Genomic DNA, 56,593 nt, shown 5'->3' with positions numbered 1-56,593 from the left:
GGCCTTCGCGAGAATCGACTCGGGGGTCTTGAGTCGCGACTTGACGTGCTCGATCGGGTTGTAGTCGTGGGCGTAGGTGAATTCGTCCCGCAAGATGTTGATCTTGGTCATCATCTCGTCGATGCCGAACTTGTACACCATCAAGAACCTGGCGAGTTCGCGCGGTGAGAGCGACGTCGCGCTCTGTCCGTCCGTAGGAGGTTCCGGAATCGGGGCGCCCGGATCAGGGTCGCCCACCGTCGGTGTCACTGCTCGTCCTCCTCTGGATGTTCTCCTCCGAGTCTGCCAGTTCCCCGCGACGCGGCGCGGTCCGCTGCCGTAGAACCTGCCATGAGCTGCGCGGATGCACACCCGCCTCGCGGCGCGCACGGCCGCGCGTCACAAGAACACCGACGATCGCGACCACCCAGACGGGATACTGCGCAAGCCACGCGACACGGAACGCGTCGAAGGTGTACCCACCGAGCCGTTCGAGGACGAGACCCATCGTCTGCACGACCAGCAGAGTGGCGAGGAACCCTCCGATGTTGACGATGCCGTTCGCGGTCCCCAGCGCGGTGCCGGGATTGAACGTGCGGGCGTAGTCGAACCCGATCATCGAGCCGGGGCCGCCTACGGAGATGACGACGATGAGAAGCACGAGCAACGCGATCGGCGCCGGACCGGGCAGCGCCAGCACCACGGTCCAGATCGTCGCGTTCGCCAGCATGATCGCCAGCACCATCCAGGAGCGGCGGAGAGGAAAGCGGCCGGACAGGATGCCGAGGACGGGGCCCGCCGCGATCGCGGTAACTACCGAGACCGTCAGCATCGTGCCGGCAGTAGCCGCCGACAGCCCCTGCGCGGAGACCAGATAGGGAACACCCCACATCAACGCGAAGGTCGTCACCGAGAACTGGGTGCCCATGTGGGTGAAGAAGCCCAGTTTGGTGCCCGGGCGGCGCCACACCACACCGATCTGTGCGACCAACTCGCGAAGGCCCATCGGCCGCGTGGCCGGCGCGTCTCCGTACGGCGCGTCACGCACCGTGGCGATGACCAGGATGCAGGCGAACACACCGATCGACGCCGCGCTGCCGTACGCCGCGGTCCATCCCACACCGGTCAGCACCAGCACGAACGGAACCGCGGACAGCACCTGGCCGATCTGGCCGAGAATCCCGGTGAGCTGCGAGACGAGGGGCACCCGTCGCGGCGCGAACCATACCGGCACCAGCCGGAGAACCGAGATGAACGTCAGCGCATCACCCGCGCCGACGAACACCCGGGCGAGATAGGCGATCGGCAACGACTCCGTGGTGGCGAGCACCAACTGAGCCACCGCCATGACCGCCGCACCGATCGCGATGACCCAGCGCGAACCGAATCGGTCGAGGAGCACCCCGGCCGGGATCTGCATGCCCGCGTACACGACGAGCTGAAGGACGACGAACCCCGAGAGCACCGCCGGGGAGATCTCGAAACGCTCGGTCGCGGCGAGCCCGGAAACGCCGAACGCCGTCCGGTGCAGAACCGCCACGATGTAGGCGAAAACACCGACACTCCAGACCAGCCACGCCCTCATGATGGACGAACGTTACTCCCACGCTCGAGAGCGACGCCGACTACTCGCGACCGAGCGACACCCACTGTGGGTCTGCGGACCGCGGTCCGGCGACCTTGTCGGCGAGCAGATCGAGTCGCGCGATCTGGTCCGGTGTCAGCGTCACGTCGAGCGCGCCCACGTTCTCGGCGACCCGCGCGGCGTACCGGGTGCCGGGAATCGACACCGACGGGAGACCGAACTCGCGGCCTTTCGCGTCCAGCCACGCCAGCGCGACCTGCGCGACCGTCACTCCGGCTTCGTCGGCGACCGCCCGGACCTCGTCTCGCACAGTGAGGTTGCCTGGGAGGGCACCGGACGCGAATCGCGGGAATCTGCGCCGCAGATCTCCCTCCCCGAGCTGCTCCGGGTCGAACGAATCGGTGAGCAGGCCCCTGCTCACGGGTGAGTACGGCACGAACCCGATGCCCAGTTCGGCGGCCGTCGGCACCACATGTCGTTCGACATCTCGCGACACGAGGCTCCATTCGGACTGCACCGCTGCGATCGGGTGGACGGCGTGTGCGCGACGGATCTCGTCGCCGGTTGCCTCGGACAATCCGATGTGGCGGACCTTGCCGGCCAGCACGAGTTCGGCGAGCGCACCGACGGTCTCCTCGATGGGCACCTCCGGATCGACACGGTGCAGGTAATACAGATCCACGCTGTCCACCCCGAGCCGAGCGAGTGATTCGTCGATCGCCTGCTTCGCGTATTCGGGACGGCCGTCGATGCGGCGGTTGCCGGTCCCGGCAGAACCGATGGCACCGACCAGACCGAACTTCGTCGCGATCTGCACCTCGTCGCGGCGAGATTGAAGCAGCTTCCCGACCACGGTTTCACTGGTGCCGTTGCCGTACACGTTCGCCGTGTCGACGAAGGTCACTCCCAGGTCCACCGCATGGTGCAGCGTGGCGAGGGCCTCGTCGGGATCGATCGGTCCGTATGCGGGGGAAACCGACATCGCGCCGTAGCCCTGAGCACTGACGTTCAGCCCGGGGGCGAGCTCGACGATGGGGACGGACATGCATTTCTCCTCGGATCGGCGACGAGCACCGCGGACGGCGGACTCCCGGTCGATCCTGACGCACGCCGAGCGCGGACGCACGGATTGAAATCGCCGTGATCACAGCCCGCCCGTGTCTAGGGTGGGAACCATGGCGAACGACTGGGTTTCACTACAACGCACCGCTCGGCGCGAGTTCGACAGCCGCGTCGCGCAGATCACCGACTGGCACGCCCCCACCCCCGACACCGAATGGGACATCACAACTCTGGTCCGGCACGTCGTCGACGAACAACGCTGGGTGGCGCCGTTGCTGTCGGGACGCACACTCGAAGAGGCCGAGTCCGCTCTCGAACCCCTCGGCGACGACCTTGCCGCCGACTGGTCCGCATTCTCCGAGCAGGCGACCGAGGCGTGGGCCGCGACGCCGGCCGACCAGGAAGTCCAACTGTCCTACGGCGCCGTGCCGTGCATCGACTATCTGCGGCAACAGGTCGGCGACATCACCGTGCACGCGTGGGACCTCGCCCGTGCCACCGGATCGGACGAGCAACTCGATCCGGCTCTCGTGGACGCCGTCTGGAAGGACCTCGAGCCGCAGAGCGACATGCTTGCGGGCAGCGGGCTCTTCGCCGATCCCGTTCCCGTCGGCGACGATGCGTCTGTGCAGGACCGCCTGCTCGCCCTCACCGGGCGCGACCCCCGCCGGCACGGAGCCTCATGACCGATCGGCCCGAGCAGCATCTGCCCGACCTCAAACCCCGAAGCCGCGACGTCACCGACGGAATCGAGAAGACCGCCTCCCGCGGCATGCTCCGCGCGGTGGGCATGGGCGACGACGACTGGGAAAAACCCCAGATCGGCGTCGCGTCGTCGTGGAACGAGATCACCCCGTGCAATCTGTCGCTCGATCGGTTGGCGCAGGCCGTCAAGGAGGGTGTGCACGCGGCCGGGGGCTACCCGCTCGAGTTCGGCACCATCTCCGTGTCCGACGGCATCTCGATGGGGCACGAGGGGATGCACTTCTCGCTCGTGTCGCGGGAAGTGATCGCCGACAGCGTGGAGACGGTGATGCAGGCCGAGCGCCTCGACGGATCGGTACTGCTCGCAGGGTGTGACAAGTCGCTGCCGGGCATGCTCATGGCCGCCGCCCGCCTCGACCTCGCGTCGGTGTTCCTGTATGCCGGATCGATCCTGCCGGGTGTCGCAAAACTGTCCGACGGCACCGAACGCGACGTCACGATCATCGATGCGTTCGAAGCCGTCGGCGCATGCGCGCGGGGCCTGATGTCGGAAGCCGACCTCGGTGCCATCGAGCGGGCCATCTGCCCGGGAGAAGGCGCATGCGGAGGCATGTACACCGCGAACACGATGGCCAGTGCCGCCGAAGCCCTCGGCATGTCGCTGCCCGGCAGCGCGTCACCACCCGCCACCGACCGCAGGCGCGACGGGTTCGCGCGGCGCAGCGGCCAAGCGGTCGTGGAGATGCTGCGCCGCGGGATCACCGCGTCCGACATCCTGACGAAGGAAGCGTTCGAGAACGCGATTGCCGTGGTCATGGCGTTCGGTGGATCCACCAACGCGGTCCTGCATCTGCTTGCCATCGCACACGAGGCGCAGGTGGAACTCACCCTCGACGACTTCGTGCGCGTCGGCGCTCGGGTGCCGCACCTCGCCGACGTCAAACCGTTCGGCACCCACGTCATGAAAGATGTCGACCACATCGGCGGCGTACCGGTGATCATGAAGGCGTTGCTCGACGCCGGACTGCTCCACGGCGACTGTCTCACCGTCACCGGCCGCACGCTGTCGGAGAATCTCGCCGGCATCGCCCCGCCCGATCCCGACGGCAAGGTGCTGCGCGCTCTGAGCAACCCGATTCATCCCACCGGTGGGATCACCATCCTGCGCGGCACCCTCGCTCCCGGCGGCGCGGTCGTGAAGTCGGCGGGATTCGACGAGTCGGTGTTCGAGGGCACCGCGCGAGTCTTCGAGCGGGAACGCTCGGCGATGGACGCGCTCGAGGACGGCACCATCACGGCGGGAGACGTCGTCGTGATCCGGTACGAAGGGCCGAAGGGTGGGCCCGGGATGCGGGAGATGCTCGCGATCACCGGCGCCATCAAGGGCGCGGGTCTCGGAAAGGATGTCCTGTTGCTCACCGATGGGCGCTTCTCCGGTGGCACGACCGGCCTGTGCGTCGGGCATGTCGCACCCGAAGCAGTCGACGGCGGACCCATCGCCTTCGTCCGCGACGGCGACCGGATCCGGCTCGACGTGGCCAACGGCGTCCTCGACGTGCTGGTGAGCGACGAGGAGATGGCGGCGCGGCAGCAAGGGTGGGAACCGTTGCCGCCGCGGTACACACGTGGTGTGCTCGCCAAATACACCAAGCTCGTCGGCTCGGCATCGCACGGCGCGGTGTGCGGGTGACCGCCGACCGGTCTTGCGGGAGTGGGCGTTCCGGCTAGATCGGCCGGAACCCCGCTCCCGCGCCGCCACGAGCGTCGATGTCGCCGAAGATCACGTCGATGTTCGTTCCGACCTGCGGGCCGGCACACGGCGCGAACAGGTAGGCGTTGACCATAGCGACGAGCGTCGTACCGACGACCAGTGGCGCACCCGAATCGCCTTCGATCACGCACACCTGGGTCCAGGTTTCCTGCGAACCGAAGACGTCGCCCCACACGACACCGCACGTGTTGCCCGTCGTACGGCCTTCTTTGCACGCGATATCGGGGAAACCGGCGGGAGCCCCTACTCCGGTGATGGACGTGTTTCCTACCCGGTTGACGGGCACGACCTTGCCGCGATCGAACTCGATGACCGCGTAGTCGAGCACGGTGTTCGCGGAGACGATCCGCCCGACGGGACCGGCCGCGGTGTCGTACTCGGCCTTCACGGTCATGCCGGGGAGACGCAATGCGCCGCGGTCAGGCCGACGAGACGACCCGAGGCGTCGTTTCCGATGGTGGTGAGGGTGCAGTCGTAGATGTCCTGGCCACCATCGCCGAGGGTGATCCCCGAACCACCGCCGAGGGTGACAGGGGGTGCTGCGGTGGCTATCCCCATCCCACCGCCCGCCAACGCCATCACTGCGGCGGCCAGTAGAGCGAACCTTTTGAGCATCGTGTCCCTCTCGCGCGGCGGGCGACCTTCGTCGTGAGGGTACTAGAGGTCGATGCCTGTTTTCGGGGTTGCGCCGAGACTTTCGAGAGCTTTTCGGGCTTCCTCGAGTTCGCGGCTGAGCTGCGCAACACGTTCCTCGGCTGCGCTGCGGGCCGCGTCGATCACGGACTGGACCGCCTCGACGGCACCGGGATCACCGAGTTCTTTGACGGCCCGTTCGACGGCGTCGGGCGCCACGGCTGCCGGCTTGCCGACCTTCCGTGTGCCGTGCGCGATTCCGACGGTCCATTCGCTCTCGGGGTCGATGGTGATGGTGATGCTGATCGTGGGCGCCTTCTTACCCTTGCGCGCCGGGGCTTTCGGCTTGGCGGGCGACGCGGGTGCGGCGGAACCGGGGGTCGTGTCGTTCACGGGTTTCGTCTCCTCGACGCTCTTGGTCTGGGCACCACGCACCGGAGGAGCAGGCCTCGACGCGGGCTTGGCGGCAGCGGGACCGGCGGCAACAGGCTGGGGGGCAGCAGGCTTGGTGGCAGCAGGCCTCCCGGCAGAAGGGGTCACAGCCGGGGACGTCGACGCCGCCGCCTTCGCGGGAGCGGACTTCGTGGCCGCTGTCTTCTTCGCAGGCGCCCCGGCGGGTTGCCGGGTCAGGCGCAGTTCGTCGGACTCGAAGGGCAACTCGTCGTCGACCCCTTTCGGCCGCACCATGACGGTGGTGCCGGAAACGGACACCACCCGCGCCGACGCGCCGGGTTCGATGCCGAGGCTCGGAATGCCGTCGATGAGATATACAGTCGCGCGACGACCCTCCGCGAGTGCATTACTCAGCTCGCCGAGTTGCTCCTCCGTCAGATGGTCCGCGCGTGTGCGGGGCGGCATGCCATGTCCTTTCTCGGCTCGCTGGATTGTCCGGCGCTTTTTCGACGCCCACTGTCGCACATGTGTACGACACGACACCGAGCGCCGGTGGCGGAATCTACAGCCTCGCCAACCGAAGTACAGGTAAGGATGGTCTCGTGACCCCGCCCGATGAACGGTCGCAGGCCACCCCCGAGGTGCTTGCGACGATCCGCGCCGAGCTCGAACGCACCCTGCTCGGCGTTCGCCGCTACACCTTGCGCGAGGTCGCGGACCTCGCCGGGCTGGAGCCGACCCGTGTCCGCCAGTTGTGGCAGGCCCTGGGATTCACGGTCGACCCCGACCCGGGCGCGGTCATGTTCACCGACGGGGATCTCGGCGCCCTGCGCAATCTCGCGGCGATCCTCGGCAGCGGCGCCATCGACCCCTCCGCCGAGATATCCGCGGCGCGTTCGCTGGGACAGTCGATGTCGCGGCTGAGCGAATGGCAGTTCGCCCTCTTGAGCAGCCACGTCGTCTCCCAGCTCTCCACCGCGTACGGCACGGCATCGGCACCCCCGGAAGACGAGGAGATCCGCGAGTTCGTCGACGACATCCTCCGCCGCGTGGCGAACCGTGCCGAGAGCCTCCAGGGTTACATGTGGCGTCGGCACCTGGTCGCCACGACCAACCGCACCGCCGTCCGCGTCCAAGGGGACGCGCAGACCCGTCCGCTCGTCGTCGGATTCGCCGACATGGTGGGGTACACCCAGTTGACCCGGCGTATCGACGCCGACGAACTCAACGTGTTGCTCGATCACTTCGAGGCCGCGGTGTCCGGCGTGATCACCCGCCACGCCGGCTGGGTGATCAAGACCGTCGGCGACGAGGTGATGTTCGCCGCCGAGGATGCGGTCGACGCCGCGCGGATCGCGCTCGAACTGCAGCAAGCGTTCGCCGCGTTCGAAGACACACCCGCCCTGCGGATCGGTCTGGCCTCGGGCCCGGCACTGGCCCGTTTCGGCGACCTGTTCGGATCGGTGGTCAACATCGCCGCACGGTTGACCGGTGCCGCTCGCCCCGGTTCGATCCTGATCGACCAGCAGCTCGCCGCGGAACTCGAGGACCACCCCGAATTCCGGCTTCATGTCGTGCGGAACCTGCGGGTCAAGGACTTCCGTCACTCGCGCGCGTACGTGCTGCGCCGAGGGCGGGACACGGATGCGCGCACGGAGAACCCCACGGCCCCTCCCGACTCCGCGGCCTGACACTGCCGCGCTATGACACGGCCGGGGGCGCCGCGTCGTGACCGGTCCCGCACCGCCGGTTCGGCTACGATGCCGACAGTCTTTTTCCTACTCCGGCACCACGTTCGTCCGGAAGGCGCCCGTGTCCGAATCAGCTTCGCTCGCCGTGCAGAAGACCCGCATGACGGGGTCTCAGTTATGGCTGCTCACCGTCGCGTGCGCAGCGGTCGCCGCCGTCATCGCGGCGATGGCGTCGCTCAACACGGCACTACCGGATATCGCGGTCGAGACCGGGGCGACCCAGGCCCAGCTCACGTGGATCGTCGACGGATACACGCTCGCCCTTGCGGCACTGCTGCTCCCGGCGGGCGCGCTCGGAGACAGGTTCGGCCGGCGCGGAGTCATGCTGGCGGGCCTGGTCGTCTTCGGGATCGGGTCGGCGCTTCCCCTGCTCCTGTCCGATCCGAACTGGGTGATCGCGGCGCGCGCCGTGGCCGGGGTCGGTGCGGCGCTCGTCATGCCTGCGACGCTGTCCCTCATCACCGCGGCGTTCACCGAGGAGCATCGTTCCCGGGGCATCGGGATCTGGGCGGGGGTCGCCGGATCCGGCGCGGTCATCGGCATGCTCGGGTCGGGCGTCATTCTCGAATACGGGTCGTGGAAGCTCATCTTCGCCGCGTTCGCCGTGATCTCGGCCGTGCTCGTCGTCGCGGGCGCCACGATCATGTCCTCCCGCGCGGCGGAACCGGCGCGGTTCGACATCGTCGGAGCCGTGCTCGTCGTGGCGGCGGTCGGGCTGTTCGTCCTCGGCGTGATGGAGGGCCCGCAGCGCGGATGGATCGACGCACTCACCGTCGGCGCGCTGGTCACGGGAGTGGCCGCCGGAGTGGCGTTCGTGCTCGTCGAGCGGCGCTCACCAGCACCCCTGCTCGACGTACGGCTGTTCTCCCAGCGCGCGTTCGCGGTCGGAGCAGGCGGCCTCACACTGCAGTATCTCGCCGGATTCGGCGTCTTCTATCTCATCGTGCAATACCTGCAACTCGTGCTCGGGTATTCGCCGCTGATGTCGGCCGTGGCCCTCACCCCGATCTTCCTGGTGGTGATGGTGCTCTCGGTCGGGGTGCCGATGTTGTTGCGGTGGTTCGGACTCCGTGTCCTCATGAGCGTCGGGCTCGCCCTGATCGGGGTGTCGATGATCGTCATGAGTCTGCTGGACGCGGACTCGTCGTACGCCGACGTCGCCATCGCGATGTCGATCGCCGGTATCGGAATCGGCGTCTGCACCGCGCCCGCGACCCACGCGATCGTCACCACCACGCCGGAGGACCAACTGGGTGTCGCGTCGGCCGTCAACGACGCGACCCGCGAAGTGGGCGCTGCTATCGGCGTCGCCCTCGCGGGCAGTGTGCTCGCGGCCGCGTACGGGCACCGGATCGATCCGATCGCACCGTCGATTCCCGAACCGGCACGAGGCGCAGTGCAGGATTCGCTGGCCGCGGCAGTCGAGGTCGCCGAACAGGCGGGTCCCCAGGGCGACGTGCTCGCGGAGTTCGCGCGGGACGCGTTCCTGGCAGGCATGCAGCAGGGCTTGTGGGCGATGGCCGCGATTCTGCTGGTCGGCGCGATCGCATCGGCACTCTGGGCACCCGCGCGCTCGTAACTGTCGCGGAACTCCTCCCTGCGTCCGACACGGAGTCGGACGCAGACGTTGTGCTGTGCGCGCGATCACGCTAACCTCACTTACCAGTTACCCGTCGTCACACTAAAAGGTGGAGACATGACCGCATCGCTCACCCGCGAATCCAGCAAGGGTTTCGTACCCGGCATCCGGCTTTCCGATCGTGAGGAAACTGCCGGTCGCCTGCTCGCTTCGTCCGCCCGCAAGTCGTACGACCCCGTCGTCGAAGTGGACTGGGAGGCCCCCGTCCCCGACGACAAGTTCGGCATGACCCCCGAGTGGAGCACGCTCTACGGCACCGCCCTGTGGGACGAACTCACCGACGAACAGCGCATCGAACTCACCAAGAACGAAGCCGCGAGTGTGTCCAGCACCGGCCTGTGGTTCGAAATCCTGCTCATGCAGATGCTTCTGCGCGACGTCTACGATCGCGACAAGCACAGCCGGCACGTCCAGTTCGCGCTCACCGAGATCGCCGACGAGTGCCGCCACTCCGTGATGTTCGCCCGGGCCGGCGAACGGCTGAACATGCCCAGCTACGGGCCGCCCCGCTACATCCACCACCTCGGCCGCCTGTGGGGCCACTTCTTCAAGGGCGCCAACGCGTACGCCGCGGTCATGGCCGCAGAAGAAATCCTCGACATGATGCAACGCGACTTCATGCGCGACGAACGCGTCCAGCCCGTCACACGTGCGGTCTCGAAGATCCACGTCCTCGAGGAGGCGCGCCACATCCGGTTCGCCCGTGAAGAAGTGGGACGCCGACTGAACGGTGCGAGCCGCCTGCGGCTCGCAATCGAACGGATCAACACCGCGGTCGTCGTGTTTTTCGTCGTCAAGAGCATGATCCACCCGGACGTCTACGCCAACGCGGGCCTCGACACCGAGCGCGCCTTCGAAGAAGCCCGGAACAACACGCACCACCACGACCGGGTGCGCAAGTCCGGCGCCAAGCTCATGACCTTCCTCGACAACGTGGGCCTGATCGGCGGACCGTCGAAGATCCTCTACAAGAAGGTGCACCTGCTGTAGGCACCTGCTGAGCGGGAACGTCGGGGCACCGGCGCACATTTCGTCATAGTCTCCGCGGCATGTTCTTCGACAATCCTGCCGATTTCACCGGTCGCGCGGTCCTCGTCACCGGCGGCACCAAGGGCATCGGGTACGTCATCGCCGAGACCTTCCTGGCCGCCGGCGCGGACGTACTCGTATGCGGTCGCACCGCGCCCGACACGCTGCCCACAGTGGATTCCCGTTCCGCCGCGTTCACCGCTGCCGACATCCGCGATGCCGGGCAGGCGAAGTCTCTCGTCGAGACGGCCGTCGAAAAATTCGGCCGTCTCGACGTTCTCGTGAACAACGCCGGTGGGTCGCCCGATTCTGACGCCGCGACCGTCTCGACACGCTTCTTCGACAAGATCGTCGCACTCAACCTGCTCGCCCCGTTCTACGTCGCCCAGGCGGCGAATGCCGTCATGTGCCGGCAGGACGACGGCGGGTCGATCATCAACATCGGGAGCGTGTCGGCACACGACCCGCAGCCCGGCACCGCCGCGTACACGGCCGCGAAGGCAGGACTGCTCGCGCTGACGAAGGCGCTCGCCCTCGAGTGGGCTCCGGCAGTGCGGGTCAACCACATCACCACCGGCCTGATCCGGACCGAAGCCGCAGCGGAGGTGTACGGGGCAGACGGCGGTGCCGCCGTGACGAAGACACTGCCGATGCAGCGCATGGCCGTGCCCTCCGACATCGCGGGTGCATGCCTGTTTCTCGCCGGCCCGCTGGCGTCGTACGTGAACGGAGCAGACCTCGCCGTGCACGGCGGCGGAGAACTGCCCGCGCGGTACATGGCGCTGCACCCGGAACGCTGACGTCGCCCGCCCGCCTTCCGCGGCGAAGTCGCCCTTCCGCCCGGAGTTCTCTGCCCTACCGGCTTCCGGCAGCTTTGGCGACGACCCGGTCGAGCGAGCCTGACGCCGGCAGTGCCGTGCCGGGCGTCTCTTCCCGGTCGTGATCCGGAAAGAGGGTGCGGGTGATCTTGCGGGCCGCGTCGGCGACGATCGGCGCCACCCATTCGAGGCGGGTCGAACGTGCGTCTGCGGCCAGGGACAGCGCCGCGACAGGGCCGTCGACGCCGCGCAGCGCTACGCCCACACATCCGATGCCGGACGCGGCTTCCTCGCGTTCGAAAGCGACACCCCGGCGCTTGCGGATGCGGTTCAGTTCCTGGTGGAGCGTCGCGTTGTCGCCGATGGTGCGATCGGTGCACGGCGGCAGACGCTTGCCGTAGAGAGCGTCGACGCGCTCGGGCTCGAGCCAGGCGAGGATCGCTTTGCCGGATGCGGTGGCATATGCGGGAAAACGTCCGCCGACACGCGACGGGACACTCGACGCGAATTGCCCCCCGACCTTGTCGAGGTAGAGGACCTCGTTGCCGTCGAGGACGGTCAGATGCACGACCGCGCCCGTCTGCAGCGCGAGTTCATGGAGATGCGGCGCTGCCGCCTCTCGGATACGCCGATGCCCTGTGTCGCTACCGCCGAGTCCGAGCGCGCGTGCTCCCAGGCAGTATCCGAACGACGCATGGTCGATCCACCCGCGCCCGACCAGCTGGTCGAGGATGCGGTGCACCGTCGAGCGGGGAAGCCCCGAACGGCAGGTGACCTCTTCGAGCGTGAGCGCTCCCCTGCTGTCGAAACTCTCGAGGATGAGCGTCATCCGATCGATCATCGAAGGTGGTAGTTCGCGCTTCGCGGGAGTGGGTGCATGCCCGAGCGAGAAGTCGACGGCGGTCAAATTTACCTCCAAAAGCACTGGCCACGACCCTGCGCGCCCCACGAAACTAGAATCTGTTCCAGCACGTTAGCAGGATCACACACGGCTCCGAAAGGGCAACACACAGGCTGTAGGTAGCGTTCACCGGCCAGACCCCCTGACCTGCCCCCGGTTTCCTATGGGCCTGGTCGGAATCGTCGCCAGCCGTTATTGTCGAAGCCGTGAGCAAGACGTACGAGCGGTCGGCACAGCGACCGCACCGTCATGCCTGTCGCCTGTGTATGTGCGGGTGCCCGGCCGGCTGACCGCCCGCACCCACCCCGGCCCCCGCGGACCGCATTCGACGGCGTCGCGCGCGGAGCCGCAAGGTCAGCGTCACGACGACCCGTTCACCTCACCGAATCCGGAGCAGTAGACCCATGAGTGACAACACCCCCGAAGCAGTCGATCCCAGCGCGTCGTGGAGCTTCGAGACCAAACAGATCCACGTCGGTCAGCCTGCCGGGGGCGACACCAAGGCCCGTGCGCTGCCGATCTACCAGACCACCAGCTACACCTTCGACAACACCGATCACGCGGCAGCGCTCTTCGGTCTCGCCGAGCCGGGCAACATCTACACGCGCATCATGAACCCGACCCAGGACGCGGTCGAGCAGCGCATCGCCTCGCTGGAAGGTGGCGTCGCCGCGCTGCTCCTGTCCTCCGGGCAGGCTGCCGAGACGTTCGCGATTCTCAACCTCGCCGGCTCCGGTGACCACATCGTCTCGAGCCCGTACCTGTACGGCGGCACCTACAACCTCTTCCACTACACGTTGCCCAAGCTCGGGATCGAGGTCTCGTTCGTCGAGGATCCTGACGATCTCGACCAGTGGCGCGACGCCGTGCGTCCCACCACGCGGGCGTTCTACGGCGAAACCATCGCCAACCCGAAGAACCACATCCTCGATATCTCCGGCATCTCGGGCGTCGCCCACGACAACGGCCTGCCTCTGATCGTGGACAACACGGTCGCGACCCCGTACCTGCTGCGTCCCCTCGAGCACGGCGCCGACATCGTCGTGCACTCGGCGACCAAGTACCTCGGCGGTCACGGCACGGCAATCGCCGGCGTCATCGTCGACGGCGGCACCTTCGACTGGACGCAGGGCCGGCACCCCGGTTTCACCACGCCCGACCCCAGCTACCACGGTGTGGTCTTCGCCGATCTCGGCGCTCCCGCGTACGCCCTCAAGGCACGCGTGCAGTTGCTGCGCGACCTCGGCTCGGCGGTCTCGCCCTTCAACGCGTTCCTCATCTCGCAGGGCATCGAAACCCTGAGCCTGCGGATGGAACGCCACGTCGCCAACGCGCAGAAGGTCGCCGAGTTCCTCGAAGCCCGGCCCGAGGTCACCTCGGTGGCATATGCGGGCCTGGAGTCCTCGCCCTGGCACGATCGGGCCGAGCAGCTCACGCCGAAGGGGCCCGGCGCCATCGTGGTGTTCGAACTCGCGGGCGGTATCGACGCCGGTAAGAAGTTCGTCAACGCGCTGACCTTGCACAGCCACGTCGCCAACATCGGCGACGTCCGTTCGCTGGTGATCCATCCGGCATCCACCACCCACTCGCAGCTCACCGCTGAAGAGCAGCTGGCAGCGGGCGTCACCCCCGGCCTGGTCCGCCTGGCCGTCGGCATCGAGAACATCGACGACATCCTCGCCGACATCACCACCGGCCTCGAGGCAGCGGGTTCCTGACACCCTCCGCTCGAACCCACGGCAGGCCCGGCCTCGACGAACCGAGGCCGGGCCTGCCGTTTCGGGCGCCGGGTGTGCCCGGCTCACCGCGTCAGATCTTGTCGCGCGACATGGCCTCGACGATTCGCTCGGTCTGCGCGTTGCCCTCCAGGAGCTGACGCACGAGCCACAACCTCAGAACCTTTGCAACCACCGACGCCACGTAGACGGCCGCGCCGACCAGCGTGAGCGCGATGAATCCCATGCTCAGCAGCTGATACGAGGCGATGTCTCGCAGGTCCGACAGCGTCAGCGACGCGATGTAGACGACGAATGCGGCTGCCACCCCGATGATCATCAGCACAATGCCGGCAATCCGGCCCTTCCCGCCGGATCCGTTGCTCGTGGTGCCCAGCCCCAGGGCAGCCACATCCTGCTTGAATTGCTCACGTCGTTCGTCGACCGCAGTGGTCATCGTCATCCTCCTAGGTAGCTGGTAGACAGTTCTTCTTCGATCTCCGCCGGATCGCCCGCGCGCACCACGCGTCCCTGCAGCATCAGCGCGGCGCTGGTGGCGATGGGCAGGACGGCCCGAGCGAACTGTTCCGCAACGAGAATCGAGACCCCTTCCGCCGCAAGCTCCCCCACGATGTCGTAGATCTGCGAGACGATCCGGGGTGCTAGGCCCATGGACAGTTCGTCGAGCAGCAACACCGTGGGATTCGTCCCGAGCGCCCGCGACAACGCAAGCATCTGCTGTTCTCCGCCCGACATCGATCCCGCCAGCTGAGTCCGGCGTTCACCGAGAATGGGGAACCGTGCGTAGGCCACGTCCTCGAGTTCGGCGAGCGTGACACCCGTGCCGGTGGCGATCCACAGGTTCTCTCGCACCGTCAGGTTGGGGAAGACCCCTCGCCCCTCCGGAATCGAGCAGACCCCCAGGCGGGCCAACTCGGCTGCCGATGCCCCGTTCACGACATGTCCGCCGAGCCGGAACTCACCGGACGACACCGGGTGGATGCCGGAGCACACCTTCAGCGTCGTCGTCTTGCCGCCACCGTTGGGTCCGAGCAGCGCGACGACCGCTCCCGGTGCGAGGGCGAGGTCCACACCGTGCAGGACCTCGATGGAACCGTATCCCGCACGTACACCGATCAGTTCGAGCAAGGGTTCGGGACTCATATCGCCTCCTTCTCGGTTCCGATGTAGGCGTTGATCACGGTGGGATCGTTCTTGATCTCGTCGGGGATCCCGCTCGCGAGCACCGCACCGTAGTCGAGCACATGGATCGTGGAGCAGATCTTCATCACCAGCGGAATGTCGTGTTCTACCAAGCAGATCGCGAGCCCGTCGTCGGCCAGACCGGTGAGCAACGCGGCGAACTCCTCGGTTTCCTGCTCCGTCTGACCGGACGCCGGTTCGTCGAGCAGCAGAATCTGCGGATCGGTCATCAGTGCCCGCGCCACCTCGACCACACGCGCCCGCCCGGTGGGGATGTCGGACACGTCCCGGTCGGCGATGTCGCCGAGGCCCGTCAGCTCGAGTAGCCGATCGGTTTCCGCTTCGACGTCGACGCGATTGCGCGAGTTCGCATTGTGGATGTCGCCGGCCACCCGGAGGTTGTCCCGCACCGACAGCGACACGAACAACTCGAGACGCTGGAAGGTGCGTGCCAGTCCCATCCGGGCCCGCTTGAACGGCGGCAACGTCGTCACGTCCCGGCCGTCGACGAACACCTTGCCCGCAGAGGGTTTCTGCAATCCGGTGATCGTGTTGAACAGGGTGGTCTTGCCGGCACCGTTGGGTCCGATCAGACCGGTGACGGTCCCACGTCCCACTTGAATGCTCACGTCCTTGACCGCGACGTGGCCGCCGAAACGCACAGTGATACCGCGGGTTTCGAGAATCGGCGTGTCAGCCATTGGTGACCAGCTCCTTGTCCGCCCGGACAGGCGGGGTCGACAGGTAATCCGAGATCCCGAGTTCACGATCGATCTCGTCACGTGCCTCGGCGCTGTACGGCTCGTCGAGCCCGATACGTTCCGGGATCAGCGGGCGGCGTCGCGCGGCTTCTTCTTCGCCGAGCACCGCTTCGGGCATCAACCACTGCCCCATCACCGGGAGCATGAACACCGTCGCAATCGTGATCGACGCGAACCACCAGTTGTCGAGCACTCCCACAAGGGCGAGCAGGTACGACACCAGCACCACCGCGGCGCCACCCACCAGAACAGGCTTCGCGTTCGCGAGGTGACGGTAGCCCTCGACGACCTGGTGGACGCTGCCACTGGGGTTGGCCGCCACGCCGATGCCGATCAGTGCCGGGCTCACCGCCGCGACGTGCCCGAGGAACGTCCACATGCCTGCAAGGTCGGGCTGTGCGGACGCGAGGTTCGAGAACGAGGTCATGATGACCGCGAAACCGACGCCGGACATCAGACCGCCGAACAATGCGCCCGACACGTAACCGATACCGGCCACCACGGTGAGCATCAGCAACGACAGACTCACCATGATCGAGAAGCTCTCGTTGGACACCGATCCCATCGCGCTCGCCATGAACAGGCCGCCGAGGCCGGCGATACCGGCCGAGAGTGTGAACACACCGAGCTTGAGCCGCACGAGACTCTGGCCGAGCATCGCCGACGCGGCGGGACTGTCCTTCATCGCGGCGAGCCGACGACCGTAACCGCTGTTGCGCAGAGCGATGACGCCGACGCCGAGCACCGCGAAGATCACCGTGACCGTCATCAGGAAGGTGGTGTCGTCGCGCAGGTCGAGCGGCCCCACCTTCAGCGGCGGAATAGCGATGTTCCCGTCCGTGAAGATGGAGAACTTGATACCGAACAGCTCGTGCACGGTGGTGTCGCGCAGCACCATGTTGGACAGGAACACCCCGAACGCCATGGTGGCCAATGCCAGATAGAGTCCCCGGAGCCGCAGGGCCGGCAGGGCGATGAGGCCGCCGACCACCGCCGTCGCCGCGACACCGAGGGCGATGCCCCACAGGTTCAGATGGGCGGCGAGCCCGCTGCCGGAAATCCCGAAGTGGAAGGCGACGATGGTGGCGATCGCGCCGAAGGACACCGGTGCCAGGTTCATCTCGCCTGCGTAGCCCGTCAGCAGGGTCAGCGACAGCGCGATGATCGCGAAGGTCATGCCGATCGTGAGCGTGGTGATCGCCGACGTGACCATCAGAAGCCGGATCGCGTAGACGATCACCACCAGAGCCACCGCCCACGCGACAGCCTTGCGGACCGACGGCACGTGGTAGCGCTCCCTGGTTCGGGTGACCGCTCCGCGCAGACGGTCCTGCGGCAGCACGATGAGCACGACGAACAGCGCGATCATGGGCAGGGACACCCGCAGGTTCGACGTCCACGTCCACGCCGTCGGGAAGTACGCGAGCACGTAGGTCGCGGCCAGGCCGAGGAACAGAGCACCGGCGAAGGTCCGCGGAATACTCCGCAACCGGCCGAACATCGCGGCGGCGAACGCATCGATCACCAGCAGCGTCAGCATGTTCGCCTCGAGGGTGCCGCCGTTGATCGGGGTCACCAGGATGCCGGCGAGCACGGCGAGCGTCGAGCCCAGCATCCACGACAGTGCGGCGAGCCGGTCCGGGTCGTGTCCGTTGAGCCGCAACAGATCCGGATCGTCGACCACGCCGCGCATGGCCACACCGGAGCGGGTGCGGGTGAACATGACCCGCAACCCGATCGCGATGAGGACAGCGACCGCGATGCAGATCAGTTCGTGGTATCGGATTCCCACCCCGAAGATGTCGATCTTGGCTTGGTCGCCGAAGAACATCGTCATCGTCCGGGCTTGCTCGGGATGCCAGAACCAATGTGACACCGACAGCATGCCGAGCAGAATCGAGACCGTGACGACGATCTTGGTGACCTCTGCCGTGTTGCGCATGCCGCGCATGATGAGGACGTAGAGCGCCAGCCCCATCAATGGTCCGAGGACTCCGAGCACGAGAAGCAGCGCCACCGGGGTGGGCAGTCCCCAGCCGTAGCGGAATTGCCAGTATGCGAACGCCCCGAGCATGGCCTGCGCACCGTGTGCGAAGTTGAAGATGCCCGACGTGTTGTAGGTGAGAACGAGGCCCGACGCGGCGATGGCGTACACCGATCCGAGCACCAACCCCACGATCGTGAAGGTCAGGAAGGTATCCATGCAAGTACCTCTGCTCGAGGGTACCGGCGGTCGCGAATCACGCCGCCGGCACCGGTCGAACGGATCAGGCGGTCGGCCTGATGACGTTCGGGTTCAGGTATTTCGTGGAGATGCGGTCCGGGCCCAGGTCGGTGCCCCATGTCTTCGCGTCGGTGGCGACGAGATACCGGTCGTCACATTTGAATTCGGCGGCTTCCGCGGGGAACGCCTGTGAGTACTCAGCGCCCTTCAGGGACACGACGAGACCGCACGTGGCGGGCATGTTGTTGCCCGGATCGGTGACGGCGTGCAGCCCGCCGCCGTCCCACTCGTGGATCTGCGAGAGTTGGTCGACCATGCACTGGCGGGTCAGGTCCGATCCGCATTCCTTCGCGGCCGTCGCCCACAGCAGGAACGACGAGGTGGCCTGCATACCGAGGAGTGCGGTCTTGCCGCCGGCTTCGGCGACGAGTTCGGTGTACTTCTTCACCGCCGGGACGGCGTCCGTGTTCTCGAGCATCTGGAACGTCATGCCGGCATGCATGTTGTCGAGCAGTCCGGTCTCACCGTTCCAGGTGGGAACGGCATTGGCGTACCAGGTGGCCTCGCCGAGGAGGATCGGATCGATGCCGACCTGGTCGAGCGCCTTGACGAAGTTGAACTCGGCGGGCACCGGCGAACGTGAGGTCCACAAGCCCTTGGCACCGCACTGCTTGATCTTCTCGGCGAACGGGACGTAGCTCGATTCGCCGTCGTAGTTGAGGGTGACACCGCAGTTCTTCAGCGTGAATCCGGCCGCTGCGGCGATCGAGCGAGCCTTGGTGTTCGCGGTGATGATCGTGGGCATCGTGCTGTCGATGACATCGAATTCACCGACGAGTTCGGGGTACATCTCCGCGATCTGGAACCACTGCGACCCGTTCGCGTAGTCGACGGGGAACGGAACACCCTGATAGGTCATCGGCCCGTTCGCCGCGTCGGGCGAGACGGTGAATGCCGGGACGGCCGCGAGGTTGCAGGCGACCCGGGTCTGTTCCGAGGTCTGATCCATCGCGAACCCGTGGCCCACCAGCATGAACTCGGAGGCGCATGCGTTCTGCATGACAGCGTTGGCCTGCGTCATCGCGGCATCGAAATGGGTGCCCACGATCCGGCGGCCGTTGATGCCGCCCTGCTCGTTGCACCAGTCGATCATGGCGGCGACGGCGTCGCCCATCTCCTTGTTCAGGCCGGGGCTCTTCGCGAACCCACGGTCGTCTCCGTAACCGATACGGATTTCGGTATCGCTCACACCCTGGTCGGTGGACCCGCCGGCATCACCTGCACCACAGGGCGATTCGAGAGTTCCGAAGGTCGCCTCCGATGCCGCGGCCGACTGGCCGGCGACAGTAGGCGATCCGGCGGACACGACTGCCTCGCCTTCCCGGTCGGAGGCACAGGCGGACGTCACCACCATCGCGGCCGCCAAGGCCGCCACCAGTTTCGTAGTAGAACTGCGTTTCACTGCGAGGTCTCCTTGGTCTCGACCGAGCCCCGCTCGAATACAGTGGACGGCGAGGGCCGAAGCATCACATCGGCGTGTCGGGTGACGCGAAGGTAGCCAGCGCATCGTGCCCGACCTCGGGCACTCCCGGTGAGTGAGACCTGATAGTGACCGTCACCACAGGTCCATCCACTCAGTGGTACGGCTCACTTCCGGGAAGGTGGGCGGCGTGGCATCTTGTGCGTCACGTGACACGAGTAGTCGTCGGCAACCGGAAAGGCTCGTCCATGACAGCACCCGCAGATCTCCAACAGATGCTGATTCAAGTCACTTCGAAACTCACCGGGCCCGGTGGACGATTCGAGGTCGTCGAAGAGAACGTGCGCGGAAACCGGATGCCGGTGATCCGGAATCGGGACCGGAAGGTCGGCGATCTCGTCGCCGCGTCGAGGGCGTGGGGTGACCGGGACTACCTGATCACGCTCGATCGACGGATGTCGTTCGCCGAGCACGCCGACGCTGTGGCGGCGGTGGCCACCGCGATGCGCGACGAGTACGGCGTCGGCAAAGGCGACCGGGTCGCGCTCCTCGGCGCCAACTCCCCCGAGTGGATCGTCGCCTTCTGGGCGTCGCAATGCCTGGGTGCCGTCGCCGTCGGCCTCAACTCCTGGTGGACGGCGTCCGAACTCGCCTACGGTGTCGACCTCGTGCGGCCGAAGGTCGTCGTGACGGACGCCAAGCGTGCCGACGTGCTCGCCCAGACGGGCCTGTCGGGGTTCACGGTCCTCACCGTGGAAGACGACCTGCCACGGCTGGTCGCCGAGCGGACCGGAGCAGAACTTCCCACGTCCGACGTCGACGAGGACGACCCCGCCGTCATCCTGTTCACGAGCGGGACGAGCGGACGCCCCAAGGGAGCTCTGCATTCTCAGCGCAACCTGCTGGCCGTGGTGGACTACCACCGCTACTCGGACGCGATGGTCGCGCACATGTACGGCCGGACCTACGACGACTCCGTGCCCAGCGACAACCGGTATCTCCTGACCTCGCCGTTGTTCCACATCGCGAGCCTCCACAACCTCGCGGTGCCCAGGCTGGCCACGGGCAGTGCCGTCGTGATGACCGAGGGCCGCTTCGACGTCGATCAGGTCTTCGGGTTGATCGAGCGCGAGAAGGTCACCAACTGGGGTGCGGTGCCGACCATGGCCGCACGCATGCTCGAGCACAAGGACACCGACCGTTACGACCTGTCGTCGCTGTCTGCGTTCGCACTGGCCTCCGCGCCCTCGTCGCCGGCGTTCAAGAAGCGGCTGCGCGAGAAGTTCCCGTTTGCGGACCAGGCTCTGGTGGACAGCTACGGCCTCACCGAGTGCAGCACCGCGGTCGCCGTAGCCACCGCGGGTGAGCTCGAGGCGTTCCCCGGGACCCTCGGACGACCGATCCTCACCGTCGCGATGGAAATCCGCGATCCTCTCGGTGACGTGGTGCCCGAGGGCGTCGAAGGCGAAGTCTGCGTTCGCAGCCCGTTCGTGATGCTGGGGTACTGGGAGGACGAGGCGGCGACCGCCGCGGCGATCACGCAGGGCGGCTGGTTGCGCACCGGAGACTTCGGTGTACTCGAGCAGGGACGACTGAGGCTGACCGGCCGACGCTCGGATCTGATCCTTCGCGGCGGGGAGAACGTGTACCCCACCGAGATCGAGCAGGTGCTCGACGAGCATCCCGCAGTCCAGGAATGCGCGGTGGTCGGCGTCGATCACGAGGATCTGGGGCAGGAGGTGGCGGCAGTGGTCGTGCTCCGTCCGGGCTCCGACGTCAGTGAACAGGACCTGCGCGACTTCTGCGCGGAACGGCTCTCGTACTACAAGGTGCCCGCACACTGGCGGATCACCGGCGACGCACTCCCCCGAAACGCGACCGGGAAGATCCGGAGACGCGATGTGACCGTCTAGGAACGGGACGGCCGGCCACGGTCACCCTGCCCCGGCGAGCGGCCGCGTTGTTCGATTCCGAACAGCGCGGCCGCGTTGTCGTGGCACACCGCCCGAAGCCAGTCCGAATCCGGTGCGACACGTGCGAGTGCCTCCAGTTGATGGAGATACGTGTAGGGAATATTGGGGAAGTCGCTTCCGAGAAGGATTTTCGACCGCAGGACGTCGAGCCTCGGCAGAGCCTCCCGAGGAAACGGCGTGTCCTCCTCGACGAAGTCGGTGAACGCCATCGTGGTGTCCAGGTGGACCCGCTCGTACCTCTCCGCGAGATCGAGGAAGTCGACGTATTCGGGTAGCCCCATGTGCGCCACGATCACCGTGAGTTTCGGGTGCCGCCACAACAATTCAGCCATCGGCCCCGGTCCCGTATGGGTGCCGGGCGCCGGTCCCGACCCGCAGTGCACCACGATCGGCACCTCGGCGTCCTCGAGCAGGCCCCACACCTCGGTCAGCAGCGGATCGAGGGGTGTGTAGTCGCCGACCTGCAGGTGCGACTTGAACACCTTCGTCCCCGCGTCGAGCGCGGAGGTGACATACGCGCCCGCCCCGGGTTCGGGATAGAAGGTCGAGGTATGGAGGCAGCCGGGAGTGCGGGCGGCGAAATCGGCTGCCCACGAGTTGAGCCACGCCGCCATGTCGGGCTTGTGCGGGTACACCATCGAGGTGAAGCACCGCACCCCGAACGCCCGCAGTCGCTCGACCCGCTCTTCTTCGCTGGTCCGGTACGAAATCGGCCAATGCCGGCCCACCAACGGCCCGGCCGAGTCGAAATATGCCCACACCTTGTCCATGACGCTGGTGGGCATGAAGTGGGTGTGCACGTCGACGAGTTCGTCGAGGCCGTGTTCCCGCCGGAACCGCGCGATCTGATCAACCTCGCTCATGCCGCGACCGTACCCGAGCGGCCTCGAGCGACGTGCCGGGCCGCACACCTCGTCAGAAGAGCGTGAGTTCGACGTCTCCGGCTCTGGCCGTCTCTGCCCGCGCCACCGCGCGCGGCAGCGGATCGGGTACCTCGATGGGCCCGGGCCGGGCCGCGACTTCCCGGGCCGCCTCGCCGGCGAGCGTGTCGGCGACTTCGTTGAAGTGGTTGCCGACATGACCGCGTACCCAGCGGAACCGCACCGGTCCGGCGCGTTCGACGAGTTCGCGGTCGATGGCACGCACGAGTTCGATGTTCTTCACCGGCGATCCCGTGGACGTCTTCCAGCCCTTGCGTTTCCATCCGGGCAGCCACTCGGACGCACATTTGATGGCGTACTGCGAGTCGGATTCGATGATCATGGGTTCGGTACCGGGATGCGCACGCAGTGCCTCGAGCACCGCACGGAGTTCGGCGATCTGGTTGGTACCGGAGCGTTCACCCCCCGATGCACTCGGTCCTTCGTGATTGACCCACGCCCATCCGATGGCGCCACCTGGATTACGCAGGCAGGATCCGTCGGTGCTCACGATGATCATGTCGCCGACCATAGCCTTTCCGTCCGACACCGGGAAACCGTCGCGGCCGTCACAGAAGTCCGACCGCTACAGAGGTACGGTAGGTCGGTGACCGCGTCCGTCAACGATGCCGCACCTGTCGACACTCTCGTGAGGGTGCCCGGGCCCGTCGACGTCGCACAAACCCTACGCCCGCTGCAGCACGGACCCCGCGACCCCTGCCACCGCCGTGACGGAAGTGCCCTCTGGCGTGTGTCGCGCATGGAGACGGGTCCTGTGACCTACCGGATCACGCAGGCCGGGACCGATTCCGTCCGCTGCCTCGTGTGGGGCCCCGGCTCCGGGGAACTGCTCGATCGGCTTCCCGCTCTCCTCGGCGCCCACGACGACCCGTCCGGATTCGCTCCCGCTCACCCCGCGCTCGCCGAGGCGCACCGCCGCATGCCCGGTCTGCGTATCACCCGCACGGGCCGCGTACTCGAAGCACTCGTCCCCGCCGTCCTCGAGCAGCGGGTGCACGGCATCGCGGCGTTCGCCTCCTGGCGTCACCTGGTCACCCGCTTCGGGGAGCCCGCACCCGGTCCCGCACCGCAGGGCATGCGGGTGCCGCCGAGCGCGGAGTCGTGGCGGCGGATCCCCTCGTGGGAGTTCCATCGCGCGAACGTCGACCCCGCAAGGGCCAAGACGATCGTGCGGTGCGCCCAGCTGGCCGACTCGCTCGAGCGTCTCGTCGACGACGATCCAGCGCGAGCGCGTCGCGCGCTGCGTTCGGTGCCCGGCATCGGGGTCTGGACGGCCGCCGAAGTCGCGCAGCGGGCCTTCGGCGACGCCGACGCCCTGTCTGTCGGCGACTATCACCTCGCCACGGTCGTCGGCTGGGCACTGCTCGGTTCGCCGCTCGACGACGCCGGCATGGTCGAGTACCTCGAACCCCTTCGGCCGCATCGGTATCGAGCCGTGCGGCTGCTCGTCGAATCCGGAGGATATTCGAGCGTCCCGCGGCGAGGCCCGCGTACCGCGGTCACCGATCACCGCCGTCACTGATCGTCAGCGCTGTCACAGCCGCCACGACCACAGCCGTCACCGATCGGCACGATTCCCGCCGCCAGATTGCCGACCTCAGGGAGGTGTACGAATGTCCGACCCCGACAACTATCCCGTGCCGACCCGGCTCGACCATCTCCCGAGCTTTCTGCTGACGCAGTCCGCCATGCGGGTGCACCGCGTGGTGTTCGACCGTCTCGATGCGGCCGGCGCACGCGGCCATCACTACCGGATGCTCTCCGCCCTCGACGAATTCGGCCCGTCCAGCCAGGTCGAACTCGGACGCCGATGCGGTCTCGACCGGAGCGACGTCGTTGCATGCATCGACGCACTGGCCGACCGCATGTACGTCCGGCGCGCCTCCGACCCCAAGGATCGCCGGCGCAACATCGTCAGTCTCACGCGGAAAGGCCGCGACCGCCTGGCAGAACTCGAACGCGTGCTCACCGCCGTGCAGGACGAAGCTTTCGCGCCGCTCGACGCCGACGAACGCGAGCAACTCGTCGCCATGCTGACGAAGATCATCGACCACCACGTCCACCTCACATCCGAGCGGCGGCCGTAGGCGCGCACACCGGCGACAGTCGTACGCTGGATAGGTGCGATCGGCAGAGATCCTGCAGGTCCCGCGCTCGAAAGGATCCCGGTGGAAGCAAAAACCTGCAGCGAATCACGAGTTGTCAAGACCAATAGGGTCTTTCCCAACGACGTCAACGATCACAACACCCTCTTCGGCGGGAAGTTGATGAGTGATATCGACATGACCGCGTCGATTTCGGCGACCCGCCACAGCCGCGCATCCGTGGTTACGGCCTCGACCGACTCTGTGGCGTTCCTCGCACCTGTGCACCAGACCGACTCGGTGTGCCTCGAGTCGTTCGTCACCTGGACCGGTCACAGCTCGATGGAAGTGTTCGTGAAGGTGACCGCCGAGAATCTGCGCAGCGGAGACCGCCGCATCGCGGCGACTGCCTTTTTGACGTTCGTGGCGATCGACGACGACGGGCGACCCACCGCGGTGCCGCCGGTGATCCCGGAATCCGACGAGGAGCGAAAGCTCAACGCCTCCGGTGAGGCGCGCGCCGAACATCGCCGGGCGCACCGTCGCCAGAGTCAGGAAATGGCTGCGTACCTCACCACGAGAAGGCCGTGGTGAGGTAACTCGCCCATCGAGACAACCACGCAGCCCGCTGCTACAGCGACCGTGCGATGAGCACCTTCATGACTTCGTTCGCACCTGCGTAGATGCGCTGTACCCGGGCGTCTTCGTACATCCGGGCGATGAGGTACTCCCGCATGTAGCCGTAGCCGCCGTGCAGCTGGACACACCGGTCGACGACCTCGCACTGCTTGTCGGTGAGCCAGTACTTGACCATCGCCGCATCGGCGGGGTCGAGGCGGCCGCGCAGGTGCTGCTCGATGCAGTGGTCGAGGAAGATGCGGCTGGTGCGGGCGATGGTCTGACACTCGGCAAGCTCGAACGCCGTGTTCTGGAATTCGAAGAGGCTGTGCCCGAACGCTTGTCGCGCCTTGGTGTACCGAACGGTCTCGTCGACCGCGCGCTGCATGGCGCCGGCCGCCTGCGCGCCGATGATCAGACGTTCCTGCACGAGTTGCGCCATGAGCTGCGCGAAGCCCTGTCCTTCTTCGCCGAGCAGGTTCGACACCGGCACCCGCACGTCCGTGAACGACAGTTCCGACGTGTCGGCGGCATGCTGCCCCACCTTGTCGAGCACGCGCCCGACCGCGAAGCCCTCACAGTCGCGCAGATCGACGATGAGCAGCGAGACGCCCTTGGCACCGGCCTTCGGGTCGGTCTTGACGGCGAGGACGATGACGTCGGCCGACGACCCGTTGGTGATGAACGTCTTCGACCCGTTGACGATGTACTCGTCGCCGTCGCGGATCGCGCTGGTCTTGATCGCCTTGAGATCCGAACCGGCTCCCGGCTCGGTCATGCCGATCGCACCGAGGATCTCGCCGGTTGCCATCCCGGGCAACCAGGTTCGCTTCTGCTCCTCCGTGCCGTACTCCAGGATGTAGTGCGCAACGATGCCGCTGTGCACGGAGATGCCGAGCGCGAGGTCGCCGGAGTATCCCTGCGCTTCGAACACGGCGAGGTCGTGCGCGAACGTGCCGCCGCCACCGCCGTACTCTTCCGGAACCGAGCACAGCAGCAGCCCCAGCTTGCCTGCCTCGAGCCATACGTGGCGGTCGATGCAACGCTGCTCGTCCCACTTCTCCGCGTGCGCCATGACCTCGCGTTCGAAGAAATCGCCCGCCAGTTCCGACAGTGCCCGCACCTCGTCGTCGTGCCACGACGGCACGTGCTTGTTCCTCATGTGTCCCCTTCGTTGATGACCCGCCGGAACGGCTGGATGTCACAGTGTCGCCCGGCGTGCCCGACGCGGCCTCCGGTCAGACCGCGCGCAGTTCCCGCTTGAGCAGCTTGCCGCTCTGGTTGCGCGGGAGAGTATCGACGAAACGGACGATCTTGGGCACCTTGAATGCCGCGAGCCGGTTCCGCACGTGGTCGACGAGTTCGCGCTCGGTGACCGTGTGACCGTCCTTGAGCACGACCACCGCGGTGACCGCCTCGATCCACTTCTCGTCGGGGGTCCCGATGACGGCGACCTCCGCAACGGACCCGTGCGTGTAGAGGGCGTCCTCCACCTCACGGGAGGCGACGAGGATGCCGCCGGTGTTGATCACGTCCTTGATCCGGTCCACGACGGTGATGTACCCCTCCGGATCGCGCGTGACGAGGTCACCGGAGTGGAACCAGCCGTCGCGGAAGGCTTCCGCGGTCGCATCCGGGTTCTCCCAGTAGCCGAGGCACAACTGCGGCGACCGGTAGAGCACTTCACCCGGTTCGCCGTCGGGAACGTCGTTCCCTTCGGCGTCGACGACGCGGGTCTCGACGAACAGCACCGCGCGCCCGCACGACGAGGGGCGGTCGGCGTGCTCGTCGGGCCCGAGCACGCAGGCCAGGGGGCCGATCTCGGACTGGCCGAAGCAGTTGTAGAAGCCCAGGTCGGGGTAGCGCTCGCGCAACCGGTTGAGCACCGTGACCGGCATGATCGACGCGCCGTACTGCGCTTTGCGCAGCGACGAGAGATCGCGCGTGTCCAGATCGGGATGGTTGGCCAAGGGGACCCACACGGTGGGGGCGAGGAACAGCGATCCGATCCGCTCGGATTCGACCAGGCGCAGGATCTCCGGGATGTCCGGGGCCGGCAGCAGGGTGATCGTCGCGCCGACCGCGAGGTACGGCAGCAGGAACACGTGCATGGCCGCCGAGTGGTACAGCGGCATGCAGATCAGCGGGTTGTCGTCGGCGCGCAAGTCGAGGGCGACGATCGACGACGTGTACTCGTGTACCAGTGCGCCGTGAGTCATCATGGCGCCCTTGGGCTTCGACGTGGTTCCCGAGGTGTACAGCAGTTGCACGAGATCGTCGGCGGACGGCGCGGCGTCGAGTGCCGGCAGGGGACCGTCCGTCGCCTCGCTCAGCAGCGACGCGTCCTCGTCGCGCAGTGCGAGCACGTGCTCGGCGGGAACGTCGGGCAGAACGCGGTCGAGTTCGCCGCGCAGCGCCGGATCGACGAGCACAGCCTTGGCCCCGGACTGCGCGAGGAGATAGGACAACTCTTCGCCGCGCAGCGCGTAGTTGATCGGCACGTGCACGAGACCAGCGCGCGCCGCCCCGAGGTAACCCAGCACATACGCGTCGGAATTGGTGCCGTACCCGGCCACGCGATCGCCGGCGGTGAGGCCGAGGGACAGCAGACGCGCGGCGGTCCGGGACACGGCGGCGTCGAGTTCCCGGTAGGTGAGGCTGCGATCGGCGAACCGCAGCGCGACACGGTCGGGGAACCTGGCAGCGGAGCGGTGCACTACAGCGTCGACGGTGTTCGCACGGGGATCGGAACTCATGCGGGCAACGTTATAGGACGTCCAACAATTGGTCGAGACCTAACGCTCGATAAGCGCCGCGGTCAGCGTCCCGTCCACACCGGCGCACGCTTGTCGACGAACGCGGACATACCCTCCTGCGCGTCGTCGAGGACGGCGTTGGTCGCCATCGTCTCCGCCATCGCCTCGTACGCGGCGTCCTGAGGGAGTTCGATCTGCCGGTAGAACGCCTCCTTGCCGATCCGCACCGTCACCGGCGACGCGGCCGCGATCTTCACCGCGAGTGCCGTCGTCTCGGTGTCCAGCGCCTCCGCCTCCACGACGAAGTTGACCAGGCCCCAGTCCGCCGCCGTCCGGGCATCGATCATGTCGCCCGTGAGCAGCATCTGCAGTGCGCGTTTCCGCCCGACGGCCCGGCTGACCGCGACCATCGGTGTCGAGCAGAACAACCCGATCCGTACGCCGGGTGTTCCGAACTCCGCACTGTCCGCAGCCACCGCGAGGTCACATGCGGCGACCAGTTGACAGCCCGCCGCCAACGCGGGCCCCTGCACCGACGCGATCACCGGCTGAGGGATCGCCTGCACGGTCTTCATCATCTCGTTGCAGGTGTCGAAGATGGCGCGCTCTTCTTCGAGGGTGCGCCCGATCATGTCCCGCAGATTGTGGCCCGCGGAGAACGCCGGCCCCTCCGCACGGATCACGATCACCTTCGTATCCGCGGACAGTGCGATCAGCCCCGCGATCACCTCGCGCATCGTATTCACGGACAACGTATTGCGCTGCCGGGCGTTGTTCAGGGTGAGCACGCCGATTCCACTGGCCTCGTCGACGGCGACGAGCACGGGCGCGGTACTGGTGTCGGTCATGCTCCCAGCCTGCCGGACCGGCCCGGCCCGCACCACCGCGACACTCGGTGAGAACTCAGCGCGGGGCGAGAGCGCGGATCATCGGCGCGGGATCCTCGGAGGGCAGAAGCGCGATCGCCGGCGTCGTCACGCCGTTGTCCATGTAGCGCTCCACGTGCTCACGGCATGCTTCCGGAGGACCGTGCACCACGAGATCGTCCACGACCCGGTCCGGGATCGCCTCGAGTGCCCCCTTGCGGTCACCTTCGGCCCACAGCCGCCACATTCCCGCGAAATCGTCGGACCGTCCGAGGAATTCGTGAAAGGCGCGGTAGACCGGAACGTTCATGTACGCGGCGATCATGCGGCGCCCGATCGCGCGGGAAGTCTCTGCATCCATGCCGGGGAGCACGAAGATCCGCGCCACGATCTCCTTACCGGCGCCGCCTTCGTCGACATACGGGGCAACGGTGCGCACGTCGTCGGCCGACAACCAGTTCACGATCGCACCGTCCGCTTCCCTACCCGCCAGCCTGAGCATGCCCGGACGCAACGCAGCGAGCAGAACCGGCGGCGCGGGGTCCGGGACGAGGCCCGCACGGAAGCCCTGGACCGAGAAGGTGTCGTACTCGTGGCTCACCTTCTCACCGGCGAGGGCGGACCGCAGGAACCGCAGGGTGTCGCGGGCGCGCTTGAACGGTTCCTCGAACGGGATCCCGTTCCACTTCCCGACGATCACGTCGGAGGACGTACCTACCCCCAGCACGAACCTGCCGGGCGCCGCGGCCGCGAGAGTCGCGGCAGACATCGCGAGCGTGGCCGGCCCGCGGGTGTACACCGGCACGATCGCGGTGCCCAGGCGGAGGGACGGGGCCCAGGTGCTCGCCAGCGCGAGGGGCGTGAAGGCGTCCGCAGCCCCCGCCTCCGACGACCAGACGTCGGTGTAACCGAGATCCGGCAATTCCTCGATCACCCGTCGTTGCTCGGAGAAGGGAATGCCGTCGAGCGGAATGGTGAGGCCCCACCGCCGTGTCGTGTTGTCCGTCATGGGCGACACCCTAGTCATCATGTGGCCCCTGTCACCCGGTGAGCTGTCCTCCCCGGTCACACGGCCGCGCCGTATGCTGGCATGTTGTGCGAATCGGTCAGCTCTGGCGTTATCCGGTGAAGTCGTTCGGTGGAGAGCGCATGGACACAGCCACCGTCGAGTCGGACGGACTGCGCGGAGACCATGTGTGGGCGGTCGTCGATCCGGAGACCGGCGATGTCGCAAGCGCAAAGCGGTTCCGCCGCTGGGGTTCTTTGCTGTCGTGCCGTGCGCGACTGCTCGACGAAGTCGATCCGCGCGACCCTGCCGCCCTGGAGATCACCCTGCCCGACGGCACTGTGGTGCACGGCAACGACCCCGCTGTGGAGGATCTGTTGTCGGACACGACCGGACGGCCCGTCCGGTTGGAGACCCGCCCGCGCACCTACGACGAAGCGCCACTCCATCTGGTGTCCACGTCCGCGGTCGACGCGCTCGGCACCGGGGACGCATCGGAGATCGCGCTGCGTCGTTTCCGGCCACAGATCGTCGTGGCGGCGGACGAGGATGCGGGATTCCTCGAAGACGGCTGGGTCGGGAAGCAGGTCGGGATCGGCTCCGCGACGGTCGAACCGAACAAGCTCACCTCACGGTGCGTGATGGTGACGCTCGCACACCAGGAGGTGCCCGCGCGGCGCGACATGCTCCGCACGGTGATGGCGCGGCCCGTCGCACCGGGACTCACGGACGATAAACCGGGTGCGTACGTCGGGGTCTACGCGACCGTCACCCGGTGCGGCCTGATCGCGGTCGGGGACACACTCGAGATCCGGTAGGCCCGCCGAGACCGATAGACATATCGTTTTTCGATGTATATAACGAATATCGATGCTATCGACATTCGTTATGCCGGGAGGCGCCATGGACACCGTCGAATCGGAAGCTGTCACGCCCATCGAGACATCCAAGAAGGACCGCAGAGACCTCTGGGCGTCGATCACGGTGTTCGCGTTGGTCGCCGTGGTCGTCGTCGTCAACTATCTCGTCGGGCTCCTCGACGACCTGAAGAGCGGGACCGTGACCGCACGGATCTCGTTCGACGACGTGCCGCCCCCGACCATGTTCTCTCCCAACGGGACCGAGGTTTCGGTCGCATCGACCACCGATATCGTCCTCCGAACCGACACCGTCTCGCCGGTGGCCGTCGGCTTCCTCCGCAGCGCCGATGCGCTGGAAACGATCGGCTACCTCATGGTTCTCGGTCTTCTCACCTGGGTCATGGTGCGGTTCCTGCGCGGAAGACTGTTCGACCGAGGCGCCGTCCGCGGAGTGTGGGCTGCGTCCATGGCTGCCATCGTCACGATCATCGCCCCCACCTTCCCGCGCGTGCTCGGCTCCAATCTGGTCATCCGGGATCTGGCCTGGCAGGTCGACCTCGACTACGCGCAACTCGGCCCCGAGTGGTGGTACGGCTACGTCTTCTGCATGGCCCTCTCCGCGGTGGCGGTGGCGCTTCGCATCGGCAGTCGCATGGCCCGTGACAACGAGGGACTCGTCTGATGCCGCCCGACAACGATCACGCCGTGCGGTGCCACCTCGACGAGCTGCTCGAGGCACGCGGCATGACGCTGGCGCACCTCGCCGACCAGGTCGGTGTGAGCGTCGTCAACCTGTCGGTACTCAAGAACGGGCGCGCCCGCGCGATCAGATTCTCCACCCTCACCGCGGTATGCCGGGCGCTGAACTGCACTGTCGGGGAACTCCTCTCGGTCGACGAAGAACCCGAAGCCCACGATCGACGGGCATGAGTGCCGGTCAGTTCACCGCGCCCGTGGCCGGCAGGATGCGCGTGCGGACCTCACCGAATCCGATACGGGTGTCGTTCCGGCCCGGGGCTGTAGCCGAGATGGCAATCTCGTCACCGTCTTCGAGGAACGTGCGTGTCTCGTCCCCCACCCGCACGGGTTCGGCACCACCCCACGTGAGTTCGATGAACGCGCCGCGCTGGTCCTTCTCCGGCCCGGAGACGGTCCCGGAACCGAACAGATCACCGGTCCTCGTGGCCGCCCCGTTCACCGACGTGTGGGCGAGCATCTGCGCCGGCGACCAATACATCTGCGCGTACGGGGGACGCGACACGACATGGCCGTTCCATTCGACGGCGAGATCGATGTCCAGACCCCACTTCTCGTTGCCCGTCAGATAGGGCAGCGGTTCCGGGTCCTGCACCGGTGTGTCGATCCGCGCGGCCTCGAGAGCGGCAAGCGGCACCACCCACGGAGAGATGGACGTCGCGAACGACTTTCCGAGATTGGGCCCGAGCGGGACGTACTCCCACGCCTGGATGTCGCGGGCCGACCAGTCGTTGAGGATCACCGCGCCGAAGCAGTGGTCGGCGAACTTGTCGGGAGCGATCTGCGAGCCCATCGGCGAACCGACGCCCACGACGAACCCCATTTCCGCTTCGATGTCGAGCCGGATCGACGGACCGAAGACCGGAACCTCGTCGTTCGGTCCCTTGCGCTGACCGCACGGGCGCACGATATCCACACCCGAGGTCACGACGGTGCTGGACCTGCCGTGATACCCCACCGGCAGGTGCTTCCAGTTGGGCATGAGCGGGTCGGGGTTCTGGGGACGGAACAACCGGCCCAGGTTCGAGGCATGATTCTCGGAGGCGTAGAAGTCGACGTAATCCGCGACCTCGATCGGAAGATGCAGCGTGACGTCGTCGACCGGGAATACCGCGTCGTCGTCGAGGCTGCCGGTGATCGCGTCCTGGATCGCGGCACGGACCTCGGCCCACCGCGTGCGCCCCTGGGCCATGAATGCGTTGAGCGACGGTTCGGCGAAGACGATGTCGTCGAACAGCCGACTCAGGTCGAGAACCGAATCACCCACGCGCACACCGACGCGCGGTTCGGTATCCGCAGTGGAGAAGATCCCGTAGGGCAGGTTGTCCGGTCCGAAGAGTGAGCCCTCGGGGATCGCGATGACAGCGCGTCGTGGGTGGGTCATTCCCCTGCTCCCGGAGTGCGACTCCAACTGCGCGCATAGGACGGGTCCTCGCAGGCGAGTGCACCTTCACCGAGTTCGAGCGGGCGGAAGGTGTCGACCATGACGGCCAGTTCGTCGAAGTACCCGACACCGATGCTGCGCTCGTAGGCACCGGGCTGCGGACCGTGCGCGTGACCGCCCGGGTGGACGGAAACCGACCCCTGCCCGATGCCCGAACCCTTGCGGGCTTCGTAGTCTCCGCCGCAATAGAACATCACCTCGTCCGAATCGACATTGGAGTGGTAGTACGGCACCGGAATCGCGAGCGGATGGTAGTCCACCTTGCGGGGCACGAAATTACAGATCACGAAGTTGTTGCCTTCGAACGCTTGATGCGTGGGTGGCGGCTGATGGACACGGCCGGTGATCGGCTCGAAGTCGTGAACGGAGAACGTGTACGGGTACAGGCAGCCGTCCCACCCGACGACGTCGAAGGGATGATGCGCCAGCACGTATCGCGTGCCGACAATCCCGCGTGACGTGCGGTGCTTGACGAGGACGTCGACGTTCTCCTCCTCGACCTGTACCGGTTCCGCGGGACCGTGCAGGTCGCGCTCGCAGAAGGGGGCGTGCTCGAGGAACTGCCCGTACTTCGACAGGTAACGCTTCGGCGGAGCGATGTGGCTGCTCGCCTCGATGATGTAGGCACGCAGCGGTTCGTCACCGGTCGGCACCCAGCGATGCGTGGTGGCTGCCGGCAGCAGCACGTAGTCGCCGGGTTTCGCCGAGAGAGTGCCGAAAACTGTGTGGACATCGGCGGTTCCGGACTCGACATACACCATTTCGTCGCCGACCACGGTGCGGTAGAGCGGTGATTCCTTCGACGAGACGACATATGAGATCCGCACGTCCGGGTTCCCGAGGATCAGACGACGTCCGGTGACCACGTCGGTCTCCGACCAGATCTCCGGGGGGAAGAGCTTGTGGAGTTCGAGGTGCCGTGGTGCGAGCGGGTGGTTCGGCGCGGTGTTCTGGTCGCCGAGTTCCCATGTGGTGGCGTCGGCGATCGCGGACGGGATGTACCGGTGGTAGAGCAGCGACGAGTCCGAGGAGAATCCCTCCTCGCCCATCAATTCCTCGTAGTAGAGGGCGCCGCGGTCGTCCCGGTGCTGGGTGTGACGCTTGGGCGGGATGACGCCGAGCTGTCGGTAGAACGCCATGGTTCGACTCCCGGGGGTTCCTGGGGTGGTGCCGCGCAGGTCGGTGACGACGTTACAGCGACACCGCCGCCGACGAGCGGGACAGCGGGCGCAGTGCTTTGAACCACGCCTCACCGATGCTCCACGCCGCCACCACCACGACTACGACGAGGATCCCCTGAGAGAAGCGCGCCATCTGTTCGGGTCCGCCCGCGAAGGTGACACCCGAAAAAACGGCGTCGAAGAACGCAGGGTTGAGAAACCTGTCGCTCGACAGCAGCCAGACCAGCGGAATCGCGAGAAGCAGGTTGAGAACGGTGTCGACGCCGGCCAGCAGAATCGTCCGGCGCCGGACCGTGTACTTGACGATCTCGAACACGGCCTCGAGCGCCAGTACGGCGAGGAGCACCGGCATCCAGAAGTTCCACAGGTCCGGTGCGATGAACGGGATCGGGGCACCCTCGGAGTCTTCGAAGGAAGAGGACGTCCGCTGCGCGATGAACACCACGATGAGGAACACGAGCATTCCGACGGAAAAGACGGTATCCCCCAGCGACACGCGTCCGTTGGTGACGGACTGCGGTAGCCGGTCGACGGTCCACTCGGCGGCGAAATCCTTGCGACGGGTGCCGTTGCGCTCCAACACGGCGAAGACGACCGTGACCCAGAAAACGATCTGCAGGGCCACTTCCACGGTGCTGGACAACCCCGTGACGAGCACCTCGACGCCGGTACTGCCCCCGATGAGGTCGACCACGAGCAGGATCGCCCCGACGAGAGGAGCAATCCACAACAGCGCCTTCAGCAGGCGCCACCAGTCGAGGAAGAACTCGGGCCCGATCAGGTACATGGGGCGTCCCGCGAGCCCTGCCGCGAGTCGGTCCGGATCGCCGAGGTCGGTGAGTACCGCGGCCTCCGCATCCACCGGTGACTCGCCCGCCGCGATCCGGGCGTCGACGGCGTCCGCGATCGAGCCGCGGAGTTCACGGCCGATGTCCTGATGCTTGTCGGCAGGAATGCTGCGCAAAGCTGCGGCGATGTAGCGGTCTGTGAGCGTCATGATGCGCCTTCTTCCGAGGTGGATGCGATGGCCTGCAAGGTGCGAGCGAGACCCGACCACTCGTCGAGGAGCCGCCGCGCAACTTCCGCGCCGGCTTCGGAGGTCCGGTAGAACTTGCGTGGTCTCGCCTCGTCGGTGTTCCACTCGCTGACGAGCAGGCCTTGCTTTTCGAGTCGTCGCAGCAACGGATACAGCGTGCCGGCGTCGACTGCGATTCCGGCGGCTGCGAGAGCCTCGAGCAATCCGTAGCCGTAGCCGGGAACGCGCAGCATCAGGAGGCTCGCGACGACGACGGACCCTCGTCGCACCTCCTGGTCGTGCCCGGCATACACATCAAGATCACTCATGCGGCTCACCATACTGTGTGAGACACACTATTGTGAAGAGCCGGAGTCCTGTATCCATTGCTGGGTTGGTTCACCCCGGCGTGACCCACGCTTTCTCCACGCGCCCCATGTGCACTCCGCCACTTGGTTCTACGAATCAGCACACACGTGTGCACAATCGACGGGTGAGTTTTTCCGACATCCCGGTCGATCCACATCGACACACCCTGCGGGGCGCCCGGTTCTGGCTGGCACCACTCGTGGTGGTCACTGCGGTGATGGCTGCGTTGGGCTATTTCTACCTGGGCAGCATGCTCGAGCCGTCCGAGAATCTCCGCGAGTTCCCGATGGCGATCGTCAACCAGGATGTCGGCGACGTCATGCCGGGAGCCGATGCGCGCCGCAACCTCGGATCCGAGATCACCGCCGCGGTGCTCGACGGCGTCGATTCCGAGCGCATCGCTCTCCAGGAAATGGGGATAGCCGCAGCGCACCGCGGCCTCGACACCGGCGAACTGTACGGCGCGATCGTGATTCCGAGCGATTTCACGAAGCGAACGTCGATCCTCGCGCAAGCCAGCGTCGTCCCGGGTGACATCGAGAAACCCGTCATCACCCTCTACAGCAACCCCCGCACCGGAACGTTCGCGTCAGCCATCGTCGGGATCATCGGTGACGAGGCGCTGACCGCAGTCAACAAATCGGTGGGTGAAGAACTCACGAAGACCGTCCGTACGACACTTGCGGAGACCGCGCCCGATCTCCAGCTCTCGGGCGGTAGCGCGCTCACACTTGCTGAGCCCATCAACGTCCTGGACGTCGAGCACAAACCCCTGCCTGCCCACACCGGTTCCGGACTGTCCGCGTTCTACTACACGCTGCTTCTGATCCTGGCGGGCTTCACCGGCGCGACCATCGTCAGTTCCATCGTCGATTCCGCGCTGGGGTTCGTGCCCACCGAATACGGACCGTTGTACATCACCAAGGAAACCACCAGGATGTCGCGACTTCAGGTGCTGTTCCTCAAGTGGGGCATCCTGGTCGTCCTCGCACTGGTCGTGTCCGCGCTGTACCTGGGGATCGGCACGGCGCTCGGGATGCCCGTGCCGCGCCCGCTGTTGCTCTGGGAGTACGGCGCCCTCGCCATCTCCGCGGTCGGCATCACCTCGCTCTCGGTGATGTCCGTGTTCGGACCCGCCGGACTGATCGTGAACCTGATGCTGTTCATCGTGCTGGGACTGCCGTCCTCCGGCGGCACGATTCCGATCGAGGCGTCGCCGCCGCTCTTCGAGTGGCTCGCCACCTTCGAACCGATGCATCAGATCTACCTCGCGGTGCGCGCCATCCTCTACTTCGACGGCAACCTTTCCGCGGGCCTCGCCGAAGGCACGAAGATGACCCTCGTGGGTCTGGGTGTCGGCCTGTTGATCGGTGTGGTGGTCACCTGGATCTACGATCGGCGCGGATTCCACCGTCTCGAGGATGCGCCTGCGACCACACGCGTCCTGGAGAGCGTCAAGATCGGATAGTCCCGGCACAACGGAACCCCACCGCATGTCGGGGTTGCGGCGGGGCTCCGCACGACCACCGTAGCCGCGCTGCGGAGCCCGGGGCCGCCGGTCTTGGGTGAAACGGGGGGTGAAGACGATCTTGGGCCCGACGGGCCGGAGGCCGGGCGGCGGAGAAGAGCCACACCTCGAGAGGCACACTTGAGCGGTGCGCACGGTTGTCGTTCCTCATCCATCCGGTAGCGGTGCCGTACGCGGCGCCAGTACCGTCACCGTCGACGAGAACGGAACCCCCGACGCAGCGGTGCGACAGCATCGCGACCTCGCCGCCGCGGTGGCCGAGATCGAAGCCACCGATCGTCCCCGATGGGTGTGGACGTCCACTTCGTCGGTGTACGGCGAACTCGTTCGTGCCGGCGTGCGCGTCCAGCGATGCCACGACCTGGCGACGACGGGCGCAATCCTGAGCACGCGCGAGGGCCTACCCCCTCCGCCCGCCGACGACCCGGTCGACGAGCGACCAGGCTTGTTCGACGCAGCACCGGCCGTGGACCTCGACACCGTGATCTCCCGGTTCGCCGACCAGCGCCGCCGCATCACCGGTGATCCCCGTCTGGAGTTACTCGTGGCCGCGGAGTCGGCGGGGACGTTGGCCGCTGCCGAGATGGGGTTCGGCGGACTGCCGTTCTCGGCCGAATCCCATCGACGACACCTCGAACGCACTCTCGGACCACGGCCCACCGGCTACGAGATGCCCGCCGGCATCGTCGCCGTGACCGAGGAGATCGGGTCGGCGTTCGGCCGCCCGGTCAATCCCGCCTCGCATACCGAGGTACTCGACGCCTTCCGGCGCGAAGGCATCGAAGTGCAGTCCACGCGCAAGCACATCCTGCAGGAGATCGACCATCCTGCGGTGCCGCTGCTTCTCCGGCACCGCGACCTGGCGAAACTGTTCAGCACCAACGGGTGGCACTGGCTCGATACTTGGGTGCACGGCAACAGGTTCCGGCCGGTCTATGTCCCCGGCGCCGTCGTCTCGGGCCGCTGGGCAAGCCGCGGCGGCGGTGCACTTCAGATCCCGAAAGCGCTCCGCTCGAGTGTGGTTGCCGACCCCGGTTGGACGTTCGTCGTCGCCGATGCGGGGCAACTCGAGCCGCGGATCCTCGCGGCGATGTCCGGTGATCCCCGGATGGTCGCCGCCGCGGGCGAGGACGACCTGTACGCACCCGTTGCCGCCACCGCGTTCGCCGGCGACCGCGCGAAGGCGAAAGTCGCGGTGCTCGGAGTGCTGTACGGCGCGACCTCCGGTGACTCCCGGTCGCTGCTCGCTGTCCTTCGAAAGAGCTTTCCCGACGCGGTGGAATTCGTCGAGCGTGCAGCGAAGGCCGGTGAACGCGGGGAGGTCGTGCATTCGTGGCTCGGGCGCGCCTGCCCGCCCGCACCGCCGGGTTTTCAGTCCGGGCCCGACGTCCGTGCCCGCGGCCGCTTCACCCGGAACTTCGTCGTGCAGGCCACTGCCGCCGAGTGGGCGCTGTGCCTCCTCGCCGAACTGCGGCGACGGCTGACCACCGATCCCGACCCGACCGCAGGCGAGCTCGTGTTCTTCCAGCACGACGAAGTCGTGGTGCACACCCGCAACCCCGCGCTCGCGTCCGCGCACATCTCCGCGTCGGTCGACGTCGCCACCCGATTGATGTTCGGCAATACGCGGGTCCGCTTTCCGATGAAGACAGCCGTGCGCACGACCTACGCCGACGACCCGGAGTAAGCGTCTCGCAGTGGTGACGGGCCGGTCCCGGGCAGGCGACACGGCAACAGAGAGCACTGCTCTTGACTCTGCCCCGCCAACCGGCGCACACTGGCTCTCAACAGAGAGCACCGCTCTCTGAATGAGAGTGAGGAAACGTCATGGATGCCTCCACCCGCTACATCGGTCCCACCGGACTGGACTCGATCATGAACCGGTTCTTCAACACACTTCCCAAGCTCGGAATCAGCGTCGCGGGCTCTCGCCTGCTTGCAGTGCGCGGCAGGAAAAGCGGCGAATGGCGCACCACCATGGTCAATGTGCTGACCACCTCCGACGGCAGGCGCTACCTCGTCGCCCCGCGCGGCCACACGCAATGGGTGCGCAATCTGCGGGTAGCCGGCACCGGGGAACTTCGCCTCGGGCGTCGCGTCGAAGAATTCAGCGCCTCCGAAGTTGCGGACGCCGACAAGATCCCGGTGCTGCGCGAGTATCTGCAACGGTGGGGCTGGGAAGTCGGGAAATTTTTCGACGGTGTCACCAAAAACTCCAGCGATGACGAGTTGGCGGCTATCGCACCAGGTTTCCCGGTCTTCGCACTCGCCTAGTCGCACGCGGTACGGTCCGGAGGAACCTGGGCCCCGACATCAGCCTGCGGGCACCGGAACAGGCGCGAGCGAATTTCCGACTCCGATCGAGGCACAGTCGTTTCGGACGTTGTCGCCGGCGAAGCGACTGTTCAGGAACTCGGCCGCCTGCGCCTGGAACGGAACGAATGCCTCCTCGTGGTCGAGGCCGTCGTACTGGGAATAGGCCACCGCGACTCCGCGAGTGCAGTACGTATGGGCAAGCCCTTCGACGTCGCCGGTCACCATGATGGTGTCGCCGATCGGGTCGCTGTGGCCGACAGCCAGGAACATCGGAACAATCGGGGTACCGGCGGTGCCCATGATGTTGTCGTTGATCGCGATCGCCACTTCTCGGACGTCGAGCAACGACCGGTAGGGCGCACGAACCATATCCGCGTCGGTGAGCCCCGGATAGTCGGACGCGAACTCCGCAATGCACCGGTTGGCAACCTCGGCGACGACCTGCTTGCCCCGGTCGGAGAGAAACGCGTCCGTGTCGAGGTCGTATGTACGCTGATAGGCCACAACCAAAGCCGGAATCACGCCCGCCCATTTCGCGCTACCGCTGACGTAGGGCAGGTTGTGTGCGAGATCGACCGGCACGCCGCCGGCGGCAGCGCCGATGATATTCAGTTCGGGCGCGTAACTCGGCGCCACCTCGGCGCCCCACTGGGTCGGTACCGATCCACCGGAGTAGCCGATCAGGCCGACGGGCGTCGAATCGGGAAGCGACAGCAGTTCTTCGGTAGCCTTGATCCCGTCGAGTGCCGCGTACGCCGATTCGCGTCCGACCGTCCACTCCAGTTCCGGCCCTTCGTAATCGGGAGCCACAACGGTGTATCCCGCGGCGATATATCCGGCGATGACGGTCTGCTCCGCAAGCGACACACCACTGTCAGCGCTCCCGGTCAACGTATAGGAGGGATCGCACTCGGATCCGAGTGCGTCGTACGCCATGTGGAACGAAATGAGCTTGGTGGGCCCCGGTGCGAGCGGTTGAAGCACAGTCGCAACGGTGTCGGTCGGCTCGCCCTGCTGGTCGGTCGTACGGTAGAGGACCTGTGTGCTGGTGACCGGCGTGGTGACACCCGGTGCGGCAAACACCGAGGGCCTGGAGCGAAGAATCGTGCCCGGAGCGAAATCCGCCAGCGGACCGTCATAGGTGTAGAACGGATCCTGCGAAGGCAGGGGCTCCGGGATCGGCTGTGCCACACTGCTGCCCGCGCCGAGAACCATGGCCGTGACGGCAACTGTCACGCACGCGATACACCGCCACAACAGACCGGACGTGACGCGTGGCTTCGTCGACATGGCGGTCTACACCCCCGTCTCGGGTACTGCTGACGGACTGCTGGCACATTCCGGACTGGTCGAAGAATACGTGCGTTCGGGCGTTACGGGTGCCGATTCAATGTTGCATGCGCCCACAGATGAGCAACCGCGTAGGCACGCCACGGTTGCCACTGTGCCGCGAGCGCAGTCGCTTCGCGTGCGGTGCCGACCTCGAGGGCGCGCCGGAGCACAAGGTCACCGGCGGGGTACGCATCGCGGTCGCCGGTTCGCAGGGCGAGATAGTCGACGGTCCACGGCCCGATTCCGGGCAGCGCGAGCAGATCACGGGAAAAGGACGCCGACGCGGGATCGAGGCCGTCGGATACCGCTCGGGCCAAGACCAGCAGGGTGTTCGCCCGAGACCGTGTGGTGCCGATCGCCGCACGCAGATCTTCCGGCGCGAGGGCAGCGATCCGTTGCGGTGTCGGAGAGCACCGCAATCCACCTGGCGCGTCGTCGCCGAACGCCGCGACGAGCCGCCCCGCGAAAGTGGCTGCTGCCGCGACACTCACCTGTTGCCCGAGGATCGTCTGCACGGCCGTGGTGAACCAGTCGGTACTGCCGAGCACCCGCAAGCCTGGCCGGGCTCGCACCAATGGAGCAAGGACAGGATCGGCGGCAAGCGCGGCGTCGACGACGGTGGGGTCGGCGTCGAGGTCGAGCCAACGGCACACCGCCGCTTCGACATCTGCGATGTCGGCCCGGCGCGGCGCATCGATCCGCGCCACCACGCTGCCGGTATCGGCGCGGAGTGTCACGGCCGCGCTCGCAATACCGTGCGCGGTGCGCAGCGCAATACAGTGCGTTCCGGTGGCTACATCGTGACGTTCGTGCCCCGGAACCGCATGGCTCCGCATGGTGGCGAGCAGTGGACGCACCGAAAATGGGAGCGCCACCGGGAGCCGGGCGACAGTGATCACGCGGCGGCTTCGAGCCGCAGCAGGATCTGTTTGGCTTCCACACCGCCCGCGTACTGCCCGAGTCCTCCGTCGGTGCGGACGACGCGATGACACGGGAGAACCACCGGCAAGGGGTTTTTCGCGCATGCCGTCCCCACGGCACGCACCGCTCGAGGACTTCCCGCTGATGCGGCAACGTCCGCGTAGCTGGCGGTACGTCCGTACTCGATGTCGGCGAGCCGCGAGATCACCTCCCGCCGAAACCCTGTGGCAAGACGAAAGTCGAGGGGGAGATCGAACGCGGTGCGAGTGCCGCCGAAGTATTCGTCGAGCTGACGTACCGCGTCGTCGAACCGGCCGGGTGCGTCGAGGATGCGTGGCCCGATCTGCCGGGCGAGTTCGTCGAGCACGGCGTCCTCGCCCTCCGCGACGAAGGCCACCTTCACGAGCCCCACCGTGGTGGACGCCAACAGCAGCGGACCCACCGGAGTATCGACGACGCGGTAGGCGACATCCAGCAACCCTGCGGCTTCGGCGTCGAGGACGAGTTTGTCGTGCAGCCAGGCCAGATCGGAAGTAGACACCGACGGGATAGGAAAGTTCATGAGCGGCTTCCTGTTTCGGCGTGATAGGAGCGGCGCAACGCTTCCCGGCCGTCGGCGGCGGCTCGCCGGGCCGCGTCGGCGCTGTTGCCGAGAATCGCGCCGATCTCGGCATACGGCAACCCGCCCACGTAGTGATACACCAGCACTGCGCGCTGCGTGAACGGCAGCGCCGCCACCGCCGACCACAGTCGGTCGTCGCCTGATCCCGGCAATCCCGCTGTTGCGGGGCGTTCGGGGACGATCTCCGTCGGCACAGGCGCACGACCACGCAGCCTGTGCACGTCGATCGCCTTGCGGTGGGCGATGGTGACCAGCCACGCTTCGATATTGCTGCCCGGCCGCAGGGCGGGGTACGCACGCAACGCCGCGAGAAACGTCTCGGACCACGCGTCGTCTGCGTCGGTGGGACCCAGCAGAGCCCTGCACACCCTCGATACCGTCGGACCGTGGTCGGCGACCACCCGTTCGAACGGGGGTAGATGTGTGGGCTCCGTCGTGTCAGACCGGGGCATGAGTGGCCTGTGCCCTCCGGAACGCCGCTTCCCGATCGAGCAGCAGGCGCTTGCGGTCGAGACCCCCGGCATATCCGGTGAGCTTGCCGCTGCTCCCGATCACCCGATGACACGGGACCACGATGCACAACGGGTTCCTCGCGTTCGCCGCGGCCACCGCGCGAACCGCGGTGGGCCGTCCCACCGCGGCCGCAACGGCGGTGTAGGTGCAGGTTGTGCCGTATTCGATCTCCGCCAACGCGGCCCACACCGTCCGTTGGAAGTCGGTGCCGGCCGGTGCGAGCGGAAGAGTGAAGCGGGTGCGTTCACCTGCGAAGTACTCGTCCAACTGTGTCCGCGCCTCGTCGAACCCTTCGGTGGTCCGGGACCCGAAGGAAGTGCGATCGGGGGAAGGACGGTGCTCCACCATGTACAGGCCCGACAGGACGCCGTCGGTATTGACCAACGTCAACTCACCGATCGGGGTGTCGATCAGGGTGTGCGTGCGCGATGCGGTCACGGGTTCGATCCTTCCATCCGATGCAAGGTTCACATCGAGTAGACGCACGGGACGACCGAAACGTGAGGTTGCTGTCGCACCGTGGCCGCCGTGGTGAAAGATGGCGAGATGATCGCCTTACCCGCTGTCCCTCTCGTCGGTTCCCTTCTCGGTGCCACGCGCACGGTGGTCGAGCGCACAGTCGCCACCGCCACCTTCGCGGTGTCGGTGCCCGCCCGTGCCGAGGCGCTGCTCGACAATGTCGAATCGCTGATCCGGCGCGTCGACGCCGTGGTCGACGATGCCGCAGTGGCGGTCGCTCGGATCGAGGCGATCATCGCGTCGACGACTTCGGTCGTCGCGGACGCCGACGCGGTCGCCGGACAAGCGCGCACCATCGTCGGCCAGGTCGGCACCGTCGCCACGCAAGCCGAGGCCATCGTCGGAGATGTCGGCACCGTCGCCGGGCAGGCCCGGACGGTCGTCGGAGAGGTCGCTCTCGTCGCCGGGGAAGCCCGCACGATCATCGACTCCGCCGGACGAAGTGCCGACATCGCGAGCGAACTCCTCGAGACCTACGAGCCCCTCGCACGTCAGGCTGCGCCCCTCGCGGCCCAGTTCATCGAGGAACTGTCGCCGGAGGAAGTGCACGCGGCAATCCTCATGCTCGACCGGCTTCCCGAGCTGTCCGAGCGGATGAACATGATCATGCCGATCCTCGGCACGCTCGACACGGTCGCGCCGGAGATCCACGAGTTGCTCTGCGTCGTGAAGGACCTCCGTCAGGCGATCACCGGCGTGCCCGGGTTCAACTTCCTTCGCCGGCGAGGCGAAGAAAAGGAGAACTCGGACGACGAGTGATGCGCAGGCGGGAAGGTCAGGCGCTGTAGAGACTCGCTCCCGCGCGGCTGAGCACCAGCCGGGGCAGGACCGCGCGCGACGACAACTTCAGCAGTGCGTCGACGAGCTCGACGACGTCGCCGACCTCGAGCATGTCCTCCGCCGGGATCCGGTCTTTGATCCACTCGGACATGTCGGTGTCGACATACCCGGGAGCGATTGCGGACGCCGAGACGCCGTTACCCGATTCCTCGGCGTTGAGGGTTTCCACCAGCGACACGAGTGCGGCCTTCGTCGCGCCGTACGCGGCGAGACCGGCTTCGGCATACACACCGGCGATGGACGCGAGCGCGATCACCTTCGCGCCGCGACCCGGATCGTTCCGCGCACCGGACCGCAGCAGCGGCAGTGCCGCCTGTATCAAAGCGAACGGCGCGTTGAGGTTGACTGCCACCGTCTTGTCGAACCGGCGGGAGGGGAACTCCGCGATGGTGCCGGCGGTGCCGACACCCGCGTTGAGTACCAGGGCCTTCATCGCGCCGAACGCGTCGGCGTGTGCGGCGACCACCCTGCCCGCGGCGTCGGGGTCCGCCAGGTCGGCGGCGACGGTGCGGACGTCCGTCGCACCCGCATCCCGCAACAGAGCGGCGACCTCGTCGAGCCGGGTTGCGTCCCGGGCGGAGATCGTCAGCGCGAATCCGCGCTCCGCGAGGCGGGTGGCGACGCCGAGGCCGATGCCCCGTGTCGCCCCGGTGACGAGGGCGCTCGCGCTCACGAACCTGCTCCCGTCACGAAGTCGAGTCCTGCGGCGACGAGCGCGGGCACCGCGTCACCCGCGCGGTCGAACCCGTCGCCGACGGTCGCGCCGGCCCGCCAGCGATGATTGATGCCCTCGGCGATGACGGCGAGCTTGAAGTGGGCGAGGCCCATGTAGAAACTCCAGTGGGCGATGTCGCGTCCCGAGACGGTGGCGTATCGCTCGACGAGGTCGTCCGCCGACGGCAGCCTGTTGCTGGTCCAGGCTGCGGGGAACCCGAGCACCTGGTCGAGCGCGGGATGCCGGTACACGCACATCATGGCGAGGTCGGTCAGCGGGTCGCCGAGAGTGGACAGCTCCCAGTCGACCACGGCTGCAACGCTTCCCACGTCGTCGTGAAAGAAAATCGTATTGTCGATACGGTAGTCACCGTGCACGATCGACGGGGTGGGCGACTCCGGGATCGAGTCCGCGAGTGCGGCGTGCAGCCGCTCGACATCGGGAAGTTCCCGGGTTTTCACCCTGTCCCACTGGCTCTGCCACAGCTTCACCTGGCGGGTGACGTACCCGTCGGGCCGTCCGAACCCGCCCAGCCCCACGGCTTCGTAGTCGACGGCGTGGAGCTCGGCGATCACGCGCACGAGTTCGCCTGTGCAGCGGTCGATGTCGGTATCGGACAGCGAATCGAGGTCGTCCTTGCTGCGTACGACGCGCCCCCCGACGTACTCCACCACCGTGAACGGTGCGCCCATCACGGAGTCGTCCTCGCACAGCGCGACGGTGCGCGCGACCGGCACCGCACTGCCCTGCAGCGCGGACGTGATGCGGTATTCACGGGCGACGTCGTGTGCCGACGGTGTCAGTCCCGCCGTGGGTGGTCGCCGCAGGACCCAATGGGATGTGTCGTCGAGGATGCCGTAGGTGAGATTGGATTTCCCGCCGGAGATGAGCTCTGCCCGCAGTTCGCCGTCGACCGCAACCCCGGATCGACGCAAGAATCGGTCGAGGGCGACGAGGTCGAGCCCCTTGTGCACCGCGGTCACTTCGCTGCTCCTTCGGCTGCGGCGGCCTTGCGCGCCGCACCGACAGCACGCTTTGCGATGGCCCAGCGGTGCACCTCGGACGGTCCGTCGTAGATGCGGAACGGGCGGACCTCGCGCGAGAGCCTGGCGAGGGGAAGATCTTCGGAAACCCCGAGACCACCGCACATCTGTACCGAGCGATCGACGATGCGGAAGATGGCCTCGGCGGCGAAGGTCTTGGCGATGGACGTGGCGTTCGCGGCGTGCGATCCCCGGTCGAGTTCCCAGCATGCCTGCACCAGCAGAGCCCGGGTCGCTGCGATGTCGATCTCGTTGTCGGCGACCATCTTCTGGATCATGCCGAGATCACCGAGCTTGGAGCCGAATCCTTCACGTCCTGCCACGTACCGGAGCGCGGTGTCGTGACCACGCCGGGCGGCACCGAGCCAGCGCATGACGTGTGTCATGCGCGCCGGGCCGAGCCGGACCTGCGCGTAGGCGAATCCCTGATCCACTTCACCGAGCACTGCGGTGTCCGGGACGTACAGATCCTCGAAGTCGACCTCGCAGTGTCCGCCGATCATCGACTTGTCGAGCGTCTCGATGTGACGACCGACCTTCAGCCCGTCGGAGTCCGCGGGAGCGAGGAACATCGTCGCTCCGCCGCGCTGCCCCGGCTCCCCGGAGGTGCGGGCCATGATGATGAAGAATCCGGCGCCGTCCGCCCCTGTGATGAAGTGCTTGCGGCCGTTGATCTTCCAGCCTCCCGTCGCCTTCTCGGCGCGGGTCGTGAGTGCGTTGGGGTCGGCGCCGGCGCCGGGTGCCGGTTCGGTCATCGCGAAGGCCGAGCGCATGTCGCCCGCAGCGAGAGGAGCCAGGTATCGGCTCTTCTGTTCGTCGCTCGCAATATGCGCGAGCATGTGCACGTTGCCTTCGTCGGGAGCGGCGATGTTCAGGGCCACGGGGCCGAACAGGGAGTAGCCGGCCGCCTCGAACACGGGAGCTCGGTCCACCATCCCGAGGCCCTGGCCGCCGTACTCGACCGGCGCATGGGGGGCGAAGACACCCGCTGCCTTGGCGGCGCTCTGCAGTGCCACCCGTACGGAATCGCCACCCGCTGCGGCGATGTCGCCCCGATGGGCGTCCTCGACGGGAAGCACTTCGTCGCGAACGAACGCTTCGGTTCGAGCCACGAGATCCTGCACGTGCTCGGGGTAGGCCAGGTCGACCGCCATGCTGATACTCCTTCCAGACCAACCGACCGATCGATCGCTCGGTGACCGCTACGGTGGCATATCCCGGAGAGTGGGTCAACCCCGGCTCTACCGCGCCCCGACGGTGCTCCGTGCAATGACCAGGTACCGATGGACGATGTCATCGGGACTCGACGGGCCGTCCGGGCGATACCAGCTCGCGACACCGACACACATCGTCGTCACCGCGCGGCTGGCGTCCTTGGGATACGGAGTCGTGAACTCCCCGGTCGCCACCCCGCCTTCGACGATCCCGTCGAGCATGCGCTGCTGTTCGTCGCGCAAGGCGACGAAGGCCGCACGGCTCGCGGGTTCCATACTGCGCATCTCGGTGGATGCCACGAACGCCTGATCCCGCCGGACCATATGGAAACGCAGGAGCGATTCGACCACGGCGTCGAACTGCTCCGACGGTGTCGGGCCGGCCTCGGCGAGCGCCCGGCGGCTGCGGTCGAGCAGGTCGTGCATCACGGTGGTGGTGAGCGAGACGAGCAGGGCCTGCTTCGACGGGTAATGGTGGTACAGCCCAGGCACCGACAATCCAGCCCTCGACGCGATCTCCCGGATCGAGGTGCCGTCGTACCCGCGTTCGGCGAACGCTTCGAGGGCCGCCGCAAGAGGTTTTGGCAAGGTCGGGGGTCCGTAACGCCGCCACGACCCGACGTCGCCGGAGACCGGATCCTCATGCATGTCCATGGACAACACCGTAGGGGACGGTCCCCGGCCACCTCACCCGAGCGGAGCGGGGTCAGTAGTCGTCGTCTCCGTAGACGACGAGGCCGCGCAGGTTCTTGCCCGCGTGCATATCTTCGTACCCCTGGTTGATGTCCTCGAGTTTGTAGGTGTTGGTGACGAGGCCGTCGAGATCGAGTTGTTTGTTGCGGTAGAGGTCGAGCAGTTTCGGGATCTGCGAACGCGGACCTGTGCCGCCGAAAATGGCGCCCTGCAGTCTCTTTTGGAGAAGCGTCAGTTCGAACAGACTCAGAGTGACCTGCGTGTCGGTTGCGTTGCCCATTCCGACGACGACGACCTGCCCACCCTTCGCCGTGACCGAGAGCGCGGGCGCGATGATGTCCCCGTGGATCTCCCCCACAGTGATGATCGTGACATCGGCCATTGCGCCCCAGGTGATCTCACCGATCACCGGCGCCGCCTCCTCGAGTGACGAGAACGTGTGACTTGCGCCGAATTCTTTCGCCTTCTGCCTCTTGTACTCGACGGGATCGATTGCGACGACGAACCGGGCGCCCGCGTGAGCCGCGCCCTGAACCGAGTTGATGCCGACGCCGCCGATACCGACGACCACGACGGTGTCGCCGAGCTTGGTTCCGCCGATTTCCGTGGCCGAACCCCATCCCGTAGCGACCCCGCAGCCGAGGAGTGCGGCCTTCTCGAGCGGAATGTCTTTCTCGATCTTGATCACCGAGGCTTCGTTGACCGTGACGTACGGGGCGAAAGTGCCGAGCAGGCACATCTGCAGGACCGGGTCGCCGTTCAAGCTCGCGCGATAAGTCTTGTCCGAGATCGCCTGCCCCGTGAGCAGGCCCGCTCCCTCGTCGCAGATGTTCTGCAAGCCCTTGGCGCACGATCGGCAGCGGCCGCACGCGGGGATGAATGCGAGGACGACGTGGTCACCCTCCTCGAGGGTCGTCACTCCCGGACCGACTTTGGTGACCACGCCGGCACCCTCGTGTCCGCCCAGAACCGGGAAGAACGGAAGCGGAGTTGCGCCCGTGCGGAGATGCTCGTCCGAGTGGCACAGGCCCGAGGCAGCCAAACGGACCTGCACCTCACCCGCCACCGGGTCGCCGAGGTCGATCTCCTCGATCTCCCACGGGCGGTCGATTCCCTTGATCACTGCCGCTTTCGTCTTCACCGGGCCTCCCGAGCAGGATAATTGTGATGTGCGTCACGCCGAATTCAAGCACTGCGCGGACGATCGGGCAATGGGTTCGGGAATCCCCCTGTCCCGGCGCTGCGGTTCCCCGTACCCTCCGTCGCACTTACCTCGAAGGACCGGTGACATGATCCATCTCCGCCACAGCGCGACAGCCGAGATTCCGGCCGACGTCGCCTTCGCCTACGTCGACGACCACCGGACCGTTCCCGAGTGGATGTTCGGAATGACCCGATTCCAGCCCGTGGGCACGCAGGTCAGCGGCCTGGGAACCGTCTACGACGCAACAATGCGCGTGGGACCCAAGACTCTCGACTCGCGGGTCGAGGTCGTCGAATGGGAATTCGGCCGCTCCCTCGCCCTCGAGTCCGTGGCGGGCATGCGGTCGGCCTCGACGTGGCGCTTCATCGAGATCGGCGACGAAAGGACCCGGCTCGACGTCGATTTCGTATACCAATTGCCGGGCGGTCTGGCAGGAATGGCATTGGGCAAGCTGATCGAGCCGATCGTGGGCACCGCCGTCCGGCACACCGAGCAGGCCCTGCGCAGTCAGCTTCGCGACCTGGCCTGACCAGGACCCCTATTCGCGGCACCGTTCACCTCCGCCCGGAACCCGGCATGCACGAGGCAGATCCGTTTTAGAGCACTTGCTCTGTTAAGGTCGGCGCTGTTCCGCCACCTCGTTGCGGACCTGCCTACGAAAGGGGTCACACATGCCATCGATCACTCAGGACGGCCCGATCTGGACGCTGAACCTCGGTGACGACGAGAACCGCTTCGGCCCGGAGTGGCTCACCGCCGTCGAGAAGTGCCTCGACGAACTCGAGGCCGGCACCGACGCGGCCGCACTGGTCACGATCGGTTCCGGAAAGTTCTACTCCAACGGCCTGGATCTCGACTGGCTCGGGCAGCACCTGGACGAGTACACGTCCTACGTGGACCGCGTCCATGCTCTGTTCGCGCGCGTCCTGACCCTGCCCGTGCCGACGGTCGCGGCCCTGAACGGACACGCCTTCGGAGCAGGGGCGATGCTGGCGATGGCACACGATTACCGAATCATGCGAGACGACCGCGGCTACCTGTGCTTCCCGGAAGTCGACATCCACATCCCGTTCACGCCCGGCATGTCCTCCCTGATCACCAGCAAGCTCACTCCCCGGACGGCAGTCACCGCGATGACCACCGGACATCGCTACCCCGGACCGCAGGCCCTCCAGGACGGTCTCGTGGACGCCGTCGCCGGCCTCGACGATCTGCAGACCGGTGCGGCCGACATCGTCCGGCCTCTCGCAGGCAAGGACCGCAAGACGCTGGGTGCGATCAAGCAGACGATGTTCACCTCGGCCGTCGCAGCCCTCCAGCAGCCGATGGGCTGACCGTCACCACACCTGCACACCCCGCCGACCGATAGGGACACCGTGGGACGACCTCGCCGGCACGACCTCGACGATCTGCTCGATCACGCGCGCCACCTGTGGGTACGGCGAGGCACACCCGGCGTGACGATCCGGGCACTCAGCGACGTCTCGGGAGCATCGAACGGTGCGATCTACAACGCGTTCGGCTCCCGGGACGGTCTGCTGGCGTCCGTGTGGGCACGCGAGGCCACCCGATTCCTCGAGTTCCAGCGCGACATCGCCGACAGCACCCTGACGGCCTCCGGCCCCACGGAAGCGATCGTCGCGGCAGCGCTCGCGCCGGCCACCTATGCGGAGCGCGACGAGTTCGGCGCGCAACTGCTGCTCGCGGTCACCCTCGACGATCTGCGCACCCCGGACCTCGCAGAGTCTCAGCGCGACCAGCTGGGCGGACTGCGACGCACCCTGACCACCCTGCTCACCGTGCTCGCCGTCGAACAGTGGGGCAGGGAGGATGCGACCGCACTCACCCTCGTGAAGTACTGCGTCGTCGACCTGCCCGGGGCGCTCCTGCTCGGGTCCGGCAACGTGTCCGATCCACTCGCACGTCACGCACTCTCGCTCGCGGTGCGCGGAATCGTCTCGGAGTCGCCGCCGGCACCGGACCGATGACCGTGCGCGTCGTCAGAAGTTGCCCCGCGCCGCCTGCTCCCGCTCGATAGCTTCGAACAAGGCCTTGAAATTGCCCTTGCCGAATCCGGCGGAACCGTGTCGCTCGATGAGTTCGAAGAACACCGTGGGGCGATCCCCTACCGGCTTGGTGAAGATCTGCAGCAGGTATCCGTCCTCGTCACGATCGACGAGGATGCCGCGCTTCTTCAATTCCTCGACCGGAACCCGGACGGCCCCGATGCGTGCACGCAATTCCGGGTCCTCGTAATACGCATCGGGTGTGGGCAGGAATTCGATGCCCTGATCTCGCATGCGGTCGACCGCGGCAAGGATGTCGCGGGTCGCCAGCGCGAGGTGCTGCGCTCCGGGACCGCGGTAGAAGTCGAGATACTCGTCGATCTGCGAACGCTTCTTCGCGACCGCCGGTTCGTTGAGCGGGAACTTCACACGATGGTTGCCGTTGCACACCACCTTGCTCATCAGTGCCGAGTAATCGGTGGCGATGTCGTCCCCGATGAACTCCGCCATGTTCGTGAAACCCATGACCCGCCGGTAGAAATCGACCCACTCGTCCATCCGGCCGAGTTCGACGTTGCCGACCACGTGGTCGAGTGCCTCGAACATCCGCGCCCCCGCGTCGCCGTGTCGGCGGTAGGAGGAGACACGTTCGACATATCCGGGCAGATAGACGCCCGAGTATCGCGACCGGTCGACCAGCGTGTGCCGGGTGTCGCCGTACGTGGCGAGCGCGGCAAGGCGTACCGTGCCGTACTCGTCGGAGACGTCGTGCGGTTCGTCGAGGATCCTGGCACCCTGTGCGCGAGCATGTTCCACGCACGCGTCGACATCGGGAACCTGCAACGCGATGTCGGCGACACCGTCTCCGTGCACCCGATGGTGATCGGCAAGTGGACTGTCCGGGTCGACAGCTCCCTTGATCACGAAACGCACCGCGCCGCTGCACAATACGTAGGCGTGATGGTCACTGTTTCCCGTCGTGGGCCCGGAGTACGCGACGAGATCCATACCGAAGGCGGATTGGTAGAAGTGCACCGCCTGAGTGGCGTTGCCGACCACCCACGACACCGCGTCCCAGCCGCTGACCGGAAACGGATCGTGTGCCGCGTCGTACTCGACCGCTCCGACGAGCCTGCGTAATTCGTCCGGGTCCAGGCGAGCGAGTCGCTCGGTATCGGTGAGGTCCCGTTCGAGAGTCATAGCGATCTCCTGCCGCGAGTGCGAGGTGGTTCGACGTCGGATGTCACCAGGAGAAACCCGTCGGGAGCCGGTGGCAATCTGTTCTCGCGGAACTGGTCGACCGGACCGGAATACACCGGCATCCGACAGTTCAGCTATACAATCGGCCTACATTCCGAGACCCGGCGGGAAGGAACGATCGTGCGTGACGTCCTGCAACTCGACAAACTGGATTTCGCGCTCCTCGAAGTCCTCCACTCGGATCCCAAGATCGGAGTACTCGAACTGTCCCGGCGACTCCGCGTCGCTCGTGCCACCGGCGCTGCCCGGTTGCGACGACTCGAAGACGGCGGCCTCATCGCCGGATACGGGCCACAGGTCGATCTCGCCGCCGCAGGATTCGATGTCCAGGCGTTCGTCACGATGGAGATCGCCCAGGGGGCACTCGCCACCATTCGCGAAGTACTGGAATCCATTCCCGGCGTGCTGGAAGCATTTTCGACCACGGGAACCGGTGACATCCTGTGCCGCATCGCCGCCGACTCCCACCTCGGACTACAACACACCCTCATCGAGTTGAACCGGTCGTCGATCATCACCCGCTCGACGAGCGTGATGGTGCTGTCGAACGTCGTGCCCTTCCGGGTGATGCCGCTGTTGCGCACACTCCAACCCAGCGGGTCGGCGAAGGCACCCGCGTATCGCCCACCGCAGACGACAGCGGTGCCGGAACGGTGATGCGGCACGGTGGAAGATGTTGTGTGGCGGAACACTCGGTACGGGACGGCGGAGGTCGAGTGAAAAGTTTGGTGACAAAGTGCCCGGATAGCGGGCACTATCCCACCAAAGCTAGATCGCCGTGGACCCTTGTGCGTCGTCCGGCGGCGACGTGTGCTCGGCGAGCCTTGCGAGATTGAGCAGTTGCCTTCTCGCCATGACGAGGTCGCCGACACAGATCGCCGGAGCCAGCACGCCGGCCCCGCTCATCACGAGCTTCAACAGCAACCTCGTGTGCGGGCCCGCGGGGACGAGCACATACGACATGACAGCGCCCATGATCCGTCCCGTGTAGTGCACCTGCGTTTCGACCGCGAGCAACCGTCCTTGCGGGTGGTTCGCCGTGCGCGTGAAGGGCCGGCCGGGCTCCGGTGGAGGGATATCGAGCAGTGTCTGCGGAGAACGACGGCCACCGTTGTCTATCCAGTCGTACGAATACGGCGCCATCTGGAGCTGGGTGACCCAAGGCCAGACGACAGCCGGAGCGGCGCGCACGGTGACGCCCCTCCACGCCTGAAGAGTCGGATCGGGGACGAAGTCGTCACACGGGTAGCGGCGGGCGACCTCGGCGTCGGTCACACCCCAGCGGTCGCCGAACATGGGCCCTCCCCACGCGACCCTGCGCGGTCGCACAGGGACTACTCTTCCCGATCCGCCTCGGGACTGTGGGAGATCGGGCCTGCTACCACGCAGCCACGACACGTCCCGCGATATGACGCATCCCGGCCGTGGTCGGATGCATCGGTGCTGCAAAAGACAGCGACTGCTGTCCCTCGAACCAGCGCTGGTCGGGAGCGGCGCACGCGTCGTGCCCCTCCGAACCCCCGGCGACATCCACGAATTCGGCACCGGTGTTCGCGGCTGCACCGGCGAGTACCTGGTTCATCCGGCCGAAGAACCCCTTGACGAAGGAGGCGTCGGCGTCGCTGGTGGGGATGTTCGGCCAGCACCCGCGGTCACCGAAGATGCCGCCGTGCCCGACGAGCAGGACCCTCGCGCCGGGCGCCTTCTGCCGGATCTTGCCGAGGGTCGCGGTCACTTTCGGACCCAGCGTGTCGAGTGCGGCAGCCATTCGAGCCGCGACGTTCGGATTGGACCGGCAGTACGCATCTCCGCCCGGAAGATCGGTGTAGCAGGCGGAGACCAGGGTGCGCCACCCGACGTCGTTGCCACCGATGCTGAGGGTCACCAGGGTGGTGTCGGCTGCGAGAAGGTCCAGCTGGCGCGGTACCTGTCCGGTCTTCGTGTCCTGCGGGATTCTGGAGACATTGTCGGTGCGGGCACCTGCGCACGACACATTGATGAACGACGCGGGACGAAGTGCGTGCGCCACCAGCGCCGGATACCCCACATCGGAACGGGCACATCCACCGATCATCGCGGCTGCGTCGAGATACGGTCCCGCAGCCCGCGAATCACCGAGCGCGACGTACCGAACACCTTGATCCACCACCGTGTCGCTCATCGCCGACCCGGGCCACACCATGCTCACAGTCGCGACGGCGGCCACCAGAGTTGCCCGCACACCGGCGCGCCTTCTCATTTGACCCTGCACTGCGGGACAACGACATTCATGCTTCCTCCGATGGAGCTCTACAGCTGTGGCAGGCGTCGGCGCGTACCGCGGAAATCTCCGCAGTACGCGCCGCGCGTGCCTTCACCGTGTGAAATCGGAACCGCCGGCATTGCCGTTACGACTGTACGGAAAGCGCGCCCGGTTCAGCCGTGTTTCAGAAGAGTCGGGGGTCGTTGCTCGTGGCCGGACGGGGTCTCGTCACCCGCTCGGCAGGCCACATACAACGGCGGCGCCGCGATCCCCGAGAGCTTCAGGGATCGCGGCGCCGCCGACTGCGGTGTGCCTCAGTCCTTGGGTCCACCTGCCACGTAGATGACCTGCCCGGAGACGAACCCCGCACCCTCGGATGCGAGGAACGAGGCGGTGTGTGCGATGTCGTCGGGCTTGCCGACGCGCGCGACCGGGATCTGTGCCGCGGCGGCCTTCTTGTAATCCTCGAACGGCACCCCGACGCGCTCTGCGGTAGCGGCGGTCATCTCGGTCTCGATGAAGCCCGGCGCAATCGCGTTGGCGGTGACACCGAACTTGCCCAGTTCGATGGAGAGTGTCTTGGTGAAGCCCTGAATGCCCGCCTTGGCCGCAGAGTAGTTGACCTGTCCGCGATTTCCCTGCGCCGACGTGCTCGACAGATTGACGATACGTCCGAACTTGTTGTCGACCATGTACTTCTGCGTTGCGCGCGACATCAGGAACGCACCGCGCAGGTGCACAGCCATGACGGAATCCCACTCGTCGACCGTCATCTTGAACAGGAGATTGTCGCGGGTGATCCCGGCGTTGTTGATCAGCACGGTGGGCTCGCCGAGTTCCGTGGCAACCTTCTCCACGGCCGCAGCGACGGATTCTTCGTCGGCGACGTTCGCGCCCACGGCGAGCGCCTTGCCGCCGGCCGCCTCGATGGCGGAGACCGTGTCGGCGCAGGCGTCGGCGTCGAGGTCGAGAACAGCGACCTGGAGGCCGTCCTGGGCGAGTCGCTTGGCGACGGCAGCACCGATACCGCGTGCGGCTCCGGTGACGATGGCGGTGCGGACTGTTGAGCTCACTGCAAACCTCCGTGGGGGTGGATCGTCGGGATGGGTGGAGCGGTCAGTTGATGGTGAGGCCGCCGTCGACCGCGATGGTCTGACCGGTCACGTACGCGGCCGCCTCCGAGACCAGCCACACGGCAGTGGCGGCGATTTCCGCCGGGTCTCCGGTGCGGCCCAGGATGATTCGGGATTTCATGGTGTCGAGGTATCCCGGCTGGTATTCGTCGGTCATCTCGGTCCGGAAGAACCCCGGCGCAAGTGCGTTGACGCGGATGCCCTTCCGGGTGCCCCACTGCTGCGCGAGGTCGCGGGTGAGGCCGATGATGCCGGCTTTGCTGGCGGCGTAGGCGGCCTGCGGAAGACCCGCCGTGGTCAGGCCCAGCACCGACGAAATGTTCAGGACGGAGCTTCCGGGCTGCATGACGCGGCCGGCGGCCTGTGCCGCCCAGTACGACCCGTTGAGATTGATGTCGATGACGCGGCGGAACTGGTCGGGGGTTTCCTTGGTCGCGGGTACCGCGGTGCCGATCCCTGCGTTGTTGATGAGAATGTCGACCTTGCCGAGCTGCTCGACAGCCGTGTCGACCATGCGTTGCGCCTGGTCGGGATCGGCGATATCGGTCTCGACGGTTACCGCGCGGCGCCCGGCGGCACGGACGAGTTCGGCGGTCTGCTCGAGCCTGTCGACGCGGCGCGCCGCAAGAACGACGTCCGCCCCGGCCTCGGCGAGCGCCTGCGCGAACGCGACACCGAGGCCCGAGGATGCGCCGGTGACGATGGCGACGCGGTCGTCGAGACGGAATCTGTCGAGCACAGACATGCGATGATCTCCTCGGTGTGACGGGGCCTACACAAGATGTATAGCCCAGTTCTGGCGGTTTTACAAAGCAGAAAGCTCTTGAAACCCGTTAGGCCGCATGTCTTTTCAGACATGCGGCCTAACGGTGGAATAGCTGGGGCCTATATCGGCGAGATCAGCTCAGGCGTTCGAGCACCATCGCCATACCCTGACCACCACCGACACACATCGTCTCCACACCGAACTGCTT

Annotated in this window: 57 protein-coding genes and 1 pseudogene (1 of these 58 cut by a window edge); 22 read left to right on the top strand and 36 right to left on the bottom strand. The window is 66.7% G+C overall.

Features of this window, described 5'->3' with window-relative positions:
- The 3 genes in view from HF886_RS20300 to HF886_RS20290 are tightly spaced (at most 40 nt apart) and all read right to left on the bottom strand, a layout consistent with a single transcriptional unit that may run on beyond the window.
- On the bottom strand, positions 1-210 hold the 5' end (the start) of the coding sequence (locus HF886_RS20300) for a GTP pyrophosphokinase family protein (protein ID WP_346765251.1). Its footprint begins 441 nt before the window's first position; only the first 210 of its 651 coding nucleotides appear in the window; its start codon is at positions 208-210; the stop codon falls past the left edge of the window.
- A 13-nt stretch (positions 211-223) separates the two neighbouring features.
- Positions 224-1,564, bottom strand: a complete 1,341-nt coding sequence (locus tag HF886_RS20295; protein ID WP_169653310.1) for an MFS transporter — start codon at positions 1,562-1,564, stop codon at positions 224-226.
- Positions 1,565-1,604: 40 nt separating this feature from the next.
- The gene (locus tag HF886_RS20290; RefSeq protein ID WP_169653309.1) at positions 1,605-2,609 is read right to left on the bottom strand and encodes an aldo/keto reductase; all 1,005 of its coding nucleotides are present in this window, start codon (positions 2,607-2,609) and stop codon (positions 1,605-1,607) included.
- Positions 2,610-2,739: 130 nt separating this feature from the next.
- Between HF886_RS20290 and HF886_RS20285 the strand changes: the two genes are divergently transcribed.
- Entirely contained in the window at positions 2,740-3,312 is a 573-nt protein-coding gene (locus HF886_RS20285; RefSeq protein ID WP_169653308.1) for a TIGR03086 family metal-binding protein, read from the top strand.
- On the top strand, positions 3,309-5,021 hold the full coding sequence (gene ilvD / locus HF886_RS20280; RefSeq protein ID WP_169622882.1) for a dihydroxy-acid dehydratase: 1,713 nt from the start codon (positions 3,309-3,311) through the stop codon (positions 5,019-5,021). The genes HF886_RS20285 and ilvD overlap by 4 nt, the downstream gene beginning before the upstream one ends.
- A 34-nt stretch (positions 5,022-5,055) precedes the next feature.
- Here the strand turns inward: ilvD and HF886_RS20275 are convergent.
- Positions 5,056-5,717: pseudogene (locus tag HF886_RS20275) on the bottom strand (serine protease).
- A 42-nt stretch (positions 5,718-5,759) separates the two neighbouring features.
- A complete protein-coding gene (locus tag HF886_RS20270; protein ID WP_169653307.1) occupies positions 5,760-6,593 on the bottom strand; it encodes a DUF6319 family protein in 834 nt (277 codons plus the stop codon).
- A 137-nt stretch (positions 6,594-6,730) separates the two neighbouring features.
- Between HF886_RS20270 and HF886_RS20265 the strand changes: the two genes are divergently transcribed.
- The 4 genes from HF886_RS20265 to HF886_RS20250 all read left to right on the top strand — a co-directional run bounded on the left by HF886_RS20265 (position 6,731) and on the right by HF886_RS20250 (position 11,347).
- On the top strand, positions 6,731-7,819 hold the full coding sequence (locus HF886_RS20265; RefSeq protein WP_296549209.1) for an adenylate/guanylate cyclase domain-containing protein: 1,089 nt from the start codon (positions 6,731-6,733) through the stop codon (positions 7,817-7,819).
- Between the two features lie 160 nt (positions 7,820-7,979).
- Entirely contained in the window at positions 7,980-9,458 is a 1,479-nt protein-coding gene (locus HF886_RS20260; RefSeq protein WP_169653320.1) for an MFS transporter, read from the top strand.
- Between the two features lie 117 nt (positions 9,459-9,575).
- Entirely contained in the window at positions 9,576-10,508 is a 933-nt protein-coding gene (locus HF886_RS20255) for a diiron oxygenase (protein ID WP_169653306.1), read from the top strand.
- Positions 10,509-10,567: 59 nt separating this feature from the next.
- Positions 10,568-11,347 carry an SDR family oxidoreductase gene (locus HF886_RS20250; protein WP_169622878.1) on the top strand — a complete coding sequence of 260 codons (780 nt, stop codon included), beginning with the start codon at positions 10,568-10,570 and terminating at the stop codon, positions 11,345-11,347.
- 55 nt (positions 11,348-11,402) lie between these two features.
- On the opposite strand, the gene HF886_RS20245 is transcribed toward HF886_RS20250, so the two are convergent.
- Positions 11,403-12,272, bottom strand: a complete 870-nt coding sequence (locus HF886_RS20245; RefSeq protein WP_240952787.1) for an IclR family transcriptional regulator — start codon at positions 12,270-12,272, stop codon at positions 11,403-11,405.
- Between the two features lie 398 nt (positions 12,273-12,670).
- On the opposite strand from HF886_RS20245, the gene HF886_RS20240 reads away from it, so the two are divergent.
- The gene (locus tag HF886_RS20240) at positions 12,671-13,984 is read left to right on the top strand and encodes a bifunctional o-acetylhomoserine/o-acetylserine sulfhydrylase (protein ID WP_169622877.1); all 1,314 of its coding nucleotides are present in this window, start codon (positions 12,671-12,673) and stop codon (positions 13,982-13,984) included.
- Positions 13,985-14,075: 91 nt separating this feature from the next.
- On the opposite strand, the gene HF886_RS20235 is transcribed toward HF886_RS20240, so the two are convergent.
- The 5 genes from HF886_RS20235 to HF886_RS20215 form a co-directional block, all read right to left on the bottom strand.
- Positions 14,076-14,444 carry a hypothetical protein gene (locus HF886_RS20235; RefSeq protein WP_206039016.1) on the bottom strand — a complete coding sequence of 123 codons (369 nt, stop codon included), beginning with the start codon at positions 14,442-14,444 and terminating at the stop codon, positions 14,076-14,078.
- The gene (locus HF886_RS20230; protein ID WP_169622875.1) at positions 14,441-15,145 is read right to left on the bottom strand and encodes an ABC transporter ATP-binding protein; all 705 of its coding nucleotides are present in this window, start codon (positions 15,143-15,145) and stop codon (positions 14,441-14,443) included. The genes HF886_RS20235 and HF886_RS20230 overlap by 4 nt, the downstream gene beginning before the upstream one ends.
- Positions 15,142-15,885, bottom strand: coding sequence for an ABC transporter ATP-binding protein (locus HF886_RS20225; RefSeq protein ID WP_169653304.1), 744 nt, complete (start codon positions 15,883-15,885; stop codon positions 15,142-15,144). The genes HF886_RS20230 and HF886_RS20225 overlap by 4 nt, the downstream gene beginning before the upstream one ends.
- Complete coding sequence (locus HF886_RS20220; protein WP_169653303.1) at positions 15,878-18,148, bottom strand: ABC transporter permease; 2,271 nt, start codon at positions 18,146-18,148, stop codon at positions 15,878-15,880. The genes HF886_RS20225 and HF886_RS20220 overlap by 8 nt, the downstream gene beginning before the upstream one ends.
- Before the next feature lie 64 nt (positions 18,149-18,212).
- Positions 18,213-19,631 (bottom strand): ABC transporter substrate-binding protein, encoded by a 1,419-nt coding sequence (locus HF886_RS20215; protein WP_169622872.1) that lies wholly within the window; start codon positions 19,629-19,631, stop codon positions 18,213-18,215.
- A 266-nt stretch (positions 19,632-19,897) separates the two neighbouring features.
- On the opposite strand from HF886_RS20215, the gene HF886_RS20210 reads away from it, so the two are divergent.
- Positions 19,898-21,562, top strand: a complete 1,665-nt coding sequence (locus tag HF886_RS20210; protein ID WP_169622871.1) for a class I adenylate-forming enzyme family protein — start codon at positions 19,898-19,900, stop codon at positions 21,560-21,562.
- Here the strand turns inward: HF886_RS20210 and HF886_RS20205 are convergent.
- Positions 21,559-22,485 (bottom strand): amidohydrolase family protein, encoded by a 927-nt coding sequence (locus HF886_RS20205; RefSeq protein ID WP_169653302.1) that lies wholly within the window; start codon positions 22,483-22,485, stop codon positions 21,559-21,561. The two genes, HF886_RS20210 and HF886_RS20205, sit on opposite strands and share 4 nt — an antisense overlap.
- A gap of 52 nt (positions 22,486-22,537) precedes the next feature.
- Positions 22,538-23,062: a ribonuclease H gene (locus tag HF886_RS20200; protein WP_169622869.1), complete on the bottom strand. Its 525-nt coding sequence runs from the start codon at positions 23,060-23,062 to the stop codon at positions 22,538-22,540.
- An 87-nt stretch (positions 23,063-23,149) separates the two neighbouring features.
- Here HF886_RS20200 and HF886_RS20195 point away from each other — a divergent pair, with 87 nt between their 5' ends.
- The 3 genes from HF886_RS20195 to HF886_RS20185 all read left to right on the top strand — a co-directional run bounded on the left by HF886_RS20195 (position 23,150) and on the right by HF886_RS20185 (position 25,241).
- The gene (locus tag HF886_RS20195; RefSeq protein ID WP_169622868.1) at positions 23,150-24,085 is read left to right on the top strand and encodes a DNA-3-methyladenine glycosylase 2 family protein; all 936 of its coding nucleotides are present in this window, start codon (positions 23,150-23,152) and stop codon (positions 24,083-24,085) included.
- A 91-nt stretch (positions 24,086-24,176) separates the two neighbouring features.
- Positions 24,177-24,650, top strand: a complete 474-nt coding sequence (locus HF886_RS20190; RefSeq protein WP_169622867.1) for a MarR family transcriptional regulator — start codon at positions 24,177-24,179, stop codon at positions 24,648-24,650.
- An 81-nt stretch (positions 24,651-24,731) separates the two neighbouring features.
- The gene (locus tag HF886_RS20185) at positions 24,732-25,241 is read left to right on the top strand and encodes an acyl-CoA thioesterase (RefSeq protein ID WP_169622866.1); all 510 of its coding nucleotides are present in this window, start codon (positions 24,732-24,734) and stop codon (positions 25,239-25,241) included.
- Between the two features lie 37 nt (positions 25,242-25,278).
- Here HF886_RS20185 and HF886_RS20180 read toward each other — a convergent pair whose 3' ends face one another.
- From HF886_RS20180 to HF886_RS20165, 4 genes are all read right to left on the bottom strand, one after another.
- Positions 25,279-26,427, bottom strand: coding sequence for an acyl-CoA dehydrogenase family protein (locus tag HF886_RS20180; RefSeq protein WP_169653301.1), 1,149 nt, complete (start codon positions 26,425-26,427; stop codon positions 25,279-25,281).
- A gap of 76 nt (positions 26,428-26,503) precedes the next feature.
- A complete protein-coding gene (locus tag HF886_RS20175) occupies positions 26,504-28,021 on the bottom strand; it encodes an acyl-CoA synthetase (protein ID WP_169653300.1) in 1,518 nt (505 codons plus the stop codon).
- Between the two features lie 62 nt (positions 28,022-28,083).
- The gene (locus HF886_RS20170; RefSeq protein ID WP_169653299.1) at positions 28,084-28,869 is read right to left on the bottom strand and encodes an enoyl-CoA hydratase; all 786 of its coding nucleotides are present in this window, start codon (positions 28,867-28,869) and stop codon (positions 28,084-28,086) included.
- A gap of 55 nt (positions 28,870-28,924) precedes the next feature.
- A complete protein-coding gene (locus HF886_RS20165) occupies positions 28,925-29,896 on the bottom strand; it encodes an LLM class F420-dependent oxidoreductase (RefSeq protein WP_169622862.1) in 972 nt (323 codons plus the stop codon).
- A gap of 38 nt (positions 29,897-29,934) precedes the next feature.
- On the opposite strand from HF886_RS20165, the gene HF886_RS20160 reads away from it, so the two are divergent.
- The 3 genes from HF886_RS20160 to HF886_RS20150 all read left to right on the top strand — a co-directional run bounded on the left by HF886_RS20160 (position 29,935) and on the right by HF886_RS20150 (position 31,683).
- Positions 29,935-30,711, top strand: a complete 777-nt coding sequence (locus tag HF886_RS20160; protein ID WP_346765424.1) for an MOSC N-terminal beta barrel domain-containing protein — start codon at positions 29,935-29,937, stop codon at positions 30,709-30,711.
- Positions 30,712-30,796: 85 nt separating this feature from the next.
- On the top strand, positions 30,797-31,435 hold the full coding sequence (locus tag HF886_RS20155) for a hypothetical protein (protein WP_240955245.1): 639 nt from the start codon (positions 30,797-30,799) through the stop codon (positions 31,433-31,435).
- On the top strand, positions 31,435-31,683 hold the full coding sequence (locus HF886_RS20150) for a helix-turn-helix domain-containing protein (protein WP_169653296.1): 249 nt from the start codon (positions 31,435-31,437) through the stop codon (positions 31,681-31,683). The genes HF886_RS20155 and HF886_RS20150 overlap by 1 nt, the downstream gene beginning before the upstream one ends.
- Positions 31,684-31,690: 7 nt before the next feature.
- Here HF886_RS20150 and fahA read toward each other — a convergent pair whose 3' ends face one another.
- Genes fahA through HF886_RS20130 form a run of 4 tightly spaced genes read right to left on the bottom strand, consistent with a single transcriptional unit; the run spans position 31,691 to position 35,478 of the window.
- On the bottom strand, positions 31,691-32,893 hold the full coding sequence (gene fahA / locus HF886_RS20145) for a fumarylacetoacetase (RefSeq protein WP_169653295.1): 1,203 nt from the start codon (positions 32,891-32,893) through the stop codon (positions 31,691-31,693).
- Positions 32,890-34,092, bottom strand: coding sequence for a cupin domain-containing protein (locus HF886_RS20140; protein WP_169653294.1), 1,203 nt, complete (start codon positions 34,090-34,092; stop codon positions 32,890-32,892). Before HF886_RS20140 ends, fahA begins: the two co-directional genes overlap by 4 nt.
- 52 nt (positions 34,093-34,144) lie before the next feature.
- Entirely contained in the window at positions 34,145-35,131 is a 987-nt protein-coding gene (locus HF886_RS20135; protein WP_169653293.1) for a permease prefix domain 1-containing protein, read from the bottom strand.
- Entirely contained in the window at positions 35,128-35,478 is a 351-nt protein-coding gene (locus HF886_RS20130) for a PadR family transcriptional regulator (protein ID WP_169653292.1), read from the bottom strand. Before HF886_RS20130 ends, HF886_RS20135 begins: the two co-directional genes overlap by 4 nt.
- A 164-nt stretch (positions 35,479-35,642) precedes the next feature.
- Between HF886_RS20130 and HF886_RS20125 the strand changes: the two genes are divergently transcribed.
- From HF886_RS20125 to HF886_RS20115, 3 genes are all read left to right on the top strand, one after another.
- Positions 35,643-36,986, top strand: a complete 1,344-nt coding sequence (locus tag HF886_RS20125) for a DUF3533 domain-containing protein (protein WP_346765423.1) — start codon at positions 35,643-35,645, stop codon at positions 36,984-36,986.
- Positions 36,987-37,173: 187 nt separating this feature from the next.
- Positions 37,174-38,733 (top strand): bifunctional 3'-5' exonuclease/DNA polymerase, encoded by a 1,560-nt coding sequence (locus tag HF886_RS20120; protein WP_169653291.1) that lies wholly within the window; start codon positions 37,174-37,176, stop codon positions 38,731-38,733.
- Between the two features lie 140 nt (positions 38,734-38,873).
- Positions 38,874-39,320 (top strand): nitroreductase/quinone reductase family protein, encoded by a 447-nt coding sequence (locus HF886_RS20115; RefSeq protein WP_169622848.1) that lies wholly within the window; start codon positions 38,874-38,876, stop codon positions 39,318-39,320.
- Positions 39,321-39,359: 39 nt separating this feature from the next.
- Here the strand turns inward: HF886_RS20115 and HF886_RS20110 are convergent, their stop codons facing one another.
- The 5 genes from HF886_RS20110 to HF886_RS20090 all read right to left on the bottom strand — a co-directional run bounded on the left by HF886_RS20110 (position 39,360) and on the right by HF886_RS20090 (position 43,188).
- Entirely contained in the window at positions 39,360-40,577 is a 1,218-nt protein-coding gene (locus tag HF886_RS20110; protein WP_240955250.1) for a lipase family protein, read from the bottom strand.
- A gap of 158 nt (positions 40,578-40,735) precedes the next feature.
- On the bottom strand, positions 40,736-41,593 hold the full coding sequence (locus tag HF886_RS20105) for a DNA-3-methyladenine glycosylase 2 family protein (protein WP_169653289.1): 858 nt from the start codon (positions 41,591-41,593) through the stop codon (positions 40,736-40,738).
- Complete coding sequence (locus tag HF886_RS20100) at positions 41,590-42,177, bottom strand: methylated-DNA--[protein]-cysteine S-methyltransferase (RefSeq protein WP_169653288.1); 588 nt, start codon at positions 42,175-42,177, stop codon at positions 41,590-41,592. Before HF886_RS20100 ends, HF886_RS20105 begins: the two co-directional genes overlap by 4 nt.
- Positions 42,174-42,689: an RNA polymerase sigma factor gene (locus HF886_RS20095; protein ID WP_169653287.1), complete on the bottom strand. Its 516-nt coding sequence runs from the start codon at positions 42,687-42,689 to the stop codon at positions 42,174-42,176. The genes HF886_RS20100 and HF886_RS20095 overlap by 4 nt, the downstream gene beginning before the upstream one ends.
- A complete protein-coding gene (locus tag HF886_RS20090) occupies positions 42,676-43,188 on the bottom strand; it encodes a methylated-DNA--[protein]-cysteine S-methyltransferase (RefSeq protein WP_169653286.1) in 513 nt (170 codons plus the stop codon). Before HF886_RS20090 ends, HF886_RS20095 begins: the two co-directional genes overlap by 14 nt.
- A gap of 90 nt (positions 43,189-43,278) precedes the next feature.
- On the opposite strand from HF886_RS20090, the gene HF886_RS20085 reads away from it, so the two are divergent.
- On the top strand, positions 43,279-44,028 hold the full coding sequence (locus HF886_RS20085; RefSeq protein WP_346765245.1) for a ribulose 1,5-bisphosphate carboxylase large subunit: 750 nt from the start codon (positions 43,279-43,281) through the stop codon (positions 44,026-44,028).
- Positions 44,029-44,044: 16 nt separating this feature from the next.
- Here the strand turns inward: HF886_RS20085 and HF886_RS20080 are convergent, their stop codons facing one another.
- The 5 genes from HF886_RS20080 to HF886_RS20060 form a co-directional block, all read right to left on the bottom strand.
- Positions 44,045-44,782: an SDR family oxidoreductase gene (locus tag HF886_RS20080; protein ID WP_169653285.1), complete on the bottom strand. Its 738-nt coding sequence runs from the start codon at positions 44,780-44,782 to the stop codon at positions 44,045-44,047.
- On the bottom strand, positions 44,779-45,807 hold the full coding sequence (locus HF886_RS20075; RefSeq protein WP_169653284.1) for a phosphotransferase family protein: 1,029 nt from the start codon (positions 45,805-45,807) through the stop codon (positions 44,779-44,781). Before HF886_RS20075 ends, HF886_RS20080 begins: the two co-directional genes overlap by 4 nt.
- The gene (locus HF886_RS20070) at positions 45,804-47,021 is read right to left on the bottom strand and encodes an acyl-CoA dehydrogenase family protein (RefSeq protein WP_169653283.1); all 1,218 of its coding nucleotides are present in this window, start codon (positions 47,019-47,021) and stop codon (positions 45,804-45,806) included. Before HF886_RS20070 ends, HF886_RS20075 begins: the two co-directional genes overlap by 4 nt.
- An 87-nt stretch (positions 47,022-47,108) precedes the next feature.
- Complete coding sequence (locus tag HF886_RS20065) at positions 47,109-47,735, bottom strand: TetR/AcrR family transcriptional regulator (protein ID WP_169622839.1); 627 nt, start codon at positions 47,733-47,735, stop codon at positions 47,109-47,111.
- Between the two features lie 52 nt (positions 47,736-47,787).
- Positions 47,788-48,915 (bottom strand): NDMA-dependent alcohol dehydrogenase, encoded by a 1,128-nt coding sequence (locus tag HF886_RS20060; RefSeq protein WP_169622838.1) that lies wholly within the window; start codon positions 48,913-48,915, stop codon positions 47,788-47,790.
- A 148-nt stretch (positions 48,916-49,063) separates the two neighbouring features.
- On the opposite strand from HF886_RS20060, the gene HF886_RS20055 reads away from it, so the two are divergent.
- The 3 genes from HF886_RS20055 to HF886_RS20045 all read left to right on the top strand — a co-directional run bounded on the left by HF886_RS20055 (position 49,064) and on the right by HF886_RS20045 (position 50,966).
- Positions 49,064-49,507: an SRPBCC family protein gene (locus HF886_RS20055; RefSeq protein ID WP_169653282.1), complete on the top strand. Its 444-nt coding sequence runs from the start codon at positions 49,064-49,066 to the stop codon at positions 49,505-49,507.
- A gap of 142 nt (positions 49,508-49,649) precedes the next feature.
- Positions 49,650-50,312 carry an enoyl-CoA hydratase/isomerase family protein gene (locus HF886_RS20050; RefSeq protein WP_169622836.1) on the top strand — a complete coding sequence of 221 codons (663 nt, stop codon included), beginning with the start codon at positions 49,650-49,652 and terminating at the stop codon, positions 50,310-50,312.
- A 42-nt stretch (positions 50,313-50,354) separates the two neighbouring features.
- The gene (locus HF886_RS20045; RefSeq protein WP_169622835.1) at positions 50,355-50,966 is read left to right on the top strand and encodes a TetR/AcrR family transcriptional regulator; all 612 of its coding nucleotides are present in this window, start codon (positions 50,355-50,357) and stop codon (positions 50,964-50,966) included.
- Between the two features lie 12 nt (positions 50,967-50,978).
- On the opposite strand, the gene hppD is transcribed toward HF886_RS20045, so the two are convergent.
- Positions 50,979-52,184, bottom strand: a complete 1,206-nt coding sequence (hppD, locus tag HF886_RS20040) for a 4-hydroxyphenylpyruvate dioxygenase (RefSeq protein WP_169653281.1) — start codon at positions 52,182-52,184, stop codon at positions 50,979-50,981.
- A 180-nt stretch (positions 52,185-52,364) separates the two neighbouring features.
- Between hppD and HF886_RS20035 the strand changes: the two genes are divergently transcribed.
- Complete coding sequence (locus HF886_RS20035) at positions 52,365-52,901, top strand: Lrp/AsnC family transcriptional regulator (RefSeq protein WP_169622833.1); 537 nt, start codon at positions 52,365-52,367, stop codon at positions 52,899-52,901.
- A 111-nt stretch (positions 52,902-53,012) separates the two neighbouring features.
- On the opposite strand, the gene HF886_RS20030 is transcribed toward HF886_RS20035, so the two are convergent.
- From HF886_RS20030 to HF886_RS20015, 4 genes are all read right to left on the bottom strand, one after another.
- Complete coding sequence (locus tag HF886_RS20030) at positions 53,013-53,540, bottom strand: polyketide cyclase (protein ID WP_169653280.1); 528 nt, start codon at positions 53,538-53,540, stop codon at positions 53,013-53,015.
- Positions 53,541-53,622: 82 nt separating this feature from the next.
- Positions 53,623-54,465, bottom strand: a complete 843-nt coding sequence (locus HF886_RS20025; RefSeq protein WP_346765422.1) for an SGNH/GDSL hydrolase family protein — start codon at positions 54,463-54,465, stop codon at positions 53,623-53,625.
- A gap of 335 nt (positions 54,466-54,800) precedes the next feature.
- A complete protein-coding gene (gene fabG / locus HF886_RS20020) occupies positions 54,801-55,559 on the bottom strand; it encodes a 3-oxoacyl-ACP reductase FabG (protein WP_169622830.1) in 759 nt (252 codons plus the stop codon).
- A gap of 43 nt (positions 55,560-55,602) precedes the next feature.
- Positions 55,603-56,364, bottom strand: a complete 762-nt coding sequence (locus HF886_RS20015; RefSeq protein ID WP_169653278.1) for a glucose 1-dehydrogenase — start codon at positions 56,362-56,364, stop codon at positions 55,603-55,605.
- Positions 56,365-56,593 lie beyond the last annotated feature (229 nt).

Source organism: Rhodococcus sp. 105337 (assembly GCF_012844225.1).
Lineage (GTDB): Bacteria > Actinomycetota > Actinomycetes > Mycobacteriales > Mycobacteriaceae > Rhodococcus.
Note: the sequence above shows the minus strand (reverse complement) of the source record. Positions and strands in the feature narration are given on the sequence as shown.

Bases quoted from the DNA above. Each gene is read 5' to 3' on its own strand.
- ilvD (WP_169622882.1), top strand. From the start codon at position 3,309: ATGACCGATCGGCCCGAGCAGCATCTGCCCGACCTCAAACCCCGAAGC.
- HF886_RS20110 (WP_240955250.1), bottom strand. From the start codon at position 40,577: ATGGTTCTCGGCGCGGGCAGCAGTGTGGCACAGCCGATCCCGGAGCCC.
- HF886_RS20255 (WP_169653306.1), top strand. From the start codon at position 9,576: ATGACCGCATCGCTCACCCGCGAATCCAGCAAGGGTTTCGTACCCGGC.
- HF886_RS20180 (WP_169653301.1), bottom strand. From the start codon at position 26,427: ATGAGGAACAAGCACGTGCCGTCGTGGCACGACGACGAGGTGCGGGCA.
- HF886_RS20170 (WP_169653299.1), bottom strand. From the start codon at position 28,869: ATGACCGACACCAGTACCGCGCCCGTGCTCGTCGCCGTCGACGAGGCC.
- HF886_RS20140 (WP_169653294.1), bottom strand. From the start codon at position 34,092: ATGGCGTTCTACCGACAGCTCGGCGTCATCCCGCCCAAGCGTCACACC.
- HF886_RS20285 (WP_169653308.1), top strand. From the start codon at position 2,740: ATGGCGAACGACTGGGTTTCACTACAACGCACCGCTCGGCGCGAGTTC.
- HF886_RS20270 (WP_169653307.1), bottom strand. From the start codon at position 6,593: ATGCCGCCCCGCACACGCGCGGACCATCTGACGGAGGAGCAACTCGGC.
- HF886_RS20190 (WP_169622867.1), top strand. From the start codon at position 24,177: ATGTCCGACCCCGACAACTATCCCGTGCCGACCCGGCTCGACCATCTC.
- HF886_RS20165 (WP_169622862.1), bottom strand. From the start codon at position 29,896: ATGACGGACAACACGACACGGCGGTGGGGCCTCACCATTCCGCTCGAC.
- HF886_RS20150 (WP_169653296.1), top strand. From the start codon at position 31,435: ATGCCGCCCGACAACGATCACGCCGTGCGGTGCCACCTCGACGAGCTG.
- HF886_RS20295 (WP_169653310.1), bottom strand. From the start codon at position 1,564: ATGAGGGCGTGGCTGGTCTGGAGTGTCGGTGTTTTCGCCTACATCGTG.
- HF886_RS20220 (WP_169653303.1), bottom strand. From the start codon at position 18,148: ATGGATACCTTCCTGACCTTCACGATCGTGGGGTTGGTGCTCGGATCG.
- HF886_RS20230 (WP_169622875.1), bottom strand. From the start codon at position 15,145: ATGAGTCCCGAACCCTTGCTCGAACTGATCGGTGTACGTGCGGGATAC.
- HF886_RS20290 (WP_169653309.1), bottom strand. From the start codon at position 2,609: ATGTCCGTCCCCATCGTCGAGCTCGCCCCCGGGCTGAACGTCAGTGCT.
- HF886_RS20055 (WP_169653282.1), top strand. From the start codon at position 49,064: ATGATCCATCTCCGCCACAGCGCGACAGCCGAGATTCCGGCCGACGTC.
- HF886_RS20065 (WP_169622839.1), bottom strand. From the start codon at position 47,735: ATGGACATGCATGAGGATCCGGTCTCCGGCGACGTCGGGTCGTGGCGG.
- HF886_RS20130 (WP_169653292.1), bottom strand. From the start codon at position 35,478: ATGAGTGATCTTGATGTGTATGCCGGGCACGACCAGGAGGTGCGACGA.
- HF886_RS20070 (WP_169653283.1), bottom strand. From the start codon at position 47,021: ATGGCGGTCGACCTGGCCTACCCCGAGCACGTGCAGGATCTCGTGGCT.
- HF886_RS20250 (WP_169622878.1), top strand. From the start codon at position 10,568: ATGTTCTTCGACAATCCTGCCGATTTCACCGGTCGCGCGGTCCTCGTC.
- HF886_RS20235 (WP_206039016.1), bottom strand. From the start codon at position 14,444: ATGACGATGACCACTGCGGTCGACGAACGACGTGAGCAATTCAAGCAG.
- HF886_RS20205 (WP_169653302.1), bottom strand. From the start codon at position 22,485: ATGAGCGAGGTTGATCAGATCGCGCGGTTCCGGCGGGAACACGGCCTC.
- HF886_RS20030 (WP_169653280.1), bottom strand. From the start codon at position 53,540: ATGTTCGGCGACCGCTGGGGTGTGACCGACGCCGAGGTCGCCCGCCGC.
- HF886_RS20155 (WP_240955245.1), top strand. From the start codon at position 30,797: ATGGACACCGTCGAATCGGAAGCTGTCACGCCCATCGAGACATCCAAG.
- HF886_RS20225 (WP_169653304.1), bottom strand. From the start codon at position 15,885: ATGGCTGACACGCCGATTCTCGAAACCCGCGGTATCACTGTGCGTTTC.
- HF886_RS20175 (WP_169653300.1), bottom strand. From the start codon at position 28,021: ATGAGTTCCGATCCCCGTGCGAACACCGTCGACGCTGTAGTGCACCGC.
- HF886_RS20260 (WP_169653320.1), top strand. From the start codon at position 7,980: ATGACGGGGTCTCAGTTATGGCTGCTCACCGTCGCGTGCGCAGCGGTC.
- HF886_RS20100 (WP_169653288.1), bottom strand. From the start codon at position 42,177: ATGAACTTTCCTATCCCGTCGGTGTCTACTTCCGATCTGGCCTGGCTG.
- HF886_RS20050 (WP_169622836.1), top strand. From the start codon at position 49,650: ATGCCATCGATCACTCAGGACGGCCCGATCTGGACGCTGAACCTCGGT.
- HF886_RS20200 (WP_169622869.1), bottom strand. From the start codon at position 23,062: ATGATCATCGTGAGCACCGACGGATCCTGCCTGCGTAATCCAGGTGGC.
- HF886_RS20210 (WP_169622871.1), top strand. From the start codon at position 19,898: ATGACAGCACCCGCAGATCTCCAACAGATGCTGATTCAAGTCACTTCG.
- HF886_RS20095 (WP_169653287.1), bottom strand. From the start codon at position 42,689: ATGCCCCGGTCTGACACGACGGAGCCCACACATCTACCCCCGTTCGAA.
- HF886_RS20135 (WP_169653293.1), bottom strand. From the start codon at position 35,131: ATGACGCTCACAGACCGCTACATCGCCGCAGCTTTGCGCAGCATTCCT.
- fahA (WP_169653295.1), bottom strand. From the start codon at position 32,893: ATGACCCACCCACGACGCGCTGTCATCGCGATCCCCGAGGGCTCACTC.
- HF886_RS20240 (WP_169622877.1), top strand. From the start codon at position 12,671: ATGAGTGACAACACCCCCGAAGCAGTCGATCCCAGCGCGTCGTGGAGC.
- hppD (WP_169653281.1), bottom strand. From the start codon at position 52,184: ATGACTCTCGAACGGGACCTCACCGATACCGAGCGACTCGCTCGCCTG.
- HF886_RS20115 (WP_169622848.1), top strand. From the start codon at position 38,874: ATGGATGCCTCCACCCGCTACATCGGTCCCACCGGACTGGACTCGATC.
- HF886_RS20015 (WP_169653278.1), bottom strand. From the start codon at position 56,364: ATGTCTGTGCTCGACAGATTCCGTCTCGACGACCGCGTCGCCATCGTC.